Genomic DNA, 57671 nt, shown 5'->3' with positions numbered 1-57671 from the left:
AAGGGTTAAATGTCATGAACACTAAAAGTGAGAATGGCAATAAACTTTTGCAATACTTGTATTTTTCTAATAAACCTGTTTGCACCTTATTTTTCTTTAATCGGAAGTTTTCCTAGGTGGTTATGAAAAGGGTGAAAGGATGAAAAGCGTATTTAATGGATCATTTTCTCAAGTAGAAGAAACTGTTAGTGAGAGTTTTGCAAAGAATTCAATTAATACGATTAAGGGATTTAATTTATTAAAGGCATTCATATTCATGATTTTTTGTATTGGTTTAGCTTCATATGCTTTGTATGGGGCAAGTATCTATATAAGTAATATTATGAATCAAGCTACAATACCATTAGATCAAAATAATGAATTTATCACTATATTTGATAATATCTGGTATATGCACATTCAGTCTATTTTAATACTAACAGTAGTGATTGGTACATTAGTATATAGAAAGAAAGATAATATTAAAAGTTTTTTTGTATACAATACATTTTTGACTATATTTCTACTTTTATTTATGATTTTCTTTTTTAAAGTAATGCAATTGCTAGTATATAGTTCATCATTACGTTTGATCTATACAGGGTTATTTATGATTAGTTATCTATATATCTTTGTGAAAAGTTACCAAAAAGCAAAAAAAATGGTGTATGGTACAAAGAAGAAAAGATCATCATTAATTGAGTGGTTTAGCAGAAATAGAAAAAATATTACTAGTTTTTTAATCGGTGTTGGGGGCTTGTATTACCTATCAAAAGTTATTTTTATGGAGGCAAATGACTTAGAAACAAGAATTATTGGATCATTGATTGATTTTCTGCCTTTAATTGTATGTTTCGCATCTTTTTCATTCTTATATTTTAACAGTGTTGCAATAAGAAGTTATTATTTATATAAGTATTCCGAACAGTTTAGGCAGAAGTTTGGAGTCGATAAGAAAGAGTGGTATGGGGAGAAATATCAGGGGTAAACGGATACGAGTTGTTATGAACATGTGATAAAAGGTTACATAGGTAATTGTATAAATGCAAATTTAAGCACGAAAAAAAAGCTAATGCCCCCAGTTTTATTACATCTACGAGCGCAATAGCATAAAATATGATTCGGTCAGAAAGCACGTAAATAACTGCAGGCTTTTGACGGCTGAATCATGGGGCTCTCCATATCAAGTATTAATTATTCATGCGCATGTGTATAGTGGACCACACATTATACATGCTAAAACAGAGATTTATAAACTTGAAAGTAGAATTTAAATGTGAAATTTTAGTCTTGTGTAAGTAGGTGGAGAGGTAGGATGAAGAGCATATTTACTGGGTCTTTTGCTCAAGTGGAAGAGACAATTAGCGATAATTTTATGAAAGCTTCAATTAAAACTGTAAATGATTTTAAATTTTATAAATTATTCATATTAATTCTATTTTTTTCGGGTGCTTCTTATGTTTTTTATGGAGTAAGTTTTTACTTAACTAACAATATAGATGATTTTGCAATACCGCTGGATAGTAATAATGAATTTATTCCTGTCTTTTCTAGTATATGGTATATACATATACAGTCTTTTCTATTTTTTATAGCTGGGTTGGCAGCTTTTATATATAAAAAAAGAAATCATGTGAAAGGTTTTTTTCTATTAAACATTTTTTTATCGCTTGGTTGGTTACTATTTTTACTTTTCACTTTTAAACTTACACAATTAATGGTAAATAGTTATATATTACGTATATTATATACGGTATTACTTATATGTAGTTTTATTTTTGTTTTTTATCAAAGCTATCAAAATGCGAAGAAAATGGTGTATGGTACGAAAAAGAAAAGGTTAGCATTTGTTGAATGGCTAAGCACAAATAGGAAAAATGTTACAAGTGTATTATTTGGAGTTGGAGCTTTATTTTTATTAACGAAAGTTATCTCTCCAGAAGTAGCCGATTTAGAAACTAGAATAATGGGCTCATTAATTGATTTTGCCCCTTTATTCGTATGTTTAATAATTTCTACGTTTTTATATTTAAATAGTGTAGTTATAAGAGCATATTATTTATACAAGTACTCGGAGAAATTCAGGAAGAAATTTGGAATTATTGAGGCAGATTGGTATGGGGAAAAATATAAGGGTTAAATGTCATGAACACTAAAAATGAATATGGTAATAAACTTTTGCAATACATGTATTTTTCTAATAAACCTATTTACATATTATTTTTCCTTAATTGCAAGTTTTCATAAGGTAATTATGAAAAGGGTGGGATTATGAAGCAAAACATATTTAAGGGATCATTTTCTCAAGTGGAAGGTGCAGTAAGTGAGAGCTTTGCAAAGAATTCGATTAATATGGTTAAACGATTTAAAACTATAAAGGCAATTGCCTTTATTGTGTTTTTTATTGGTTTAGGCTCCTATGCTTACTATGGTCTAAGTGTTTTTATGATTAATAATATGGATAGAGGTACAATTCCATTGGATGTAAATAATGAATTCATTCCTGTTTTTTCAAGTATATGGTACATGCACATACAGGCTATGTTAGTTTTAGTAGCTGCTTTAGCAGCATACATTTATAGAGAAAAAAATAATATTAAAGGTGTTTTTATATATAATGTATTTTTAACTATAGCTATGTTGTTATTTTTTACTTTTTCATTTAAGTTAGCGCAATTAATTGTGAATAATTTTTACTTAAGAATGACTTATACCATCTTATTTGTAATTAGCTATCTATATGTTTTTTTTCGAAGCTATCAAAACGCAAAAGAGATGGTATATGGTACCAAAAAGAAAAGATCAGAATTTGTGGAATGGTTTAGCCAAAATAGAAAAAATGTTACAAGTATACTATTTGGAGTTGGAGTTTTATATTATTTAACGAAAGTTATTTTCTCTGAGGCAAATGATTTAGAAACAAAAATTATGGGCTCATTAATTGATTTTGCACCTTTAGCTGTATGTTTAGCATCCCTATTATTTTTATATTTTAACAGTGTCGCAATAAGAAGTTACTATTTATACAAGTACATGGATAAATTTAGGCAGAAATTTGGAGTTGCTGAGGCAGAATGGTATGGGCAGAAATACAAACCGTAAATTGGTAGTAAGAAAAAGGGCTGCATATTCCAGCCCCCGCGTATTCAAAATGGATTCAAACCTGCCAAGGTCGCTTTGTTTTCGTTTTTGATCCAATAGGTGTTGAGGGCAAAAGCTGTTTTTTGACCAATTGTGGTTTCATTCCGCGTTCAATTTGTTTCTTTACGGTTTGGTCCATTTGAAAGATAATGGGTGGTTTAAATATCCGCTTGGAAGCAGCATGACAAGTTGGGCAGGTCGTTATTTGTTTATTACCTTTTATACTTTGATGCCACACTGAAAATTCACCACATAATTGGCAGTTAAAAGTATAAGTGGCCATGAGTCCACCTCCGTTACAATGGTAAGATATTCTTCGTAAATATTTCTTTTGGTATGCCAACTGTTGCGCAAGTATTAGGTATGTCAACAACTCCTGCTAAATGCCCTTGTACTGGTGCAGCAGATAAAAGCATATAGGCTTGTTCTCCAGTGTATCCTTGCGCCTTTAGAAAATCAATGGCATTTAAACATGCGTTGCGGTAGGCGACATTGGCATCTAAGTAAGTTTGTTTTCCGTTTGGCTCAACGGATACGCCTTGGAAGACAATATATTCGTTATAATGTGGGTTTACTGGACCTGGTTGATAGACAGGGTTTGTTTTTATTTGATATTTCGCCATACCACCTTTGATAACATCCACACGTAATTCAATCCACCCAGACATTTCTATTCCACCACAAAAGGTGATTTCCCCATCACCTTGTGAGAAATGGAGGTCTCCTACAGATAATTTCGCCCCTTCAACAAATACTGGAAAATATACACGAGAACCTTTAGACAGGTCTTTTATATCGCAATTGCCACCATTCTCGCGAGGAGGAACAGTTCTAGCCCCTTCCTTGGCTATTCGGTCGAAGTTAGAACCAGTTACATTACCTAAAACAACGCTTTCTTCTGTTGGTGGATTAGCAAGTGGAGGGACTCGTTCTGGATTAGAAGCAATTAATTCTTTTTCCCGTCTATTCCATTCGTTTAAAAGTTCTTGAGAGGGAGCTACACCCATGAGCCCAGGATGAATTAATCCTGCAAATTTGACATTAGGTATATGTCTTGAAGTAGTGTAAATACCGTGAAAGTCCCAAATAGATTTTGCGGCTTCTGGATAATAATCGGTTAAGAAGCTCCCGCCATTGTCTTTTGCAAATATGCCGTTAAAGCCCCATGGCTGCTCTCCGAAAGTGCCAATATCAAGAATGTCAACGACCAGCAAGTCACCGGGCTCCACACCATTTACATATACTGGTCCACTTAGTACATGTACACGCTCTAAATTAACTTTACGAATATCAGAGGGGTCATCATTATTTTTAATTTGACCATCTGTCCATTCTAAACACTCCATACGAAACGATTCCCCTGGATCTACTGCAAATGCAGCAGGTATATCAGGGTGCCAACGATTATGTCCAGGTATGTCTTGTTTATCCATTGACTTGTTCAAATCAACCTTGAATAACGTTTCCATAAACCCAACTCCTCATCTAATTGTTATGGTGAAACAAGCAGTTTCTGAAAAAATGATGAAAAATTCAAAAATATTAACCAAAGTATAACGGAACATAGTATGAAGTTCAAGAAGTAATTTTGAAAGGAGTTTTTGGAGGTTAAAAGGTGCGTTATCAAGTTCACAGCTAAACAAGCTGCTGACATCAAAAGCTTAAAGATGTAGAACAATTTCGATATGTGATGGTATTTTAGTAATCCTAAAGTCCTTGACAAATTGATCGAATAAACAAAATGTCATAGAAAATTGCTAAATATATACAAAAATGGCTTGACTCTAATGCTATGCTTATATAGAGTGAATAATGCTTTTATAAAACTATTCCACGGGAGTGAAGGCAATGAAAGCAGCAATTTGGTATGCAAAGAAGGATATTCGTGTTGAAGAAGTTGATGAACCAACAGTTCATGCAGGGGATGTGAAAATTAGGGTAGCTTGGGCTGGTATTTGTGGAAGTGATCTCCATGAATATGTTGCTGGGCCCATTACGATTCCAGCAGATACTCCTCATCCATTAACGAAAAGAACGGCACCAGTTATTATGGGACATGAATTTGCTGGAGAGGTAGTAGAAGTTGGAAAAGATGTTACGCAAGTATCGGTAGGTGATCGAGTCACGGTGGAGCCAATGATTACTTGTGGGAAATGTAAAGCTTGCCGCCAAGGTCGTTATAACCTTTGTGAAGTTATTGCAGCTTTTGGTATGTCTGGTGTTGGTGGAGGTTTTTCTGAATATACCGTTGTTTCGGAGAACATGATCCATAAAATTCCTGAACATATGAGCTATGAGTTAGCTGCTTTGGTTGAACCTACAGCAGTTGCCATGCATGCAGTAAAACTTAGTCACTTAAAAGTAGGTGATACAGTGGCTGTTTTTGGAGCAGGTCCAATAGGGTTATTAACGATACAAGCAAGCTTTCTAGCTGGAGCAAAAAAGGTATTTGCGATTGAATTATCAGAAGAGCGAAGAAAAGTTGCTACTAAGCTAGGGGCAGTGGCTATTCATCCAGCAGAGACAAATGTTGCCGAAGACATTATGAAGCAAACCAATGGAGAAGGCGCAGATGTTAGCTTTGAGGCTACAGGCGTTCCGGTAGTATTAGAACAAGCTGTCAACAGCACGAAAATGGGCGGAGAAATTGTTATTGAAAGTTTATGGGAATCCAAACCGAAATTGGATGCTAATAGCTTTGTTTTTAAGGAACTCCATTTAGTCGGATCGATCGGTTATCGCAATATTTTCCCGACAGTGATTGAGTTAATAGCTGATGGTAAGCTTGATGTAAGCGATTTAATAACGAAAAAAATTACATTAGATAACATCGTGGAGGAAGGGTTTGAATCACTCCTTCAAGAAAAAGCGCAAGTGAAAATATTGATCGAACCTTAGGAAAACTTTAAAATCATATTTTAGCGCAGTTTTAAACAACTGCTTAAACATAGCAACTTCGCCTTATGAGTATACAGAAAGAAATCCCCAAAACGGGATAGCTAATAAATATAAACAACACCAGCTATTTATCTGGTGTTGTTTATGCATGTTTTTTTGTATAGCTACGATAATAAAAGAATCCAATGATCCCCCATAATCCCATAAAAAGGAGAGAAGGTGTACTTAGTTTCCCAGGTGATTGTGGGAGAATTAAAAGTAGAATAAAACTAATACTTATCATAATTCCTATGAACGTTAGCCATTGATCCCATTTTGTTGTCGCATACTTATAACTAATCAAGCATACGTAGAAATACGCAATAGCAGCTAAAAATGATGACATATCGACAATGTAAATAATCACTTCTCTGCCAAACCAAGGAGCAAGCAGACTGATTGCAGTGATAAATAGAACACTATTTACTGGTACGGCGTTACGGGTCAGTTTCTTATATTTAGGGTGACATAGCTTATAAACAGATAACGAAGCTAGTAATCGACTGCTACTAATCATGAATCCATTAATTCCTCCAGATACAGCAGTCATTAGGGCAATAATCAATAACAGAAATCCGATGCTTCCAACATGGGTTAAAACTGCTTCGCCTAGGGCCCAATCTAATTGTTTTGCTTGATCAGGAGAAAAAGCAAGGGCAGTTACAATTGTTAATATACTGTACGCAACTACTCCAGAAAAAACGGAAATAATGGCTATCCATGTCGCTTTTTCAGGTTTGAATTTTAACTGAGTTGCTACTTGAGGAATAATATCAAATCCCACAAATAGAAACGGAATGATGGCAACGACTTTGGCTATTTCTGACAGGTTCAACGTATAGTTTTTTATATAATTCGTGGAAATAGTAGCTGAACCAGTATCAAATAGCATGGCAATAAAAACAATGGCAATATTAATGATTAAAAATAATACCATTACGTTTTGAACATTGGAGCTTTTTCGTAAACCTCTGATATTTAGGATGGCAAATAATATAAGCACCATGCTTGCTATGAGTACTTCCGATAAATATACAGGGTACCCAGCAATATCGTAAAGATAGAACCATTCTACGTTCGTTCCAAATAATATTTTAACAATTAAAACAAAAGCTGTGGCATTCAAAGGAACGATGCTTAAATAACAAAGGATTAAAGACCAGCCAACAATAAAGCCATGCATTTTCCCTAGGTTTTTAAACGTATAAGAAAAGCCGCCTCCATCTTCAGCGTGTTGCTGCATCATAATATGATAACCCTTTTGAATGAAAATAATGGCAAATCCGCCTAACAGTAAACCAATCGTTGTATTAATAACGCCAGACTCTGGAAGAAATTTAATGCCGGGAAGCGTAAATGCTCCCCAGCCGATAATGGAACCTAATACTAAGCTTAATATATCAAAGCGATTTAATGTCGTTTTCATAACGTTTTATCGTTACTTAAAGTTATACGCAGTGACGATTTTTTCTCTTCCAGTTACTTGATCATTATAATACTCATATAAACAAATTCCTAGAAAAGATCCTGATATATTATACACATTGGTATAGCCCAAGTGCTGTAATGCCATCACTGCATTATAGCTACGCTGTGCAGAACGACAGTGCACGTATACAGGCTCGTTTTGTGGGATTTCATCTAGTCGATCTCTAAATTCGCTTAAAGGTATGTTCACTGCATTTTTCAAATGACCGCGTTCGTATTCATGTTTTTCTCTAGCGTCCATAATAAAAGCGTTACTTTCTACTAATTCACGTACGTTTGTTACCGGAACTTGCTTGAATTCGCCGTTTAAACGATTGAGCGCAACTAATGCTGCAAAGTTAACGACATCTTTCGCTGTTCCGAACATTGGAGAATAACAAAGCTCCAGCTCTTTTAAATCTTCTAATGTTCCACCCATCGTAATCATCGTCGCAATGACGTCGACGCGTTTATCAACGTTGCCTTTGCCAATGGCTTGAGCACCAAGTATTTTTCCTGTTGGATATTCATAAATTAATTTAAAATGAATCGGATGACTTTCCGGCATTAAGCCAACTTTATCATTTGGAATAATATAAACAAAATCATAAGAAATACCCGCATTTTTAGCTTCTTTTTCATTTAATCCAGTAGCCGCAGCATTTAAATCGAACACATGGATACAAGAAGAACCAATAACTCCCGTGTTGCGATGTGGAATTCGGTTCATATGGTCAGCAGCAGCTCGAGCTTGACGTTGCGCAGGTCCTGCTAGAGCTAGTCTAGTAGGCTTGTGGGTCTGTTTATGATACACCTCAATGGCATCTCCAACTGCATATATATCAGAATCGTTTGTGACGTAATTATGATCCACTTTAATGCCGCCAGTTTGTCCGATTTCAAGACCAGCTTGCTCTGCTAAAGTAGTTTCTGGCTTTACACCAATAGCAAGCACGACAGCGTCTGCTGCTAGTTTTTTACCAGATTGCAGTTCAATTTCATTTGTTTCTATTTTTGCTAAGCCATCACCTACAACTAAGTTCACACCTTGATCGATCATTTCTTTATGCAAGATTTGCGCCATATCGTAATCGAAAGGAGCCATAACTTGATTACTAAATTCAATTAACGATACGTCCAATCCAGCTAAGCGAAGATTTTCTGCAACTTCAATACCAATAAATCCACCACCAATGACAGCTACTTGCTTTACGGTATCTTGTTTGACATATGCATCTAATTTAGCAATATCAACTACGTTTCGTACGGTAAACACATGGTCCATTTCTGTTCCAGGTATAGACGGAACAATAGGGTTTGCTCCAGGAGAGAGGACGAGTTTATCATAACTTTCATCGTAACTTTCCCCAGTTAGCACATTTTTCACTGTAATCGTTTTATTCCTACGATTAATAGAAATCACGTCACTATTTACACGTGCCTCGATATTGTATTGTTTTTTGAATTGGGCTGGGTTCATTAGGACTAGATCATCGCTATTTTCAACAATGCCACTTAAGTGAAATGGCAATGCACAGTTTGAAAAGGACACATGAGGGCCTCGCTCAAACATAATCACTTCAGCGTGTTCGTCTAATCTTCTAGCTCTTGCTGCAGCTGAAGCGCCACCGGCAACACCGCCGATAACAACAATTTTTTTATTCATCTTCATTCTCCTTTTTACACATAGTACAATGCATCACATCATTCAAATACTACTTTCATTTGTGAATCAGATAACATTTAAGTTTAAAGCAATCATACCAAAAAAATCACTTTTTGTACATATACCCGTATCGGTAAATTCTCTGTCGTTAAAAAAATTTAAATTTTTGCTCACAAATACTAATTTTTTAGTACTACATGAAGTATAGATCTTTAGATTTATTGTTTTAAGCTTTTAATATAAAAGCTTGGGCGATAGCCAAGCAAAAACATAGGCTCCTTCAAAGAATGGATGATTAAAATAAACGTTTAGCTAGCATATTACCGATAATACCGCCTAATGCTAAAAAGATAAAGAATATCCAACCTGATAGGGAGAAGTTTGCAATTGGAGTAAATAATGCTCCGACATTACATCCATTGGCAAGTCTTGTGCCAAGTCCCATAGTAATCCCACCTAAAGCAAATAGAGCTGCTTCTCTCTTTTGAATATGAGCACCTTGTAAAAACATTGTTTTCATTTTCCCAGCTGTTAATAAATAGATCACCGTTCCTACTAAGATACCAAAGTTTTGGACAGATATTGGATGCTCGAAGAAAGGCAATACAAACGGGTCAGCTGACATTTTAGTAAAGGAAGCAACGGATTCTGGCGAAACTCCTAAGAACATTACTATTTTTCCAAACCAAATACCAAACGGAGTAGAAGCTCCCCAGCCAGCTTTTGTAACGCCCATTAGTAATACGAATAATACACTAATTACAATTGCTCCTTGTTTCAGAGACCATGGTTTAATAAAAACACGGTTGTAAGTTGCTTGGCTGAATAGTTTATAATCTTTACTATCAAATGTATCCGGTTGCTCTTGTAATTTTTCTGTTTCATGTTCCATATATCGATTTTGTTGCTTTCTTTTTCTTTCATAACGATAGGCAAAATAGACGGTTATTCCACAGAAGAGTGCAGTAAGTAAAATAGCTCCAACATATCCGTTTAGACCATCCCATTTAAAAAGATCCGGTAAGAATACGCCGCCTTGTAGTTGGCTCCCTATAGAGGTAGAAAACCATGAATCAGAAACCCAACTTGCCGTATGCTGAATTGGAAATCCAATAAAAATGCCAATACCAAAAAATAAAAGGGTGATTAGTGCTCTAGGAAAACCTGTCGCTAAATCGGTTAACACACCTGATGCACAGCATGAAGAGAAGGCCATGCCAAATCCGAACAACAATCCACCTGCAATTAAACCAACATTAATTGGGTTAATCCATAAATCGTAGTTTGTAGGGTTAGAATACAATAAAAATGTAGTCGTTGCTAACGTAGTAACAAAAAACATTAATGCCATCGCTCGAAGCAATTTTGTTGAACCAGTGGCATAAGCGCGATTAATGCTTCCAGCAAAACCGGTATAAGCACGTGTTAACGTATACCCAAGCCCCACCCCAATGAGTAGTCTAAAAAATAACATATCTGTCTTTAGAAGTACGCTGCCTAAAATAAAAACGGATATAATAGCAACAATTCCTAATACGTACTCTAATTTTAGCAACTGATTACTTTGGATCGATTGCTGTTTTTTTATTTCTGCTTCCATAAGTAAAACCCCTTTCTTTTAAATGTGAATTATTTCACATTATTATTATATAGATAGGGGGGTAATTTTTCAAGACAATAACCCTTACATTCAATAATTGTTCATATGTTACCAAGCAATTCCTATAGGATTGTGCGTGAAAGAAAAACAGCATGCTATATAAGCATACTGTTCTCGATTGTTCATACATAAAGACAGAAAATGCTCAAATATACGTAGCATCCTTTATGCAGCTCGTTTTCGTTCTGATTTATCAACAACTGTCGCCCCAACGATATCTCCAATGACATTTGAAGCAGTACCAGCCATTCCAATTAACGCATCTACTCCGGCAATTAAAGCGACGATTTCAAGTGGTAAGCCGAACATGCTTAGTACAGCTGATAAGGTTACTAAGCCTGCCGCAGGTACGCCTGCTGTCCCTATGGAGAGTAGAGTGCCGATCATAACAATGACTAGAAAATCTGTTGGTGAGAGGCTTAAATTAGTAATATTTGCTGCAAATACCAATGAAACACCCATTCTTAACGCCCCACCATCGGAATTGAAAACAGCACCAAGTGGAAGTGCAAAATTCGCTGTTGTTTCCGAAATGCCTGCTTTTTTAGCTGAATTTATGGCAATAGGGAGGGAGGCAATACTACTAGATGTAAAGAATGCAGTGGTATAGGCTTCTTTCGTTTGCTTAAAGAAAGAAATGACAGGAACTTTGGCCAATTTTAAAAAGCCTGTATATACGAATACCCATAATAGTAAAATACCTAAATAAAAAACCGCCGTAAATTTTAATAACGAATGGAAAGTGTCCCAACCTTGGCTTCCAAATGCAGTTGCACTAATAGCAAAAATTCCAATTGGGGCGTATAACAAGACTCCTTGCAAAATCTTGTAAAACATTTCATTGAGCGCAGTGAAAAAAGTATTTAATAAGTCACCGTATTCTTTCATTTTTTTGTCATTCGCATAGCGCATGGTAGAAATAGCAATGCCCATAATGACAGCAATAAATAAGATAGCCATGAGATCTCCAGATGTAAATGCAGTGAAAATATTTTTAGGCACAATTTGTAACAGTATATCTGAAAAGCTTGGTGTTTCAGGTTCTTCCACTTGCGTGTCTGGAAGCGTTAAGCTTGTACCTGGGTTGATCCATAAAGCTAATGCGAGGCCTATTAACACAGCGGCTGCAGTCGTAGCCATGTAGTATAACATTAATTTGCCACCCATACGACCGAGTTGATGAATTTTCATTTTATTTACTGCAAGCACCACTGTCAGGAAGATAACAGGAATAGCGACTAAACTTAGTAAGTGAATGAGCAACGTACCTAATGGTTCGAGAATATCTGTCTGATCTTGAAATATTAATCCGATAATGATTCCAGCAATGAAAGCTATAGTCATTTTAATGACAAATGAAGTCTGTTTATATTTTTTCCAGATATGCATAGTTAATAATCGCCTTCTTTATTTTAGATTTTCCTAATAAACATGTGCAAGGCTCACCGCATGATCATAGATCATATCCTTGTGGAATGAAAGAAACCCGCCACTAAAAAGTTTGTACTTTCTATCGTACCAAAAAACAGCAGAGGTGACACCTTACAGAACTTCAAAACTTAAGTTAAACCCTGAAAATATTTTAAAAAATGCCCAATGGACGTATCTAGCTGTGCTGTTTATCTTAGTAAATATAAGAAAAGTTACAATGCACCATTGATTTTTATGTGCTCGCTTAGCACTTCTTGCTTGTAAGAAGCAATAAAAAAACTTGGCTTATCCATCAAGCTTTATGGTAAAAAACGCGCTTGTTTTGCTTGTACGATATTTTAAAGTTATACTCCCCTATAGCGTAAAAAAGGAATAAGTCAATATATATAATACCAATAAACATATCATTTGAAACATATTTTGAAAAAACTGTGACGAATAAACATTTTTCTACGTTTGCCATCGCTTTTCCTATGAATTTAGGTATAATAGGTTGGAAAGTGAGGAGAGATATGTGAAAAAGCTTTTATATTTTATTATTGTTGTTTCATTTATTGATACGTTTATTCAATTGCCCATCATAACTCCATATGCCAAGAGTCTAGGGGCTTCAAATATATTAACAGGTGCAATTGTAGCTGTCTATTCATTAACAAATATGTTCGGAAACATAGTAGGTGGACACTGGATTGACAAGTATGGCCGAAAGCGCATGCTGTTTATTGGTATGATCTCCGTGACGGTTATTTTATTGTTATACCCTCTTGCTGCTACAGGGATGCAGTTATTTATTATTCGATTATTACATGGACTTGCTGGTGGTTTTTTAATTCCTTCTGCTTTTGCGTATGTAGGTGACCAAACGAGGGTTGGTTCTAGAGGAAAAGCCATGGCCTTTACAGGTGCAGCGATTGGAATTGCAGCCATTGTAGGACCAGCTGTTGGTGGTGCTTTAGCTGCTCGCGGGCAGATAGAGTATGTGTTTCTATTCGTAGCAGGGTTGTTTTTCATGACGTCTTTTCTAGTCCTTCGCTATTTAGAAGAATCATTTATTTCCAGAGATAGATCCAAAGTCCATGTCAAGCATTTCATTCCATTATTAAAAAACCCTTTATTATTGCAAGCCTCCCTAGCAGCGTTTGCGTTAATGATTAGTAATGGAACATTAGCGTTTGCATTACCTTTAAAGGTGGAAGCGATTGGATTGGATACGAGTGCAACTGGAGCATTGTTGAGCACGTTCGGAATTATGGCAATAATAGTATTCTTAACTCCTATTAATCGAATTTATGATCGAGCGCAACCATTGACTTTAGTGGGGGCGGGTATATTATTAATAGGAAGTTCGATGCTGTTTTTAAGCTATATTACAGAATTTTGGTTAGGAATTTTAACTATGATTGTGTATGGGATCGGGTTTGCACTTGTTTTTCCTTCCATGAACCGTATGGTAGCAGAAAGTTCTACTCAAACAGACCGCGGAAAAGCATATGGCATATTTTATGCATTTTTTTCATTAGGAGTTGTCGCTGGCTCTTCTATTTCCGGAGCAATTGCCGAGTGGTGGGGGATACCGTTTGTTTTTACTGCAATGGTGATGCTTGTCGTTTGCGCCATTCTTTTTGTTATTGATCGTATTAAAAAAAGTAAAAGACATGAATGTTAGTAGACTAATAGGATAAAATATCCGCGGAAATAATAGTTATTTTCCGCGGATATTTTTCATGCGATAGATGAGTATAAAATCTTTAACGGTCTATCATATAAGAAAATGAGCCTAGCCATACACTTGTAATAAACATTCGATAGAGATAAAAGAAAGGTCATCCTTAGAGGCGACCAAGAATTTCTCTTTTATGCTACTGTACGGCTAGAGTGATTCGTAGTTTGCTAAAACATACGTAAGTTTCTGCTAGTCAAGTATATCTGTTTCAGCAATTTGCTCACTTTCAATCGTAAACAACTCTTTTAAAGACAATTCATGTTTGTTCGCATAGGTACGAACAAGGCATTCTCCAACACAATATCCTAGCATTTTTGGGTATAAATGTGATCCATACAGTAAGTGGTAGTATGTTTTTGATTCTGGCTCTAGTTCTTTTTTGGGTGCAATGTATTTGTTCCAAAATCGATGTAATACATCATCGCTATATTTTCCAATATAACTAGCTGTATGCTCTGCACCAAGCCGTTTGTAAACAGCGTATTCTGCCATTCCTTCTAAAATAATCGTATCTAATAACGTATACTTACTTTCTGGTTTATTATATTTTGTCAACCGGCAAACATGGTTGTACTCATGTGTTAAGAGCGCTCGAATCTCCATTTTAGTATTCCACTCGGATAGAAATAAGAAAATTTTATCGTTAAAGCTCAGCCCGGCTTTTCCATTAAATTCTTTTCGTAACTTATGATTGGCAGTATCAGATGGAAGAATAAAAATAGGAATGTTAGCTCCTTCCCAATCATATTGCAACTGTTGATAATCTTTTGCAACTATTTTCCATGTATTTGCCCCCTGCATCTTCTGTATTTGTTTTTTGGTTACTGCTGAACGACTCATGCCGAACATTGTCAGATGATGGAGAACGTCTTCTGCTTCCGCATTAGGAAAATATTTTTTTAATCGTTTGGCAATTTGGAGTGGTTGGTTATCGTCATGCAGCAGCCATTTATCCGTACGAATAACCCCCGCCATTTTTTTTGCACCTCCTTTGGAAAAAGTCACTTTGATAGCATATGCATGTCGGAAGAAATAGGGACTTGTATCGAATGTAATGAGGGGCGCATATATTAAATGCGTGGAGGTGAAGGTGTGAAATATTTGGAAAGTTTGGCTAAGCTTGGAGTAGGCGGCGCCCATCCAGGAGGGCTAAAGTTAACAAAAGAAATAGTAGCACAGCAATCTATTGATCATACAACTAAATTACTCGATATTGGGTGTGGCACAGGACAGACGGCGGCTTTTATCGCGAATCAATATGCATGTTCTGTTACAGCAATGGATATCCATCCGATCATGGTGGAAAAAGCTAAGCAGAGATTTCTAGATGGCGAAGTTCCCATTTCCGTCGTTCAAGGTAATATAGAGCAGATGTGTTGGAGTGAGCAGTTTGATATTGTTCTTTCGGAATCTGTTTTAGCATTTACAAATATTTCAAAATCGTTAACTTCTATTAGAAATGTTTTAAAATGTAATGGATGTTTCTTAGCTGTTGAAATAATGGTTGATGAAAGTGTGGGAGAGAGTGATAAGCATGCAATCGCATCATTTTATGGGTTCCGTCATTTATTAACAGAAACAGAATGGCGTGAAAAACTCTCTCAGTCTAGTTTTAAGCAAATTAATATTGAACAACCAAGCCTAAATCCATTACCTATAACGATAGATGAAGCACAAGATTTTCATTTTTCAAATTCAGAGATAGATGAGGCATTAGATATACTGCATCAACACCAAGCGTTGACGAAGAGGTATAAGGAGAAGCTTCCATATGCCGTATTTCGTTGCACGAAATAAAGCATCAGTAAATTTGTCGATCAAAGCCATGTTGCACACAAGATGTTGCTTGTTACGCTGTAATGATATCGTTTAAATGGCACTATTAGAAAAGGAGCATGGTGTGGTACTTAAAAGTTTAAAATTTCAATAGGATCTAGCCTTACTGGAATATAACTCTTCAATCAGTAGGCTTTTTTCTTTATTACAGGGTGTTATTTGCATCCATCCATAAAAGCAAGATCGTGCTTCGATTTGTAAGTAATAGGATTATTAGAATAAGAATGACATTCTACATCCAGATAGGAACATCCTGTAAAATGAAAACTGGTTTGATGTTATAATTTGCTTTATACTAAAATGGAAGGTAAATCATTGATACATAAATGGTTTTAAGGTATGTATTTTATTATAGAAAACTAGGTGAGAGCGAGTTACTAAACGCCACGCTAGGATAAGATTTTTTGCACTATAGGAAAATATAAAACCTCTATTATAGTATAAGCAAAGCGACATTATCGTCAAAAAGACGTAGCGATTTTCTAAATCGGATTGCTTAAGTATTACTAGATGGTATTTCAGTTAAAAATACGCTTGTATACGGGGAGGAGTTTTAACGATGAAATTTTTTCATACAGCAGATTGGCATCTTGGTAAGCTTGTGCAAGGCGTATATATGACCAATGATCAAAGCTATATTTTAGAAAAATTTATTCAAGCTGTTGAAGAGGAACAGCCTGATGCTGTTATTATTGCAGGAGATTTATATGATCGAGCAGTACCGCCTACAGAAGCTGTGCATTTATTAGATGAAACGTTAGGTAAAATCGTCTTAGAGCTAAATATACCGGTTCTTGCAATTGCAGGTAACCATGATAGTCCGAGTAGGCTTGATTTTGGAAGTAAAATATTACGTGAAAATGGTTTGCATATTGCAGGGAACCTTTCAAAACCAATTAGGCCAGTAGTCTTACATGATGCGTATGGAGAAGTCCATGTCTACCTCATTCCCTACTGTGATCCAAGCATTGTACGTCATGTTTTTGGTAATGATACCGTTCGGACGCACAATGATGCCATGAAAATAATTATTCAACATATAGAAGCATCCATGGATCCAAATGCCAGACATGTATTTGTAGGACATGCTTTTGTGACCCCTTATGGGGAAGGCGAGGCGAATACTAGTGAATCAGAAAGGCCGTTGTCTATAGGGGGATCTGAATACGTAGAAGCTGATTTGTTTCATAGCTTTCACTATACTGCCTTAGGTCACCTTCATCAAGCGCATTATGTCAAAAGAAAAGAGATTCGTTATGCAGGTTCTCCTTTAAAATATTCGATCTCTGAAGAAAATCATCGCAAAGGTTTTTTTATTGTGAATGTAGATGGGAAAGGTGAAGTAGAAATTGAAAAAAAGCTACTCCTACCGAAAAGAGAAATGCGAACAGTGGAAGGCGCATTAGATGATCTTTTACAGCAACCAATGAATGAAGACTATGTATTTATTAAACTGACAGATGAAACTCCTGTCTTATCACCGATGGAAAAACTCCGCTCTGTGTATCCAAATGCAATGCACGTTGAGAGGAAAACGTTTTTCATAACGCCTGATGCTTCTGAGAAGGAAAAAATGGTAGAACGAACAAAAATGTCAGATATGGAACTGTTTGAAGCTTTTTATAAAGAAGTGAAAGGAGAGGCTCCAGACGAGGAGACCGTAAAATTGTTTCAAGAAACCTTACATGATCTTTTAACAGAACAAGATGAGACAAAAGATGCCACTCATACACTTCAATAAGATAGAAGAAATAAAAAGCTGAACGGTTTGGGAAGGGTGAATACAATTGAGACCGATAAAATTAACCATGACTGCATTTGGTCCATACAAGGATAAGGAAGTTATTCATTTTGATGAACTCGGGAATCATCGTTTGTTTGTAATTGGTGGTAATACAGGAGCGGGAAAGACTACCATTTTTGACGCGATTTGTTTTGCGTTATATGGCGCTGCCAGTGGCCAAGATAGAGAAAATAATACGATGCTTCGAAGTGATTTTGCTGAAGATGATGTTCATACAGCTGTTGAACTTTTGTTTGAATTAAAAGGAGATCAGTATCGCGTTTTACGTCAATTGGGACATGTGAAAAAAGGGAATAAAACGAAAACCGGAGAACGATATGAGTTTTTTGAAGTCACGAATGACGGTGAAATACCTTGTGTAGATAGACAGATTGTTTCTGAAATTGATAAAAAAATAGAACAGCTAATTGGCCTCACGCAAGATCAGTTTAAACAAATTGTTATGCTTCCACAAGGTGAATTTCGTAAATTGTTAACGTCGCAAACGGAAAATAAGGAAGAAATTTTGCGACGATTGTTTAAAACGGAGACCTACCAAGCCATTGCAGAGCGATTCAGGCGAAAAAAATCAGCAGCAGAAGAAGCATTTATGCAAGCAGAGCAGGAACAAAAACAATATATAATGCAAATTCATACTTCCTTACCAATACGAGAGGACGCCGTACTTTTCCAAACGTTAGAGCAAGAAAGCTATAACATGCATCAAGTTTTGCGCGGTCTTGAAGAGGAATGTCGTTATTATCAATGGAAAATAGCAACAGATAAACAGAAATATGAGCAAGCATATCTTGCCCATGATAAAAAACAACAGGAATTTTATGAGGCAAAGGCTATAAATGAACGGTTTGCAGAACTACAGCAAAAGCAAGCTCGTTTAAAAGACCTTGAACAACGAGAAGCGGAATATCAACAAAAAAAGCAAAAACTTACGCAAGCGGAATTTGCACAAGGAATTGTTCTCTTGGAGCAACAGAGAAATGATTGGCTAAAAGAGGAAGAAAGAAAAAAACGACAACTAGAAAATGGAAAGCATCACAAGCAGCGTGTCGATGAACAATTAAGTAATGTAAACAAACAATTAGAGGCTGAAGAAAAACGGGAGCCTGAGCGAGAAGAGGTTCGGAAAAAGCTAGATAGATTAAATAATTATTTACCTATTGTGGAACAAATTGATGAAATGAAACGGCAGTTAATGGCGATAAAAAATCAAACAAAGCAGGCAGCTGATACCCTTTATGCTACAGAACAACTTTTGGGGAAGAAAAAGGACCAAATAGATCAAATGGAAAAGCATATGCATGAGCTTGACCAGTTTGTAGAGAAGCTTCCTGATAAGCAGGAAGAATTAAATACGATGCGTGAGCAATTTAGGTTAGTACATGAATATCGTAAACTAATGGAACAGCAAATTTTGTTGAAAACCGAAGCGAAGCAAAAAGAAAAAATAGCTATTCAAATGAAAGGGCATTATAACAAACTTGAACAAACATGGATGGGTAACCAAGCCGTTTATTTAGCTGCCCATTTGCATGAAGGGAAGGCATGTCCGGTTTGTGGAAGTCTAGACCACCCGAGTAAAGCTACACAACAATGGGAGAAAGTGACGAAAGAGCAATTAGAAAAAGCGAGAAGAGAATTTGAGAGAGTCGACACAGCATATCGAGATGTACGTGGTAAGTTAAAAGCGAATCAAGAAAATGTTCGCGTAAAAGCAACTGAATTAGAAAAGCAGCATATAGCTAGCACAAATGTAAAACAAAAAGAGGAGCAACTTGCAACAGTTGGTAAAAAGCTAAATGCTGAGGTAGAAAGGCTAAGACAAGCACGTCATCAACGTGGAGAAAAGAAGCTTGCGCTTGAAAAACTTCAATCCGAATATAAAGCATTGGAAGCAAAGCAAAAAGAGGAACAGCAATTGGAGCAACAATTAAAGTTAACATTAGCACAAAAGCAGGCAGCTTATCAGGAAAGGATACAGTCTGTACCAGAGAGCATGCGTGTACTTGCAGACTTGAAAGAGCAAATTGCTAAAACAGCCACTCATTTAGAGCAACTAAAAAGTGCATGGGAAGCTATACAAAAAGAGCAACAGAAATGGAAACAGGAACAAACGAAAGTTCAATCAGAGCTCACGCAAGCCATGAAGCAGCTGGATGAAACGGTTAAAAAGAGAGAGAGTTCTGTCGACCAATTTTTACAAGCTTTAGAAAAGGAAGGTTTTTCCTCTGAAGCCACTTATCAAAAAGCAAAATTGCCTGAATCTGAACGGGTAGCATTGAAACAAGATTTAGAACAATACTATCAGTCTATATCTTCTTTACGTGAACAGGTTCAAGAATTAGATGCTATGTTAGTAGGTAAGGAGAAGTTTGATGTAACTGTTATGCAACAGGATTTACATCGTTTAAAAGAGACGTACGAATTAGCTTTCAGTAGATGGAATGAATCCAAGCAGTATGAACAAGAGGCAAAAGGGTTAAAGCAATCGGTACAAAAAGTAATGGAAAAAGTAACAAATTATGAACGTCAGTTGCAAAGAGTAGCTGATTTATATGATATGATTCGAGGTCAAAATCATCGAAAAGTCTCGTTTGAACGTTATTTGCAGATTGAATACTTAGAACAAATTATTGCTGCAGGAAATGAGCGGTTAAAAGAACTGTCAAATGGGCAATATGCCTTTATTCGTAGTGATCGTCAAGAATCATACGGGAGACAAAGTGGTCTCGCTCTTGATGTATATGATGCTTACACAGGCCAAACGAGAGATGTAAAAACTTTATCAGGAGGAGAGAAGTTTAACGCTTCCCTTAGCTTAGCGCTCGGAATGTCTGATGTGATTCAAAGCTTTCAAGGTGCTATTTCCATTGATACGATGTTTATTGATGAAGGTTTTGGTACGCTTGATGAAGAGGCATTGAATAAAGCAATTGATACGTTAGTCGATTTGCAGCAGTCAGGAAGAATGATTGGCATTATTTCTCATGTGCAAGAATTAAAAGCAATTTTTCCAGCTGTGCTTGAAGTAACGAAGTCCAAAGACGGCTCTAGCAGAACAAAATTTTTAATTAAATAGAGCTTTTTCCTTTAAGTTCGCTCGCTTTAAGAAGTTGCAGTATATACTGGATAAGTCAAAGTTATAGCATGGATGATGGCTCATTTTGAGCGAGCCATCATCGCTTTTGAAAATCACGCAAAGAGAGACTCTCTAGATGTTTAGGAAATGAAAGCGAGCATACACTTTACGAGAAACAGTAATGCAGCATTGGGGCTTCGCTTTTTGAATGATTCCGAATAGTTGTTCATTATGTTGCAGGAAAGTACGTTTCTATAACTTAGCAATTTGTGATTTTTTTTACATTATAGGAAAGTATATAGTTCATAAGCAAAATGACAGCTTTTTGCTATAAGAATGGACGAAAAGCCAAGTTTTTCTACTGGTGTTTCTGTTCGCTTTTTAAACTTTCCATTAATATATTAGCTATTATTCTACCAGCTGACTTAGGTGCTGTTTTGCCTGGTAAACCGAGCGCGTGCACAGTTTTTATCCCCCGTTTTTGTGCAGCTACGAAGTCTACGCCACCAGGTTTTGAAGCCAGGTCAATAATTACGGTAGAAATCGACATCTTGCTTAAATGTTCATCATCGATAGTTAAGGAAGGGATTGTATTGATACAGATAGCCATATCAGCTAGTAGCTTATGTAGTCGATTAGGTTTTATAGGAGTTAACCCCATTTCTGTAACCCTAGCTAAATCTGCATGGTTTCTAGCTACTACATATACGTTAGCACCGACTGCATGAAAAAGTCGTGCTACTGTTTTCCCCACTCTGCCAAATCCAAGCACACATACATTTGCGTTATGAATCGTTTCCTCCGTTTCTTCTATCGCAATTTTTAATGCCCCCTCTGCTGTTGGGATAGAATTATAAATCGCAACGTCGTCTCGATCAAATAATCGTATTAAGCTTCGTTGTGCTGCTTTACACATTTCCTGTAAGTAATCATTTGCAGTTCCTGTATAAATGGTGCAATGATCAGGAGTAGAGGAAAGTATTTGTTCTGTAAGATAAAAGTGTCCATTTGCATACATGATTTCAACTTGGCCCCTTTCATCTGTCCCTGCAATAGGTAAAATAATCGCATCGATAATAGAAAGATCCATATGCTCTAATTTGGCATGCTTCACATTAGATTTATCAAATGAAACTGTATCAAATCCAATTAAATATAAGTTGTTTTCTAATTTAGCTAATGTTTCGATAACATGTATATATCTTTTATCCCCACCGACTACGAGAATATGCAGCATCGTATCATCTCCTTTTCGTATTTGGCCGATCGCCGGTTTTTGTGGCGAATGCTATTACTTGAAACTCTAAATTCTATACATAGTATAAGTGAAACAGGTTCACTTATTTATTGTATAATAGGACAACGTTTTATATGAAAGGTTTTTTACGATAAGAGTAATATTGTTGTATTTGGAGATAAGGGTTTACATACTCTTTTTTTCAGAAATTTGGTAGGAGAATCAGCCTTCTAATTGAAGTTTTTTAAAGCAACAGAGCATGATGTAGGAAAAAACCTAGCGTTTGAGTGATTTTGCGTTGGGATGTTTAGAGCATTTGTTTATGGTAAATTAAAGATAGTAAAGCAAATCATATGAAAAGGAGATGTTTTTACTTATGACTACAGTTACATTAGGAAAATCAGATATCGTTGTTTATCCAATTGGGTTAGGTACCAATGCTGTCGGCGGGCATAATTTGTATCCAAATATGCTTGATGAGGAACAAGGAAAGAATGTTGTGCGTACAGCCTTAAATCAAGGGATTAATATGTTGGATACGGCATATATTTATGGACCCGAACGCTCTGAAGAGTTAACTGGTGAAGTGATGAAAGAATATAACCGGGAAGATATCGTGCTGGCAACAAAAGGAGCGCATAAATTTGTTGGTAATGAAGTGGTCATGGATAATTCACCAACTTTTTTGAAGCAGTCCGTCGAAGATAGTCTTCGCCGCTTGCAAACAGATTATATTGATTTATATTATATTCATTTCCCAGATCAAGATACACCAAAAGATGAGGCAGTGGGAGCGTTGAAAGAATTAAAAGATGAAGGGAAAATTCGTTCCATAGGTGTATCTAATTTCACATTGGAACAATTGAAAGAAGCGAATAAAGATGGTTATGTAGATGTGGTACAAGGCGAATACAATTTACTAAAACGTGAGGCAGAAGGTAGTTTTTTCACTTATACTGAAAAAGAAAACATTACATTTATTCCTTATTTTCCACTGGAATCTGGCTTGCTTGCTGGAAAATATACTAAAGATCAAACATTTACAGATTTACGAGCTGAAAATCCGAATTTCCAAGGTGATACATTTCATGAAAACCTTGAGAAAGTGGCGAAATTAAAACCAATTGCCGAGAAATATAACGAAGAAATTGCCCATATTGTTTTAGCATGGTATCTCACCCGTCCTTCTGTAGATGTCCTTATTCCAGGTGCCAAGCGGCCAGAACAAGTAGTTAGTAACAAACGTGCTGCTACGATTGCACTTACCGCAGAAGATGTGCAGTTAATCAGCGATATTTTCACGCGATAGGAAGAATTTGGGGCGTCTTTTTTCTTACCTAACTCATCAGATGTTTGAAATCTTATGAAATCATTAGAAAAGGCTTAGTTGCAGAGAAAACCACCAGTGTCGTAATGAACTGGTGGTTTTGCATTACTGAAAAGTATATGCAAATTCCTATTGAGGTCACTTAGCTCATGTTGTCACTCATTTTTATTTCTCCATTAAGCATAGTGCCCACCAATTTTTTTGCTCCTTTCGATTGTAATGCCTGCATCTGTATAGCTAATGGCACGGAGAATGGAGGTAGGTCCATATTTTGTTCGGATCGCATCCATTGTATAGCCAATATCCTCTTTTTTCGTACGATTTTCAAATAGGCTCAGTTGTGTATCTTGTTTCGTATATAAATTGGTTAAAGTCACATATACTCGACGAATACTACTCCTACCATCGTAAAAACGAAAAAACAACCCCATACAAACATGATACATATCCATTGTGGCGTTAGTTGGTATAGAAATAGAAGTAGAACGAGAAAAGCCGCCCCCTGTTTCTTTTGAATAACTAATTCCAAGTTGAATGGTTTTTCCTGCCATCTGAACGGTTCTTGCTCTGCGGCATACTTCTTCGCAAAGGTCCAGTATACAGACATGAACTTCTTCTTTTGCGTAATCGCGTAGTAATGCAATACCATGGCCAAACCCCTTTTGCTTTGTTTTCACAAAATTGCCGATGACGGGACTCAAATCAATCCCCCATGCATGCCAGTATAATTGCTCTCCCATAACCCCGAAACGTTTTCGTAGTCGTTGTAAGTCAAAACGCGCGAGTTGTCCTAATGTTATAATGCCCATTCGTTCGAGATTTTTCTTCATTCTGCTTCCAATTCCCCAAATCGCCTCCACTGAAGCGGGCCACAGTTTTTGTTGTACATCCTCATATGTACATTCGGCAATGCCTTGTTTCTTTGCATGAATATCCATCACGACTTTAGCAAGAAACTTATTATCTCCAATACCAATGGAGCATGTAATGCCAAAACATTCTAGAATATCATGTTTAATCCGTTGCGCTATAATTAGACGATTTCCAAATCGCCTTTGCAATCCGTTAACAGTAACCCATACTTCATCAACAGAATAGGGATGGATCGCCTCTTTTGGAACATATTGATAAAGTAATTTAGTTATTTCTGTGGACACTTCTAAATAGTCTGCCATATGTGCTGGAACAATATGTAGATCTGGATCCTTTGGTAGTTCAAAATAACGGCTGACATTACTCATTCCATATTTCTTTTTGAGTGCAGGAGAAGCAGCAAGTACAATACTACCTAAACGGTTGGGATCGCCTACAACAGCTAATAAAGTTTCCATTGGATCAAGCCCTAATTTAACCGCTTCTACACTGGCGTAGAAAGAACGCATATCGATGCATAAAACATCGTTACGGGGATAAACGGAATAATCCATCAAACATCATCCTCATTAGAAAAACTTGGGGTTATTGCTACAGCTTTATGGTGAAAGCCTATCAATGTAATGAAAAAGATTCTACACCTTAAAAGAACATTTGTTCTTATTATAAGCAGTTTTGCCCCATGTTACTAGTGGTATTTAATTCCAATCATCAACGTTTTGTTAAAAATGAAGTGCAATCTATATTTTAAAAATTATTTCAGTAAGCAGTGATAAATTTAACATGAAAAAAAGGATTGCCCTTCACCATATGGAAATAGTTATATACAAATTTACAAGCATGCGATAATAAATGAAGATAAGAGGGGAAATGTCTGGTGAAAGAAAGTATAGAAGCATATATAAAGAATGAGTCAAGATTACAAGGGGCACTGATAGGTATAAGTATAAGGGATGCAAATACCGGGAAAATGATTTATGAGCATATGGGAGATACGCGATTTCTTCCAGCCTCCAATATGAAACTACTAACAGCTGCGGCTAGCTTGAACGTGTTAGGGGAGAAGTACTGTTTTAGTACGGAGTTACGTACAGACGGAGTGATAGAAGGAGGAAAACTAAAGGGGAATTTATATGTAGTTGGTAAAGGGGATCCAACGTTACTGCCAGAAACGTATCAACGATTTGCTCAACAATTGCATGCATTAGGAATACATTTTATTGCAGGAAGTATAATTGGTGATGATACGTGGTATGATGCTGTTCGCTTGTCGCAGGATGTAATTTGGAATGATGAGACTTTTCATTATGCATCTTCCATCTCTGCATTAACTGTTTCACCAGATCATCGGTACGATGCAGGAAGTGTTTATGTGAAAATATTGCCTGAAAAATATAGAGATGATGCTAAGATATCTGTATCACCAAAAACAGCCTATATAGATGTGTTCAATACGATAAGGACAGGGAAAAAAGGGGGAGAAGAAGATGTTACCATGATAAGAGAGAGGAACGGAAATACGATTTATTTATCAGGAGAAATTCCAGAAGGTGGGGAGGGGGTGGAAGAATGGCTAGCCGTTTGGGAGCCAACTGATTACGCGCTACATATTTTTCAAGCAGCGTTAAAAAAGCAAGGAGTGTTCATAGAGGGGGGGATGTGTCGTGGGCAAGCCCCGGATAGTTCAACATTATTATATAAGCACCATTCTCCCGCTTTAAAGAAACTAATGCTTCCATTTATGAAAAATAGCAATAATACCATTGCGGAAATACTTGTAAAGGAAATGGGTAGACAAGTTTACGGAGAGGGCAGCTGGGAAAAAGGGTTGCAAGTTTTAGAACGGGAAATGGACGGCATAGGAATGAATTTGGAAACAATGGTTATTCGAGACGGTTCAGGTATATCACATATAAACATGATACCTGCGAACGAAGTAACCAAGCTACTATACAAAATTCAAAAAATAGACTGGTTTAATACATATTTACATGCGTTACCACATACTGTTGCACAAGAACCATGTATGCTCGGTACACTACAAGGGCGTATGGAAAAGCTTGATGTCAAGGCTAAAACAGGGACCATTTATGGTGTAAGTACGCTTTCCGGATATATGCACACTAAAAAGGATAATATCATCTTCTCTCTGTTATTAAATCATTTAGTAGATGAAGACGAAGGTAAAGAGATAGAGGATCGTATTTTACACATTATAGCAAGCGTATGATAAAGTACTAGTTTGCGCTTTAGTTTTATAAACGGAGGCTTTCGTCAAATCCTTATGAAGAAACCCTTCGTCTTTCTATGGAGGAAAAGCTATGGCAACAACTAATTTGAGAAATGTCTAGGGTTTTAGTCAGATTCATAAGGTAAAAGTTTTGAAAACCATCATCTGGGGAAAAGCAATAGCACCAATAATAAAGAAGGGGGTTTTCAAAATGACAGCAAGCCAAGTTGGATTTGCTTTTTTATATGTGGCCGCTTTTTTGCTCTTAGGAAAATGGGTGCGAGTAAGGGTTGCTTGGTTGCAGAATTTATTTTTACCAGCATCCATAATTGGAGGTTTTATAGCTTTAATGCTTGGACCGCAAGTGCTTGGGAAAATACTACATCTTTTTGTAGCAGAAGACTCTTTTTGGGTGAATGGGATTTTTCCGGAGCAAGTGACAGCAGTCTGGAGTGATTTACCGGGGTTATTCATTAACGTCGTTTTTGCTTCACTGTTTCTTGGAACTTCTATTCCAGGATTACGAAAGGTATGGGACTATGGTGGACCACAATTAGCTTTTGGCTGGACAATTGGCTGGGGTCAGTATGTGATAGGAATTCTGTTAGCTATACTTGTATTGAGTCCCGTATTCGGTCTGCCGCCGCTAACTGGTGCCCTTATTGAGGTAGCATTTGAAGGAGGACATGGGACAGCTGCTGGTTTAGCTGGAACATTTGAAGAAATTGGCTTTGCACAAGGATATGATTTGGCAGTAGGTCTTGCTACAATTGGGATATTATCAGGTGTAATTGTCGGCATTATTTTAATTAACTGGGCGGTACGAAAAGAAAAAACACATGTAATAAAAAATGTACAAGGTTTTTCAGATTTACGAAAGCAAGGAATTATGGAATTTGAAAATCGTGATCCGGCTGCTAAAATGACTGTACGACCAGAGTCTATTGAACCATTGTCGTTACATTTTGCGTTGGTTGGCTTAGCCGTATTAGTCGGGTACCTCCTTTTACAAGCTCTCATATGGCTAGAGTCGGTTATTATTACACCGTTTACAGACTCTACGTTTATGACTTATATCCCATTATTTCCACTTGCCATGATTGGCGGGATATTTGTCCAGAAATTTTTTAATAAAATAGATAACGCACAAATTGTAGATAGAAATATGATTAATCGAATTCAAGGGTTTGCGTTAGATTTACTAATTTTAACGGCTATAGGTACAGTATCCATTGATGTAATAGGGGATTATATTGTTCCGTTTCTGTTACTAGCAATTACAGGGATAGTATGGAATGTGTTGGGATTTTTAATTTTAGCACCAAGAATGATTCCCTCTTATTGGTTCGAACGTGGAATTGGTGATTTTGGGCAATCGATGGGAATTACGGCAACAGGTCTATTATTGATGAGAATTGTAGACCCTAGAAGTGAAACACCTGCTTTTGAAGGTTTCGGTTATAAGCAACTTGTATATGAACCATTTCTTGGCGGAGGTCTCGTAACAGCTCTTTCTGTACCGCTGATTTACCAATTTGGAGCAATACCATTCCTTATTTTTGCAATTATTATGTGTGTAATTGGTGCTCTGGTAGGCTTGTTATACTTTGGAAAAAGATGAGCATGTAAAAGATGAACATGTAAGGGAAAAAATTGACATCGCTGATCTTTGGCTATTTTGTCCTTCTCATTGATTTTCAATTTCCATTTTTTAACGATGTAAGTCATTAAATAAACAATCCGAACTTGTTTTGTCCACCATATGGTCCATTTCGTTCGGATTGTTTATGTTACAATTCAATAGGGGAAGTCTTAACCTTCATTTGACAATTTTAGTATATCCAATATTTTAAAGAAGATGCTAAGGAGGATAGCGACAATTGTTGCTAAACCCATACCTGATAAGGCAACGGAGCCAATCTGCACAGTCGTACCACTTACCCCAATTACTAATACAACGCTTGATAGGATTAAATTTTGCGAACGGTTATAATCTACGTTTGCTTCTACTAGCATGCGTAGTCCACTTGCTGCAATAATACCGAACAGTAATAAAGATATCCCTCCCATAACAGCGGTAGGAATAGAAGAAATCAGTGCTGCAAGCTTTCCTACAAACGACAATATAATAGCAAGAACTGCTGCCATACCAATGATCCATGTAGAGTACACTTTCGTGATTGCTAATACGCCGATATTTTCACCGTATGTTGTGTTAGGTGTAGAGCCAAAAAAGCTAGAAATAATGGTCGATATGCCATTACCTGCTAGTGAACGGTCAAGACCAGGGTTTTTGGCAAGATCTTTTTTAACAATATTCCCTGTTACAAATAGATGACCGATATGTTCAGGTACAAGCACAATGGCTGCTGGTAAGATGGTTAAAACAGCTCCCCAATCAAATTTCATTTGATAAAATTCTGGCATGGAAAACCAGCTTGCTTCACGAACTGCTGAAAGATCTACTAATCCAAAAAAATAGGCGATGATATACCCTGAAATAATTCCAATTAAAATAGGGATGATTTTCAAAAAACCCCTTAACGTTACCCAACAAATAATTGTGATTAATAAAGTGAGTAAAGCGACGATAGCTGTGTCTGAGTTAATGGTCCATGATGCATCTGCTCCAACTGGTGCGATCCACCCAGCCATTTCAGCAGCAGTAGGTACAAGTTCTAATCCAATAACCGAAACGATAGCTCCCATAGCAGCAGGTGGGAAAATGATGTCAATCCAGCTTGTGCCAGCAAGTTTAACGATAAAGGCGACGATGCATAGGACAACACCGACAGCTAAAAAACCACCTAATACATAGCTGTAACCCTCTCCACCAGCATAATCTGTAAGAACTGCTGTAACAGGTGAAATAAATGCAAAGCTAGAGCCTAAATAGGCAGGAATTTTCCCTTTTGTAATTAATAAGTAAATTAATGTACCAACACCATTCATCATTAATATCGTTGCTGGATTGACCCCAAATAAAATGGGAACAAGTACCGTTGAGCCAAACATGGCGAATAAATGCTGGATACTAAGTGGTAAACTCGTTAACAAAGGCAAGCGCTCATCTACTTGTATTTCTTTATGTTGTGTCACGTTGTATTCCTCCTATTAATTTAACGGCTACCGTGCTGCATAAGAAAAGCACCCTGCCGTGTTTGTGCATGCAGGGTGCTTTATAAAAGAAAAACAAGCTTATTTCTTTTATCAACAGATTTCTATCTGTTTCACCTTGGCAGCCTCACGGGACTGAATTAAAGGTAACCGTATCAATTTATCCTTTGTATTATCCCAATTTATCTAGCATTTGTCAATATAGTTTTTAGATTTTATGTCATTTGCTTATTTTATTTCAATGAAATACTGCTATTAATAATCTAAAGTCTGTTTCTTAACTCTGTTTTTAAAATTTTTCCACTAGCTGTTTTTGGCAATTCTTCAACAATGGATATGTGGACAATATAGGAATCTTCAGAATGTTGCTTGCAAAAAGAAAGGAGGCTATCTTCAGATATGGTGTTTTCATTTTCGTTTAAAACGACAAAAGCGTGTGCAATTTCCCCTTTTTCTTTATGCGGTATAGGAACAACCGCTACTTCCTGTATGGATGGATGTTGCTGTAAAGTTTGCTCTAAGTAGGCTGTAGATATAGCACCTGTGGAATGAGGAATATCTTTTCTTGCTTCTTGTACATGAATACGCCCATTTTCATCTACTGTCCCTCTATCACCTGTGAGAATCCAACCATCTTCAAGTGTTTGCTGGTGTGCAGCATGCTGTAAGGCACCATTTCCTTTGACGATAATATCTCCAATTTCTTTCCCGTTCGGTGCTACATCTTCCCCTTTATGATTAATTACACGGACTTCCGTTTGTTCCATAAAAATCCCCACCTTGTTCCGTTTTTTCATAATATACGTTATTATGAAATTATAACACAAAATGTTGAAAGCGTTTAAAAAATAAGTTTAAATGGAGATGGAGTAGGAAATGGATGAATAGAGTGAATAAATAACAGCAACGAATCAAGCTTGTCAGTATTTTTTAAAAGGTCAATATGTAAAAAGGAGGGAGAAAAGAATCTTCTTGTGAATGGCTTAAATATGAAATATTTGTTATGATAATTATATTGTAAATGAAGGATAAGCGTGTTGATGTCATTTTATTATATTTTATAAGAGGAGCGCTTTTTCCTACAATATAGAAGTAAGTTTATAGGAAGGTGGAAGTTTTTATGAGTCTAAATAAACCCAAAATAGTGGTGTTGGGGGCGGGTTATGCAGGGCTAACAACAACAAAACGCCTTATGCAAAAATTGTCTCCTGAACAAGCAGAAATAGTATTAGTTAACAAACATAATTATCATTATGAATCTACTTGGTTACATGAGGTTGCTGCAGGAACGATTAATCCAAATCAAGCTCGCGTTATAATTAGTGATGTTATTAATCCAAATAAAGTAAAGCTTGTCGTTGATGCTGTAACAAAAATCGATAAGGATAACCAACGTGTCATTTTAGAAAACAGTGAATTGGATTATGATTATCTTGTTGTTGCTCTTGGATTTGAATCAAATGATTTTGGAATTAAAGGCATGGCGGAACACGCGTTTGCTATTGAAGATATTGATTCCAGTCGTGTAATTAGTGAACACATAGAATATCAATTTGCAAAATATAATTCAGGTGAAACTGTTGATGAACATAGCTTGAATATTTTAGTTGGTGGTGCTGGCTTTACAGGAATAGAATTAGTTGGGGAACTTGCAGAACGTGTTCCACAATTATGTAAAAAATACGATATTGATCGTAATAAAGTAAGAATTATTAATGTAGAAGCAGCTCCATCTATTTTACCAATGTTTGATAAAGAGTTGGTTGAATATGCGAAGAAATCATTAGAAAATCGTGGCGTAGAAATTAAAATTGGCGCGCCAATTTCAGAATGTACAGAAGAAGGGTTCATTGTAGGGGAAGACAATGAACTGATTAAGGCTGGTACAATTATTTGGACAGGCGGCGTAAAAGGAAGTTCTGTGCTAGGAAAATCCGGCTTTGAACTTACGAAAGGAAAAGTAAATGTAGATAGTGACTTACGTATGTCTGGTGAGGAGAATATTTTTGTTATAGGTGACTGTTCTTGGGTTTGGGATCATAACGCAGATCGTCCGTATCCGCCAACTGCACAATTAGCTATGCAAGAAGCGGATGTGGTAGCTGCAAACTTGGTTGCTTTATTAAACAATGAGCCATTAACTGATTTTGTCTTTAAGAGTAAAGGAACAGTTGCATCACTTGGTCATTCAGATGGAATCGCAAATGTGTTTAATGACAATAAACTTAAAGGAAAAGCAGCAGCTGCGATGAAGAAAGTAGTAGATAATCGTTCTCTATACCTTATAGGTGGACCTAAGCTAGTGCTTAAAAAAGGAAAATTTCGTCCATTTTAAGATGTTCACAGCCTAATATGATTTAAAACTTATGGGGAGGCTTACGAATATGAAAAATAAAACGTTATGTGGGATTTTCTTAGTTATTGCTTCGTTAATTGGGTATCGACTGTTAAGTGATTATATGGAAGAAACGAGAGATTTTAGGTAAAAAAACTACCTCACCTATTTTTAGGTGAGGTAGTTTTTTATACTATAGAAAGCATAAAAATTTTAAGGTTTATAGTATAAAAAATACTTGAAATAGGGGAGTTATATAATTTGACTTGCAGAAAATATTTATTTGTATATAACTGGATTAGGGTTAATAATCGGTATATTTTTTGATAGTGTATTACTGGTTTACTAATAGGAGCTGGTGTAGGATGTGCGTTCAATATTGGTTGTCAAATAGAAGAAGTACATAGTTAAACGGAATGCATATTACTCTTTTTTAATAGCAGACATATGGTTTGATAAGAGTGCATGGGCTTAGGTTCATGTTGGACAGGCAAATAATTCTATACTACCTACTGTATAAAACAAGTTTTTCTAATGATGACCCTTTTTTTGAATGACTTGCCCTTATTTTACTTATACTATAAATGGGAGGTCGTTCTTATAATGAGGTTCATTGCTTGTGCGTTCATATTCGTATTGTTTTTATTACCAGTTGAGAAAGTTATAGCTAATGAAGTGCAAACAGAAGAAATTAAGATGAAACGTGTAGAAATGGATCAATATGCGCTAGAAAATGTAGAAAAACTTTTTATAAATGAATTAAAATTGGAAAGTCTAATGAAGTACTTAAATGAAAAGGTTTACCAGCCTCCAATAAATGCAAAATTAGACCGTAATGGGGAGGTTGTATCTGGAAAACCGGGGGTTTCTATAGATAGAAATCAGTTTCACATTGGATTTAGAGAAGCTTTTTATAATAAAGATATCCACGAATTTCAAGTTCCTGTAAAACCGATATACCCTCGTGTAGATAAAGCGCTATTAATCGAAATTAGTCAAAAACAATTAGGTAGTTATGTTACTCATTTTAGACAATCCAATAAGGAGAGAACCACGAATATTGAACTAGCTGCCAAAGCGATAGATAGCCATGTGGTGTTTCCTGGTGAGTTATTTTCATTTAATACAGTAGTAGGGGAGAGAACAGAGGAAAAAGGATATAAGCGTGCACCAGTTATTGTTAAAGGTGAATTAGCTGAAGATATTGGCGGTGGCATTTGTCAAGTATCGTCTACTTTATTTAATGCTGTTGATTTAAAGGGAATTGAAATTGTAGAAAGGTATGCTCATAGTAAAAATGTTCCCTATGTACCGCCAGGAAAGGATGCAACCGTAAGTTGGTGGGGACCTGACTTTAGTTTTAAAAATAAGTATAATCAACCGCTTTTACTGCGAGCGAATGCGTTGGATGGGAAATTAGTAGTTCGTGTTTATTCCTCAGATATTGTTGAACATTTTCAGAAAAATTTTAAATAGCAAACAAGCCGAACAAATAGCATTATTAGTTGTTCGGCTATGTCCTAGTCTAGGCAATTTTATACAATTTTGCAGCTATGGATAAACATACTATGTTATTTAGCCACGTCCGGTTTCAGCGCCCAGCAATTAGGCGACTTCACGAAATCGCCCTACGATAAGTCATCATTGGTTCGTCAACACCGTCTCACCATAATTCCTAAAACTTTAGTCGCCTTCGTTCTAGTCGCTACATTGCTAACCGGGCGCCCCGAGCCTTTGTTCTTTATATACCATTAATCTTGTTTATGCGCCTCAATCTCGAAACTAATTTTTACATCGTCACTAAGTAAAACGCCACCAGTCTCTAAAGTTGTATTCCATGTTAGGTCAAAGTCTTTTCGGCTTATGGTAGTTTCTCCACTAAAACCGGCAACCGTATTTCCACTCATTGGATCTTTACTTTGACCTTCAACAATAACCTCAAGGGTCACTGTTTTCGTCGTTCCTTTAAGTGTTAAATCTCCAATAACCTCATAATGGTTGTCAGATGTTTTTTTAATTTCTTTGGAAATAAATGTAGCTTTTGGATAATTTTCTACATCGAAAAAGTCAGCAGAGCGTAAATGGTCGTCCCGATCCTTATTTCTTGTATCCACACTACTTACGTCAATAGTAAGTTTAATTTCTGCATCTGTAAATTGATCTAAGTCAGCTTTGATCTCCCCATCAAATGAAATAAAATTTCCTTTTGCTTTTGAAATCATCATATGCTTAATTGAAAAGCCAATTTCGCTATGAACGGAGTCTACATTCCAAACCGATTTCGTCATAAAAACTATCCCTCCACAAATTAGTTGAATTACTATTATTATTACTTTATGTAACCTAGTGTAAAATAGAAACTTTATATTGTCAAGTAATTGATTGGATTTCTTGCACAAAAACGTTTGAAAAGGAGTGTCTTATTTTATCTGTACCCTTAGAAGTACGATAAAAAACGAACTAGTCTAGAGAAAATAGTTCTTTTAAGCAAGCTTTCGTTGTTTCTCATCTTCATTAAAATTGCATATTGATCTAGATTTATTCGTTCTTCAGTTATAAAATGTATGATATACCATGAAAAGTCTGGTATAATTTAATTCATAGTGAATTTTCTGAAAAAATAAGGAGGGTTTTTTTGAAACCATTAAAGAATCTGACGTGGGACTTAGAAATTATTTTCCCTGGAGGAAGTAAATCTACGAAGTTTCGAGAACATTTAACAATCGTAGATCAAGAACTTGATAAGCTGGATGCTTACATAGATCAGCTTCAACCTAAGGCTACAAAGGAAAATATCGAGGCACTAGTAGATTTATGTGAGCAAATGGAAAGCACGACAAAATTGATGAGAGAGGCTTTTGCATTTATAAGTTGTTTACACGCACAGGATACAAATGATCAGCATGTACAACCTTTGCTTGGTGAGCGATCTCAATTGAATGCAAAATTTGGTGGAATACAAACAAAGCTAAAACAAAAACTTGGTGCAATAACAGAGGAAGATTGGAGCTTATTTTCACAGCACGAATCGTTACAAGAGATTATATTTGTGCTAGAAGAGTACCGAGAGCAGGCGCAAAACCTTTTACCTTTAGAACAAGAGGCCTTAATTAATGATTTAGCAAAGGATGGCTATCATGCATGGGGGCAAATGTACGATGTCATCGTTGGGAATATGGAAATTACGTTAGAAGAAAAAGGAAGTTTGCAACATTATTCGATTGGACAAGCAACCAATAAATTAACAGATCCGAATCGTCGTTTCCGTCAACACGTATTTACCAAACTATCAGCGGCTTGGGAGGAGCAAGCAGACTTATTTGGTCAAACAATAAATCATTTGGCTGGTTTTCGCTTAGAGACGTATAAGCATAGAGGCTGGGAAAATGTGCTAAAAGAACCGCTAATGATTAATCGGATGAAACAAGAAACATTAGATGCTATGTGGACAGCAATTACAAAATATAAAGGACACTTTGTCCATTATTTAAATAAGAAGGCAGAGCTTCTCGATATTGATACATTAAGTATTTATGACGTAACTGCTCCAATCAGTGAAACAATTCAAACCTATACATACGAAGAAGGAGCCAATTTTATTGTAGATCAGTTCCGAAAATTTAGCCCTAAAATGGCCGATTTTGCAGAAATGGCGTTTGAAAAGCGTTGGATTGAAGCAGAGGATCGACCAGGTAAACGCCCTGGCGGTTTTTGTACAAGCTTTCCGCACAGTGAGCAAACGCGAATTTTTATGACGTATTCTGGAACAGCTAGTAATATTGCTACCCTAGCACATGAATTAGGGCATGCCTATCATCAGCATGTGATGAATGATGTGAATGCCTTAAATCAAAGATATGCAATGAATGTGGCAGAAACTGCTTCTACCTTTGCGGAAATGATAGTTGCCGATGCCTCTTTACAAGCAGCAACTTCAAAAGAAGAGAAAAAAGCTTTACTAGAGGATAAGATTCAACGAAGTGTTGCATTTTTTATGAATATACATGCCCGCTTTTTATTTGAAACGCGTTTTTATGAGGAAAGAAAACAAGGAATAGTTTCTGTAGATAGATTAAATCAGTTAATGGTGGAAGCTCAGAAAGAAGCATATTGTGAGACGCTTTCAGAATATGATCCTAATTTTTGGGCGTCTAAACTTCACTTTCATATTACTGGTGTACCATTTTATAATTTCCCATATACGTTCGGTTATTTATTTAGTAATGGCGTGTATGCAAAAGCTAAAAATGGAGAAGGAAGCTTTGAAGAAGCCTACATTTCTTTATTACGTGATACTGGTAGAATGACGGTGGAAGAGTTAGCTAAGAAGCATTTAAATGTAGATTTAACCGAAACTGCGTTTTGGGAAGAAGCTGTACTTGAGTGCATGAAGGATGTAGATGAATTTATGAAATTAGTATAGATTGCCCTTCTATGGCTCATTTTTAACTTATAAAAATGGAATACATTAGGAGTTTGCAGAGAGTGACGTTTTCTGCCCCTTTTCATTTGTTATTTCAATTGAAAAACTCTGTTTGCAAATAAAGAAAAGTAATGTCAATAGGCGGCTCGTCTTCGTGAAGTTTCGTACTATTGACATTACTTTTTAAATTGTATTTATTTTATCACGGTTATCTAGTTTTGTTTACCAAATGCGAAAGCGTATTTCATAGATATAGGATAGACCTCTCTTCGGTAGTTATTGAACAGAACCAAATAAGTAACGCTTGCATAGGCTGTAACACACTATTCGGAGAGGAAGGTTAATGGTGGAGCTTTCTATATCTCACTATGTGTATGGTCTGTTTACGTTACTCATTATCATTACAATGATGATGCGAAAAGGAGTCGTTCTACCATCTTTGTTGGGAACATTTTTAATTGCATGGTTATACAAAGGGAGCATTGTTGAAGGGTTTACAGCTATTTTTCAAGCAAATTTAGTTGCTGCTAGAGAACTATTTAGCATTTTTTTAATTATTACGTTTATGCTTGCATTATTAAATTCATTACGGGATTTGGGAGCAGATAAACGCATGATAAAGCCAATGCAGAAAATCATGATAAATGGACATATTTCTTTCTTTGTTTTAGTCATCGCAACATACATTATCTCTCTATTCTTTTGGCCAACACCAGCAGTTCCGCTTATTTGTGCTTTACTAGTACCAGCAGCTATTCGCGCTGGCTTACCAGCAATTACTGCAGCGGTGGCTATTGCTATAGCTGGGCAAGGAATGGCTTTGTCCTCAGATTATATTGTGCAAGTTGCTCCAAGCTTATCTGCTGCTTCAGCTGGCGTACATACTGCAGCAGTAGCAGAACAAGCTTTCATGCTTTCCTTAATTACTGGAGCTGTTGCAGTCAGCTTAGCATATCTATTTGCTCGTAATAAGATACGTAACGCTAATGATCCAATAAACTTAGAAGATTTAGCGAATATGCAGACTTCTCAAGATGGTCCTATTGAATCAAATAAGGAAATACAAACGAAATGGAGCAAGGTGTTTGCTGTTTTCGTACCCTTAGCATTAGTTGCAGTGGTTATTTACATGATATATGAAAAGTTTCATTTAGGAAGAAGGAGCGGTTTTGAAGGCGGTGATGGAGCAGCTTTTATCGGTGGTGTAGCTGTTATTCTGCTTTTGTTATCAACGTTAGCGCTTCGAAAAGAGAAAGCGCTGGACTATATTACTACGCATATTACAGATGGATTTGTATTTGCCTTCAAAGCTATGGGCCCAGTGATACCAATAGCTGGATTCTTTTTTTTAGGAAGTTCAAATTTTGCAGATGCCATATTAGGCATAGGAGAAGATGCACCAGCATTTTTGTTTGATTTAGTACAGTCCACACAGTCCTATTTACCTGAAAACCAATGGTTAGTGGCATTTAGTATTTTAATAATTGGTATGATTACTGGCTTAGATGGATCGGGTTTTTCTGGACTTCCACTAACAGGTGCTTTAGCGACTTCGTTGCCATCAAATGGCGTCGATGTGGCAACACTGGCTGCAATTGGACAGATGGGGTCTATATGGACAGGTGGAGGAGCGCTTGTTGCCTGGTCATCACTCGTAGCGATTGCTGGATTTTGTGGTATTTCCGTCATGGAGCTTGTTAGAAAAAACTTTATCCCTGTTATCGTTGGCCTTGTGATAGCAACAACGATGGCAGTTTGGGTATTATGAACGTTTTAGCAAATGGTAATGATAGGGAGCAATGAATAATTTTTGGTTAATGTTCTATAAAAGTAGTGACTTGTAAAGAGTTTGGGGCACAAGCAAATACGATATAGCAAAGCCGAACAACTAAGATTATAATGGTTCGGCTTATTTGCATAATAGAAATTGATAAAACTTTAAGGGTTTACCAATAAGAAAAACGAATAGATGAAATATTTGTCGATAAGCCAAGCTTACTTTTAGGGTAACAACGAAGGTATAGGGGAATGACTTTGTTTATTTTTCAATGCATGGAGTGATGCTCCAACTCTTTCTCCCAGTAAATAAGTAATAATTTAATTCTTTTTTTCTAAATATTTTACATTTAAAATATTTTTAGATAAAATGTACTAAATTAAAGCGTTTGCGCATAAAGGTTAACAAGATCGTTTTCATAAAAAAAGGGGGGAATATATGTCTGGTATATTGGTAGCTGTTATTGGTATCGTTGTTTTTGCATTAGGATATCGGTATTATTCGAAATTTGTAGCTGAGAAAATTTTCCGATTAGACCCAAACTATGTTACACCCGCGCATCAATATAAAGATGGAGTAGACTTTGTTCCGACAAATAAGTTCGTATTATGGGGGCATCACTTTACTTCAGTTGCTGGAGCAGCGCCTATTTTGGGACCTGCTATAGCTGTATATTGGGGATGGTTACCAGCATTTTTATGGGTTATTCTAGGAACGGTATTTGCTGCAGGGGTTCATGATTTTGGGACACTCGTATTATCTATACGAAATAAAGGTCAATCTGTTGGTACATTAGCTCATCGGCTTATCGGTCAACGAGCTAAAATATTGTTTTTATTTATTATTTTAATTCTTGTACTTATGGTGAATGCGGTGTTTGCTTGGGTTATTTCTAACTTATTTATCTCTTATCCAGCAAGTGTTGTACCTGTATTTATCCAAATTCCTTTAGCTATTTGGATTGGTTATGCTGTATACAAACGAAATATCAAAATGCTTTTACCATCTGTTATTGCATTAGCGGTCATGTATCTTGTAGCGGTATTATCAAGTAATATAGGATGGATGCAAATTGATCTTGTGCAATGGATGGGTGGAGAAGGCAGCACGGGAATATTTGGATTAGGCGCAGTCTCCTCAGCGTTCTTTATTTGGATTATCATATTGATGGTGTATGTATATATAGCTTCCACACTTCCTGTTTGGAAATTGTTGCAACCGAGAGACTTTATTAACTCCCATCAGCTTGTTGTCGGGTTAGGAATTTTATATGTAGGACTAATTTTTACAAATCCAGAAATGACCGCGCCTGTCACAAATGCTAACGCAGACACATCGTGGCTTCCGCTTTTATTTATTACAATTGCTTGTGGAGCTATATCAGGATTTCATGGTCTTGTTTCCTCAGGGACATCTTCTAAACAATTAGATAAAGAAACAGATGCCCGTTTTGTTGGTTATGCTGGAGCTGTTGGCGAAGGGATTTTAGCACTAGTGTCCATCATTGCTGTAGCGACATTTTTTACAAGTACTGCGGATTTTACGGCTGTTTATCATAGTTTTGCATCTGCAAATGCAAGTGGCTTAGGTGTTTTCGTAGAAGGAGCAGCTGTATTAGCAGGAGGTTTAGGTATACCGACTGATGTTGCGGTCACGATTGTTTCTATCATTGTTGTTAGTTTTGCAGCAACAACATTAGATACATCTGTTCGGCTTATGCGATATATTATTGCGGAGTTAGGTACGGAATATAAACTCCCAGCATTAACAAAAACGCATGTTGCTACGTCAATTGCAGTTTTATCGAGTGCTGCTTTAGTTTTACTCCCAGAAGGCCCTAAAGGTTTTGGTTCAGGGGGCTATCAATTATGGCCATTGTTTGGAACAGCAAATCAATTGCTAGCGGCGATTAGTTTAATGCTTATTGCCGTATGGCTAAAGCGGTTAGGGAGAAATTATGCCGTGGTAATTATTCCCATGATCTTTGTTATGGTGATGACACTATATGCTATGTTTCAACAAGTACTATTTGAGTGGTCCTGGAATGGAACAGAACCGAACACTTTATTATTTGTATTAGGATCTATCATTTTTGTGTTTGCGATTTGGATTATTATAACTGCTTTTTCTGTATTACGAGGAAGTGCAGATCAAAATCTAGATAACTAGTTCGTAAACCTTGGAAAAGGGATCTAGGGTAGGCCCCTTTTCATTATCTGTGCGTATTAGGAAAGTATAAAGATTTCTAGGTTTTATAATATCAGCAAAACGATGTCGTTCTTCAGCCATAAGACTTAGCGACAAGCTAAGTCTTTCTAAAAAATAAATCGTGCTATTAGAAGGGGAGATATCATGCTCGAGCAAATAAAAAAGCTCATTCAATATTATGAAGAAGTAATCAGTCTACCTCATCGTCAGGAAATTGCTCGTGAGTTGAGGCATGAGGACGATATTTTCTTGCTCCTACTTTACTCAGAGATGATTGGAATTCCAAATCCGGTATATTATTATACACTAGAGTTATACCCTTACATGCTAGAAAAATTTCACGATTGGCATTTACGCATGGGAATGGAAAAATCGCCGTTATCTGGCATTCGTTGTTGTTAATAAAGGAGTGATTATATTGGAGAACCTGCATAAAAGGATTGTTTTCATAGGTGGTAAAGGAGGGGTAGGAAAATCAACTTCTGCTGCGGCTATAGCATGGAAACACGCAAAAGAAGGTCGAAAAACTTTGCTTGTTTCTACTGATCCCGCCCATAATTTGGGAGATATTTTTGAAGAGAATATTGGAGGGCGGATTAAAAAAGTTAGTTCACATTTAGATGTACTTGAAATTGATCCTGAACAAGAGACGACGGCTTATATTAATAGTGTAAAGGAAAATATGAAAGGGATTGTTCAACCATCTATGATGAATGAAGTAAATCGCCAATTGGATACGGCTAAAGCATCACCTGGGGCTGATGAAGCTGCATTATTCAATAAGCTTATTTCTATCATTATCGAGGAACATCAACATTATGATCAATGTATTATTGATACAGCTCCAACGGGACACACAATTCGATTGCTAACTTTGCCGGAATTGATGGGTATTTGGATAGACGGATTATTACAACGTAGAAAGAAAACGAATGAAAACTATACGCAATTACTAAATGATGGGGAGCCAATAGAAGATCCTATTTATCATGTACTTGAGGAAAGGAAAGGAAGGTTTGCAAAAGCAAGAGAATTGCTACTAGATGATGAACGAACAGGCTTTATTTTTGTGGTTAATCCAGAAAGTTTATCTATAACTGAAACGGATAAAGCTATTCGATTGCTGCATCAACATGAAATTTATGTAAAAACCATCATTGTTAATAAACTATTACCAGAACAAGTAGACGGAAATTTTTTTGCAAAACGAAAACAAATGGAGCAGACTTACGTACAAAAAATAGAAGCCACATTTAAGGAACAAAAAAAATGGTATGTTCCATTGTTTCATCATGATATTATGGATAAGAGGCAGTTAGAAACGTTTAGTGCTTTTTTCTAAATGGAAAATTTTTAGCATAAAGGGGCTGAACGGGTTCGTTTGATATCTAATGTTGTACTATACAAAAAGATGCATGATTAATAAAACCGCAGTGTTTTTGGTTTAAACTTAACAGGAAAGGTGGAATTATTATGAAAGCCTTTGTTCATGAAAATGATACATTACAGGTAACGCAAATGAATGATCCGAAGCCAAGAGAAAATGATGTCATTGTTCGCTTGAAAATGGCTGGTCTCAATCGACGTGACTTATATATTCCAAATCGTAGAAAAGGGCAGATAGAGCCATTAATTTTAGGATCAGACGGAGCAGGCGTAATTGAAGAGGTAGGACAAGCTGTTAAAAACGTGGCTGTCGGTGATGAGGTAATTATTAATCCTGCTTTAGGCTGGTTTAAGAATGCGGATGCTCCTCCTCAAGGTTTTGAAATTTTAGGTATGCCAGATCACGGTACATTTGCAGAAAAAATAGCTATTCCTTCTTATCAAGTGGAGAAAAAGCCAGCTCATTTAACATGGGAAGAAGCGAGTGTTCTTGGATTATCTGGGTTAACAGCATATCGTGCATTGTTTACAAAAGGGCAAGTAATTACAGGCGATACCATATTTATACCTGGTGCAGGAAGTGGAGTGGCAACCTATTTAATTCAATTCGCAAAAAATATTGGTGCAAGGGTTATTGTGAGTTCGCGAAGTGAGGAAAAGCTGAGAAAAGCTCAATCTATCGGAGCGGATAAGGGCGTGCTCAATGATGAAGATTGGCAACATAAATTAGCTGATGAACAGATAGATTTGGTGATTGATAGTGTTGGTAGAGCAACATTTCAACGCTCGTTGGACGTTTTGAAAAAGGGTGGGAAGATGGTCGTGTTCGGTGCAACAACAGAGGATACAGTGGAGTTAGATTTACGCACCTTTTTCTATGGACAGTACCAGTTACTAGGTTCGACAATGGGATGTAAGCAAGAGTTAGAAGCAATGCTAGCGCATGTCGAACAGTATCAAATGCAACCTGTAGTGGATTCCACTTACAAATTAGATGATATGCAACAGGCATTTCATTATTTAAAAGATAATGGACAATTTGGAAAGATCGCTATTGATGTATGTTAGAAAAACTTGGCGATAAGCCAAGTTTCTCTAATCATAATTATGCAACGTCCGTTTTTTCGATCCAATCTTTTCCTTCTAGATGTCTGGTTACAAGCATGCTGGATACGGTATCTCCAGTAACGTTTACCATTGTAGCAGGGGGATCAACTACAACACCTATAGCTGAAATGATTGGTAAAGCTTCCATTGGTAATGAGTAAAGCGTAATAATCATCATTTCACCCATAAATCCACCACCTGGAATACCACTCATTACAATACCAGATAATAAACAGATGCCGATTGCGGTTAAAAAGGTGTCAATTCCTGTGAAGTCCAAGTTAAACACACCGAAAACAAAAGCAATTTTTAACATGGCAGACAAACACGATCCGTCCATATGTATGGTTGCGCCAAGAGGCATAATGGTTTCTCGAATATCTTTTGGTACGCCAATTCGTTTTGCTGCTTGTAAATTAGCAGGTAATGAAGCAACACTACTTCCAGTACCAAGAGATGTTGCAGCAGGAGCAAGAATGTTTTTCCAAAAGCGGCTAACACCTGTTTTGCCACCAGCAATAAATGCATATAAGGTAAACCCGATAGCAAAATATAAAACAGATACAGGATAGTAGACAATTACTGCTTTTGCATAGTCACCGATTAAATCAGCGCCAAACTCCCCGACTAACGAAGCAAAATAAGCACCTAGTCCAATTGGTGCATAGTACATGATAAGCTGAATAATTTTCATAAACACTTCGGCGCCACTTGTTAAGAAAGAAGTGAAGGCTTTCCCTCTTTCACCAGTTAGTCCTGTCGCAACACCAACTAATACAGAAAAGAGAATAAGTGCGAGCATATTATTACGTGAAAATAAATCGATAAAGTCGGAAACAGTGAATGTCTGAACTAATTGTTCTGCGAAACTCGTTTCTTCTGTCACTTCATCCGGTTGTACAAGTGGAATATCTACGCCAGAACCTGGTTGGAAAATAACTGTGGCAATTAGCATAAACACAGCAGCAATGACTCCTGTAACAACAAATACAGTTAACATCGAGCCCATAATTTTACCAAGACGTTTCATGCTATCCATGCTTGCTATTGCAGAGGATATAGTAAAGAAAACGAGAGGCATAACAATCATAAATAGTAAATTAATAAATAAATCGCCCAACGGCCTAATGATTGTAGCATCTTCGCCATAGTAAAGCCCAATTATAGAACCGATGATTATTGAAATAATTAAGATAATTGGAAAGCGGTAAGCTTTAAGTTTATCTTTCATGTTCGTTCATTCCTTTTCGTTTAGTAAAATAGGATAGCTACTCTATTTTACACGAAAATTGGAAAGAACAAAAGGGAAGCAGCGCTGTTTTAAAGAGATCTGTGGTTCTTTGCAATTCCATTTTAAAGGGCATCTAACTATCTTAAGTATGGTTGAATCAGTTCAATGGCGTGCTTTAATTTTTGGCTATTTCGTTCATATAAAGCTTTGCTTTGTTTGTTTTCTGTAGCTAAAGCAAATAGTTCTAAATCCGCCTGACATTTTTTCATGTTTGCTAGTAGGAGTGCTTTTTCAGTTGGTTGAGGAACACTGATTTTATCATCGTATAAATCAAGGTACAATTGTCCATTATTATCTGCTTGAGCGAGAAACACATTTTCAATGCTTACATTTTGTTTGTCTAATTCTGTTTCTAACCAATTCATATTTAATGCTAAATTAGCAAGTGGCTCTAATAAAACTTCTCCATCCATAATAATGGTTTGCGGTTCTTTTTCAGGCGCTAATTTTAACCCAAGGTCCTTGGCTGTTAAAGGGCGATTTTCTTTTTTAGGCAATACATTTAACGATCCAGATGGCTCAAGTACGGCAAACTCCACATCAGATGCGAGGAACACACCGTTATCTCTTAACTTTCCTAACAAATCATCCGTTGAGTATCCTTCTTTTTTTAGATTGTCCTCCATAATTTTTCCGTCTTGAATAAAAACAGTACTTCTCCCCTCTGCAAGATCGCGAAAACGCTTACTCTTGAGAGACATATATTCAACAGCAAAAGGGACAATAAACCAAATAAACATGGATAAAAGAGCATATATTATATTACTTGTTGGATCTATCGTATGTATTGCTACAATTCCACCTAGCACAATTCCAGTAATATATTCGAAAACGTTTAATTGTGATAATTGCTTTTTTCCTAGCCATTTTGTCATGAAAAAAAGAATAATCAGCAGTGACAATGAACGAATGATAATGTTAATCCATTCTGGCATAAGCAGCTTCCTTTCCAAGTTTTATTGATACTGTGGTTCTTCTTTCGATAATTGGATGACTTGATGTCGTAAGTCGTTCTTAATTTCAGTAATCATTCGTTCTGCTTCCGTCAATTTTATTTGTTGTTCTTGTTCATTTGTTTTGGCTGTTAGCAGTTGTAAGGAGGCTTCCACACTTTTGATTGCAGAGTAGCAGCCTTTTACTTGTGCACCAATTGTCATAGTGTAACGACCTCCTTATCCTTTTGGTTTAAAAATTAGTGCGCCAATAACCCCGAAAATAATTGCGGCTGAAATTCCTGCACTTGTTACTTCAAACATTCCCGTTACAACTCCAACTAAACCGTGTGTTTCTGCTTCTGCCATAGCACCATGAACGAGTGAATTACCAAAGCTAGTAATTGGTACAGTTGCACCTGCTCCGGCAAAATCAATTAATGGTTCATAGAGGCCGAACCCATCTAGAACGGCGCCGGTAACAACTAAAATGGATAAAGTTTGTCCAGGATTTAATTTGAAAATGTCAAACAGTAATTGGCCAATAACGCAGATAAAACCACCAATTACGAAAGCCCAAAAAAAGATCATTACATATCACGCCCCGTTTTAAATTTCGATAGATACTGCATGGGCAATACACGGAATCGGATCATTTTGTTGTATGCTCATCGGAGAATGAAGTGCACCGGTTGCTACAATTAGTATTCGTTTCAATTCACCAGCTTTCATCCGATTGAGCAAATGTCCATATGTGACTACGGCTGAGCAGGCAGAACCGCTTGCGCCAGCTAACACCGGTTGCCCCTCGCGATATATGATTAAACCACAATCTACATATCTTTCCTCATCCAATGATAGTCCGCGATCGACAAGTAGATCATAGGATATTTCTCTACCGATGTGCCCTAAATCGCCTGTAGCAATTAAATCATAATAGTCAGGAGAAATGTTTCTATCTTGTAGATGTTTTTCGATCGTATCTACGGCAGCTGGCGCCATCGCCGCTCCCATGTTAAACGGGTCTGTTATACCCATATCAATAACCTTGCCAATTGTAGCTGATGTAATAACAGGGCCTGTACCTTGTTGAGCAACTAAGGAACAACCTGCACCAGTAACTGTCCATTGTGCGGTAGGAGGCTTTTGCCCGCCGTATTCTGTAGGATAACGAAATTGTCGTTCTGCAGAGGCGTTATGGCTTGCTGTTCCACTTAAAATATAATTAGCTCCTTTATTATTGATGATCATAGCAGCTAGCGCTAAACTTTCCATGGAAGTGGCACACGCATTAAATAAACCAAAAAAGGGAAGACCCAATGTTTTGGCAGCAAAATTTGTTGGTGTAATTTGATAAATTAAATCACCACTCATAAAAAATTGCACCTGTTCTTTTTCAATGGAAGTTTTTTTAAGGGCAATTTGACAGGCTTCTTCCATTAATGTTTGTTGTGCTTTTTCAAATGAGGCTTGACCTAGCCACATATCATCATGCAATATGTCAAAGTCTTTCGGGATATTTCCATTAGCTTCAAATGGACCGCCTACTGTCCCGGTCGATATAATAACCGGGCGATTGGCGAATACCCATGTTTGATGTCCTTGGAGCATTATAACCCACCCCATTGGACTAAAATTGTTTTGATCAAAGCGACAACAAATGCTGAAAATACGCCGTAAACGATGACAGGACCTGCTAGTTTTAACATATTTGTACCAACTCCGAGGATAAATCCTTCCGTTCGGTGTTCAATGGCAGAAGAAATGACCGCATTGCCGAAGCCAGTAACCGGAACCGCTGAGCCTGCACCGGCAAATTGTCCAATTCGATCATACACACCAAACCCAGTAAGGAGCATCGTTATAAAAATTAATGTAGCTACTGTTGGGTTTCCGGCGGTTTGCTCCGTAAAATGAAAGAAATACATATAAAAAGTAGAAATAAGCTGCCCAATGAAACAAATAAAACCGCCGACAAAAAAAGCTTTTAAGCAATTTTTTAATACAGGCCTTTTCACTTCTCTTTGCTGTTGAAATGTTTGATACTCTTGAACATCAGGTGGTAGATTTTTCTTTTTTTTATCCGCCATATTGTGTTCCCTCTCTCTACGTTTGTTCTTTAGAAAAATCAATAATTCGTTGTACTTCTTTTTGTACTTCTTTTTTACTGTACTGTTTTTTATTCAAGTTTTTTTCTAGTTTTCCTAATTCCATCATTATTTTTTTGTCTGCTGATAATTCTACTTTTAAATCAGGAAAATTCTTTTGTAATTTTTTAGTTAGTTTTTTCTTGATATTTTGTAATTTAAAGCGTTGCATATGTTTTACTTCAACGGTTGCTAATAATTGCTTATCTGTATTGACTGCATGAATAGCATTTATTTCCGAATGTTGTCGTAATAGATCTTTTGCTTGATTGGATGGAGTTTGGTCAATAGATTGGTTTCTAGATATTTTTGTTATATTAACCTCATCTTTTTCATTTTCCTTGGATGTCTCTAATGTATTTGCTGTGTTACAACCAACAATCAGCAAAGATAAAACAACTATAGTTAGAAACTTAAAAACATGCATTATACCACCTGCTTTTTATCTAAGTAAAGTAAACAAAGCTTACATTATCAATGTGTGTAAAAAGGAAACACTAAAGCCAAGCCTTTCTTAAAGGTGCTGGAAGACTCCTGTTTCAAAAAGATAAAAGATGTTCGCTATCAAGACGAAATAGGAGATAACAGCACCTAAATATATTTAATTTGTAAAAGGCTTTATCCATCCTTATTTAGTATAAGCGACAGCTTTTTCCGCTATAAAGAAATGGGGATATGCCAAGCTTTTTAGAGTACAAACCTAAAGTAGGAGATGAAAGAAAACTCCAGAGATTGAAGGACGCACTTTATATGATGGAGCTTTCGTTTATACAAATTAAAAACCTTTGTATTGTGGTTCTTCTTGTTCTAGTTGTTGAATACGTGGTTCAACACTTTTTAATATGGACATGGTTTGTTGCGCTGCATTTTCGTATAGTTGTTTTGCTTGTTTGTTTTCTGTTTGTAGAGCAAATTGTTCAAAACTTGCTTGTGCGCTTTTTAAACCAGCAATAGTTTGCTTCACTTGACTAGAGACAGTCATAAAAGATTCCTCCTTCTTCATACTCATCAATAATTAGAATGCGGTAAACAAGCTTTAATTATACCGGGAAAATATTACCTTATATATCCAATTCATGTAAAACCTATATTAATTGCGCTTTTTTTGTGGATAAGAAAAGATTAATTAGGAGAAAAATCCTTAGTATGAAAATATTTTAAAATAATGAAACTTTTTGTGGGGGAAAAACGTCATATATAGTAAGTGGGAGCGGGAGGATGCTTATGAAAAAAAAATCACTTTTATTTATTGTTGTTGGTGGAGTAGTGTTTTTGATTATCTTCTATCTTGGCGTAGGAAACCGCGGTATTACCATTAAGGAGACAACTACGAGGTCTAAAGAGGTCGGTGATTTTATATTACATATTCATATTGCAAATGTAGACGAAGGGATTAAAGTATTTAGTTCCTTACAATATACAGGTGAAGGGACGGTAGAGGTGGAGCATCTGAACCCATTGGTATCTGTCGTGTTGGGGGATGAGGAGCATCAATATGAAAATGATATAACAATAAAGCAACTTAGCAATGGCAATATCTATCACCATCCGAATAGTAATAAAGTGTTTCGAATGGTAAAAGATTCTCCTTGCAAATTGTATTTTAAAGCAAAATTTAAAGTTAATAATGAAGAAATTACAATCGACCATAAGGAGATATTACAAGCATTATAGCCAGCGTCCCTGACAGGAGCTGGCTAATTATTATTGCGTGGCCTTCTTTATAAAAAGCGGCAATATGTTGTGTCTATTCGGTAATTATATTTAATCTGCTTGGTTGTTTATATTTTTCTCATGTAAAAACGATCCAACATCCATTCTAGTAGGGATAGAAAATTTTCGAATCATTTGCTTTGACCAATTATCATTTCGATTGTTTTGTTTCCGTTTTTCATAATAGGAATGCAATTGTTTGTCGAAGTCTTTGATGAATGGTAACTGGTGTTCGAAAGGCTGGTAATAATTTTCATGGTAGATCACATCAATTGGTAGACGAGGCTTTTGTTCTGGTTCATGATCAGGATAGCCCACAGCCATTCCAAACAAAGGAACGACTCTTTCTGGGAGCTGTAATAATTCGCTTACTTGATAGACATCATTTCGCAAGCTTCCTAAATAACAAATCCCTAGCCCTAAATCTTCTGCAGCAATCGCAGCATTTTGAGATGCTAACGCCGCATCGACCGTCATAACAATAAATTGTTCAGGGGACGCTAAACTTTGTTGCATTTGCTCTCTATCTTCTTGTGACCCTAATTGCTCAGTACGATGTAAATCACCACAAAACACAAATAAATGTCCATTATTTTGAACATAAGTTTGACCGGAGATAGATGCAAGCTTCTCTTTTATACGTTCATCAGTAACACCAATAATGGTATATGCCATTACATAACTAGAAGTTGAAGCCATTTGAGCAGCTTCAACAATGGTTTGAATTTGTTCTTCTGTAAGCTTTTTATCCTTGAATTTACGTATAGACCGATGATTCATAATTGTTTGAATTGCTGAATGTGACAAATCAATTCTCCTTTTCCCTATAATCCTCTTTATCATAAGCGGTTATAATTTTAATTGTCAACGAAGTTAACTTGAAAAGAAAGTCATACCCATAAGCTTTAGTTTTTGGTACACTAACGATATACAAAAAAAGATATCATTTTAAGCATGTTTTTAAAGCATCCCTATCTATACATAGAATAAAAATACTAGGAGGAAGGCTTATGAAGACATTTAAACTAAAATTATTAAATATCATGGAAGAAAAAACCGGAGAGATCATTCCTAATCAGATACCGTTATTAGACGGTTTAATTATTGATCGTGAGGATGAAAACAATCAGTGGACGATCGAAGTGTATACGGATAATTCATTTCAACCTTATTTTGAATTTTTGCAAAAAACAAAGTCGGAAATCTTAGTTCAAGTAAAAATTTCTAAAGAAAGCAATGACTTGGCTACATTCATCACTTCAATTATAGGGATAAATGAAATAGGATCTAATATTAATGTTTTATTTGTGGGAAATATTGTCGACAAAAGAAAAGAAAATATTGAATTCTTATTAACTACATTAATTGAGGAAGGATACCAAGGTAAAGAATTGCTAGAGAAATTTAAGGAATTAACATAAAATAGAATTTTTTCATCCAATACAGTAGATCTTGCGACTTAAATACTATATTACAAGCATTTTCAATATCTCCTTGTTATAATATGGATATATTTAATTTTGTAAGCTTCCAATTTTTAGTTGGGATGAAAGAGCTTAACGCACCTTAAAGCTTTGTTTGGTATATAGAGAGATACTAATTTTGATAGTTAATAAGGAGTAAAAGGTTATGCATTACCAAAAACCAATTGTTCGCTGGGCAAGGAAGTTATCGCCGGTCCAGATTTTGTTATTGTTCTATTTTTTTGCAGTACTATTTTCAACTGTGATTTTATCTTTACCGATTGCGCATCAGGATGGGGTGGAAATACCTTTTATTGATGTATTATTTACAGCTGTAAGTGCTTTAAGTGTAACTGGTCTAAGTTCCATACCAGTAGCAGATACATTGAGTACTACAGGAATTATTTTACTTGCTAGCATTCTTCAGCTTGGGGCTGTAGGAGTAATGGCTATCAGTACATTTATATGGCTGTTGCTAGGAAAAAAGATTGGGCTAAAAGAAAGACGCTTAATCATGACGGATCAAAACCAATCCACGTTCGGAGGAATGGTGCGGTTAATTAAGCAAATCGTGTATGTATTACTAACAATAGAGTTAGTCGGCTTTCTTGTTTTAGGGACGTATTTCCTACAATATTTTGACTCAGCTAAAGAAGCTTACTTACATGGTATGTTTGGAACGATTAGTGCTATATCTAATGGGGGGTTTGATATTACTGGATCATCTTTAATCCCTTTTAAAGATGATTATTTTGTACAGTTTATAAATATGTTGTTAATTATCTTTGGAGCTATTGGCTTCCCAGTACTAATTGAAGTAAAGGAATATTTATTTGCTGACTCGGATAAGCGTAAATTTATTCGTTTCAGCTTGTTTACAAAAGTTACGACCAGTACCTTTTTAGTTTTAATCGTTATTGGGGCAATTGGTATGTTTGTCCTTGATTTTCTCCACTTTTTTGCAGATAAATCTTGGCATGAAATTTTATTTTACTCTTTGTTTCAATCTATAACAACTAGAAGTGGCGGTCTGTCAACCATGGATGTTAGTTTGCTTTCAGAACCTAATCATTTGTTTATGTCGCTTTTAATGTTTATTGGAGCTTCCCCGAGCAGTGCTGGGGGAGGTATTCGAACAACGACCTTTATTTTAGTTGTTATTTTTATAGCAACATATGCTAGGGGGGGAGAAGTATTCGGTTATTTAAGCGAGAGGTGTATGATGAAGACTTATTAAAAGCCGTTACGGTTACTCTAATGGCTTTGATACTTGTTTTTACTTCTATTATCTTCATATCGGTAGTTGAGCCGTTTACACTAACAGAAATTCTGTTTGAAGTGACATCGGCTTTTGGAACTGTGGGGCTTTCATTAGGGATAACCAGTGAATTAACATCATTTAGTAAACTGATCTTAATGTTCTTAATGTTTATTGGACGAGTAGGTATTATTACGTTTTTATTTATGTTTCGTTCAAACAAACAGAGTGGTAATTATCATTATCCGAAAGAAAAATTAATTATCGGGTAAATGAAGTGATGGGAGAATGGACTGATTTAGCACCAACTTCTTTGGAATTGGAAAGAACAGAGACGATGAACATGAGGAATGAAAAAAACAATTTTACATACTTTACGAGAGTTGCAAAATCTCGGAATACCCGTATCATATCCATTGACGATTTTGGGGCCTGGCTATTCTTCTTTATGCCAAATTAAAAATAGGTAAAATGTTTATGGATCAAAGTCATGAAGAAAACCGCATGATTGTAAAATCAATTGTTCAACTATGCCATTTACTAATTTTGAAAGTTATTGCAGAGGGAGTAGAAACAGAAGAATAATTTGCCTTTTTAAAAGCGGAACAGTGTGACCAATTGCAGGTTACTATTTCAGTAAAGCTTTATCATCCGAAGAAGTTGAACAACTGTTACTCGCAAAGAACAATAAAGCAAATTGATATAAAATGAAACAAAAATGAAACAAAAAAGAACAGCTTGTGCCTTAAGGAAGGCACAAGCTGTCTCCTTAACGTATTTAACAGTAAAATGCAGCACCTACAATGATTAATAAAATAAAAAGCACCACAATTAACGCAAAGTTGCTACCAGTTCCGCAACCGTAACCGTAGCCATAACCACCGTAGCCTGGGTTTCCACAGCCTCCGCCATATCCGAATCCCATCATTTCACCTCCTAATAATCTTACACTTATACCATATGCAATTGGGTAAGAAAAGTTTGGACGTTTATCCTAGATAATTGAAAGACGCCCTAAGAAATGTATAGCATGAATGGTTTTTCTAAAAGACTTTTCTTTTGATTATAAGGGAGGCTAAAACTTACTTTACTTAAATATATGCTGCTGGAAAAATAAGTGTTGACACAGCGAAAAACTTAGTGCGTTTTAAACATTATTAGAAAGAACTTGGCTTGTCACCAAGTCTGATGAAAGTCTTATGGAGAATGACTTAGTTTTTCTTATCTATAGTGTAAATAAATCTTCATCAGTGGTAGTATTTTCATCCCAACTAATCGTTTAGGAGCCTCAAGGTATGGCCTAAAGACCTCTTATGAAAAAGAGGTGTTTAAGTGCTTTTGGTCTTTCAGGTAGACTTGTCCAGCTCGTATCTGAATTTTGAACACTACATCAACTTTTATTTTTTGGTTTGTTAACTTTAATGCTAGAAATTTTTAGTTGATCATTCTCGTATTTTGTAGTAAATGTATACTCGTACAACCCTTTTTCGGATTTATCTTTATCTTCTACTCGCTTGTCAATGGTTACACTCAATGTAGATTGCACTTGATTATCTTCGGTGATGTTGCTTTTGGGCTCATCAAAAGTTACGTTAATAAAATCGACATAATCATTCCTAAAATCTTTATATGAAGTCTTAGAAAGCATATCATTTGCTAATAATGCATAAGCATTTACGTAATCTCGCAGTTCAATACTATCAAGGAAGTAGGTAATTAAATACTCTGCGTCCTCTTTTAATTTCTTAGGGTCTTTCTTATTTATAAGGTTAGAAGTGCTGGCAAAGTTCAATGCTTCCGTCTTTGCTTCGTTTGACCATGCCTCAATTTGTTTAATGGCATCTTTTATTGGAATGCTAAAACCAATCGATCCATCTTTTGTCCCTACAGAATTAATACCAATAACATTTCCAGTCTTACGGTCAATTAAGGGGCCACCGCTATTTCCTTCTGCAATTTGAGCAGAGATTTGATAGGCGTTTTCATAATGAAAGCCGTCTACAGAAAAATCCCGTTCTTGTCCGGATATAATTCCTAGAGTAACTGTATTTTGAAAGCCATGCGGACTACCTAAGGCAATGACTTCATCTCCCGTTTCCGGGGATTTATTTTTTTCTACATTCATAAACGCTCCAGCAAGCTGAGGGACGCGAATGACAGCAATATCTGTCTCTTTTCCTACCCCGACAACAGCGGCTGGATAGATTTGCGCATCTGCTGTTTTTACATAAATTACATTTGCATCTTTAATAACATGTGCATTCGTTATAATATCGCCTTGTTTATTATAAAGAAATCCCGAACCTGTCAAACTACTGTCTTCTGTTTGACTTTCAATTTGAATCACATTTTTTTCTGCTTCATGAATGATGGACTTTAAATTAAGCTTCTCATTACTTGTAGTTATTTGGTTAAGCACAGGGTTGCTAATTTCTACACGCTCCTGTTTCCATTGTTGATACATAGTAATAAGTAGAATAAAGCCGATGAGAAGTATAATACTTGATAAAATAACCGGGATATATTTATTTTTTATCATGTGCAGCACCTCAATTGAAAAAGCAATTTATTTCGTATACCAAGCTATCGTCTCCACTTCAGCTGTTAACGCTTGATTCATATTTACATCATAATGGGTAAATTCAAAGTGACCTGTTTCTTCGGGGTATAATTCTTCTGGGTATACGTATACTTCGTTTGTCAATAATGTTTCCCCCTCATTCGTAGTAATGCTATATTGCACTCTAATGGAGTTAATAGGAATAGTTGCAACGCTTTGTACTTGTCCTTTTACGACAAGGTTTCCTTGATCATCCTTGGTTGTTTCCATTTGTTTCAGTTTAATAGCATCAGATTCATTCATTTGCTGTTCCTTATTTGCTGTACTCATTGCTTGTTCTATTCTACTTTGCTGTGCAGTTTCAAAGGCTACTTTTTCTTTATCAATCGTTGTTTGTAAGCTTAACAACTTTTCTGAATCTGGTGCATATTTTAATCCGTCTTTGACGATAAGATTGCCATCACTAAATTGGTTGTTCTTTAATTGCTCACTTGCTTTAGCAAACACATAATTAACAATTTGCTCACGTATAGTAGCAGTTAACTGTTCAGCTTCCTCTGTTTCAATAGACACAGCGTCCCAAAGCAATACTTTTAATTGATCTATTTCTGGTTTTTGTTTTAGTGCATGTTCTAATTTCTCTATATTAATCTTGTTCCTTTGTTTTGTAACCCGTTCAACCATTTGGTTTACAGCTTCACCATTATAATCTTGCAAACCTTTCTCTGATTCATTTAAAATTTCTAAGGCTTGTGTATATTTTTTCTCTTTAAGCAATTGTTCCGTTTTTTGTAATGTTTGTTCCATGGACAAGGCTTGATTCATAAACGCTAAAGAAATTTCGGCTTGTTGGAAATTATCCTTCATATCAAGGGCGTCTTGAAATAAAGACTGTGCTGTTTTAAAATCCTGATCCAGAACCTTTTCTTCGCCTTTTGTGTAATAATCTTTAGCTTTCGCTGTACGCATTTCCAAAGTGATATATAAAGAAATAACAAAAAATAATAAAATAACCGTAGATAGTATTGGCGATTTCCACCGTGTAAAAAAGTTTGGTTTACTACTAAGTCGATGATATCTATCTTCAGGAAGCATTCTTCCACATTTCATACAATACGTCTCATTTTCTTTTGTTAGAGTGCTACAATAAGGACAATGAAGCATGCAATCACCTGCTAATCTAGGATTTGTCATGGATATACGGTGCTGTAAGATTACACTTCACGAATTGGAAAAGCTAAGTCTGACAAGTGTAAATAGGAGTTAACAGCATCTTCATGCCAATACGTATAAGGGGCTACTAGATATGAAAGTTTAAGTCTACGTATAAGCAAAACGACAGCGTTTTTTCGCTATAAAGACTAGCTATAAGTTTAAGGCTCTAGACAAGCCTTGAGGGCGGAAGGAAACATTCCATTGACGAAAAATTTGCTTTGTTTGTCATAACAACCATGTAACTATATTTTATCATATTTTAGCTTTTCAACGTTATTTAAAATTGGTATGATATACTGGAGTTAAATAATGGGGGATTGTTCTTAAGTTTAACTAAAATGTAAACGTTGGCAGTGAACTTTTGAACATTCGTACTTAAATATAGTACATGATTTAGGGGGTGCAACTGTTATATGGGAAATATGGAAATTGCATTTGCGGTTATTTGTTTCGCCATTTTAATACTGAATCTTGGTTATTGTGTATTTGACAGTGAAAAGTAAATTCATGGTGAATTCACAATGGACGTAATAATTGGAAGAAACTGAAACATAGCTTTGAAGTGTATGGGGTATTATTATTTTAGGAAAATCGTGTCTGTGTTTCGTTTCTGAATTAAACAAGATAGAGTTGGAAATTAATTTCCAACTCTATCTTGTTAGCGTCCATTGATCAAATGGAAAAATTACAAACTCTGACCGTCCAATAATTTCATCTTCTTCGATGTAACCTAATCCATTACGACTATCCTTGCTGATGGCACGATTATCACCCATTACGAAATAACTGCCTTCAGGAATTTTTTCCGGCCCATAATTACCAGATTGACGTTGCACCTCTTCACTTAGAAAAGTTTGGTCATACCTTTCCCCGTTTATATAGAGACTACCATCGTTTATTTCAATTGTTTCCCCAGGCAGTCCAATAACACGTTTCACATAATTTTTATAAGGTTTTTCAATAATAACAATGTCTCCGCGTTCTGGCTCATCAAGAATATATATAAGTTTATTAAAAATTACTCTTTCTCCGTTTTGGAGAGTGGGATCCATGCTTTCTCCATCAACAATAGATGTTGCAAAAATAAATGTTTTTATAAAGAAAGCAATTAAAATTGCAATAATAATGGCTTTTGCCCATTCTATCCATTCATTTTTCTTGTTTGATTTTGTCACCGAAGACATCCTTTCCCAAAAAAACATTTCACTAATATATTAGCACAGAGATAGTAACTAAGCGAGTGTAAAAACTTAAATTCGTATTCATTTACCGGTAGAAACTCTCCGTATTAGCAATTTAACTAATTTATCCATGTTTTAATTCATTTGAAATTGGAAAAACAAGTAAGGACTAAAATAATTGTTTGGCGTTTTCGAACAAGAAAAGGCCTTTAGTCCTATTATAAGTTGTAAAAATAACTGCTGTTTCAATATGTATATGCCCTTTCCTTTTTTAGGGATGTAAAACTCGAATCGCAACAGGCGAAGCTTTTAGAATAGCCAAAAGCTTGTCATATTCTGTCAACCTATGCTACATTTAAAGTAAGTCTGTATTATATAAAAGTGATTATTAGGTAATTATCTAATCAATATTACCATACTCGCGACTATTAGCTAGGCTATTTGCACTATGTGACAGATTTTGATCTTGATATAATGTGCTGTAACACTCACTAAAAAGGTAGACTGATGTTAATTGGTTCCATGAATTTTCAATTTGTTAAGGGCTTTAGCACTTAACTATTCCAACAAAGGTCCACTGCAACTTCAGAGTGGGTTTGCTATGAATATACTACAAAAAAGGAGGTAACTCTTTATCTACAATGAATACGACAGATGAATTATTAAAACGTATAGAATATTTACGGTACCGAATGGCAAAAGTTGCTCTAGAGAAAGGCTTTACTAATTTAGAAGCTATTGAATTAAGCCAAGAATTAGACGAGTTACTAAACAAATATGATATAGAAAGACAAATCCAATCAAGGCATATGAAATATTAGTCTAATGGGTGTTGTTGTAAATATGCTTCTAAACGATCGAGTCCTACATTTAGTGTATGCTTATCATAGGCGTAAGAAAGTCGCATATATCCTTCTCCTAATTTCGAGAAGCTGTCACCAGGAACTAAAGCAACTCGTCCTTGTTTAACCAAATCTAGTCCAAACGTGAATGAGCTACTATTTGTGAATGGAAAATAAGGAAACATGTAAAAAGCGCCATTTGGATTTGGGCAATGTAACCCCATTTTTTGTAATCTATCGTATACGTAGTCTCTTCGTTCATGGTAAGCTGCTTTCATTATTTTTGTATCCTCTAATCCTTCAGTTAATGCTTCTAATGCTCCATATTG

50 protein-coding genes and 1 pseudogene (2 of these 51 only partly in view) are annotated in these 57671 nt (G+C 36.1%); 25 read left to right on the top strand and 26 right to left on the bottom strand.

The window, feature by feature from the left end; translation table 11 throughout:
* The 4 genes from D9780_RS10230 to D9780_RS10215 form a co-directional block, all read left to right on the top strand.
* Positions 1–9: the end of a hypothetical protein gene (locus tag D9780_RS10230; RefSeq protein WP_121640020.1), read on the top strand. Its footprint begins 846 nt before the window's first position; the window shows 9 of its 855 coding nt (coding positions 847–855); the start codon falls outside the window, past its left edge; it ends in the stop codon at positions 7–9.
* Between the two features lie 130 nt (positions 10–139).
* Positions 140–967 carry a hypothetical protein gene (locus tag D9780_RS10225; RefSeq protein WP_121640019.1) on the top strand — a complete coding sequence of 276 codons (828 nt, stop codon included), beginning with the start codon at positions 140–142 and terminating at the stop codon, positions 965–967.
* 327 nt (positions 968–1294) lie between these two features.
* On the top strand, positions 1295–2119 hold the full coding sequence (locus D9780_RS10220; RefSeq protein ID WP_121640018.1) for a hypothetical protein: 825 nt from the start codon (positions 1295–1297) through the stop codon (positions 2117–2119).
* A 131-nt stretch (positions 2120–2250) separates the two neighbouring features.
* The gene (locus tag D9780_RS10215) at positions 2251–3081 is read left to right on the top strand and encodes a hypothetical protein (RefSeq protein WP_121640017.1); all 831 of its coding nucleotides are present in this window, start codon (positions 2251–2253) and stop codon (positions 3079–3081) included.
* A 55-nt stretch (positions 3082–3136) separates the two neighbouring features.
* Here the strand turns inward: D9780_RS10215 and D9780_RS10210 are convergent, their stop codons facing one another.
* The gene (locus tag D9780_RS10210) at positions 3137–3403 is read right to left on the bottom strand and encodes an FmdB family zinc ribbon protein (protein ID WP_121640016.1); all 267 of its coding nucleotides are present in this window, start codon (positions 3401–3403) and stop codon (positions 3137–3139) included.
* A 13-nt stretch (positions 3404–3416) separates the two neighbouring features.
* Positions 3417–4589: a formamidase gene (gene fmdA, locus D9780_RS10205; protein WP_073005519.1), complete on the bottom strand. Its 1173-nt coding sequence runs from the start codon at positions 4587–4589 to the stop codon at positions 3417–3419.
* Between the two features lie 379 nt (positions 4590–4968).
* Here fmdA and D9780_RS10200 point away from each other — a divergent pair, with 379 nt between their 5' ends.
* Positions 4969–6018: a 2,3-butanediol dehydrogenase gene (locus D9780_RS10200; RefSeq protein ID WP_121640015.1), complete on the top strand. Its 1050-nt coding sequence runs from the start codon at positions 4969–4971 to the stop codon at positions 6016–6018.
* 142 nt (positions 6019–6160) lie between these two features.
* Here the strand turns inward: D9780_RS10200 and D9780_RS10195 are convergent, their stop codons facing one another.
* The 4 genes from D9780_RS10195 to D9780_RS10180 form a co-directional block, all read right to left on the bottom strand.
* Entirely contained in the window at positions 6161–7483 is a 1323-nt protein-coding gene (locus D9780_RS10195) for an APC family permease (RefSeq protein WP_073005515.1), read from the bottom strand.
* 12 nt (positions 7484–7495) lie between these two features.
* Complete coding sequence (locus tag D9780_RS10190) at positions 7496–9190, bottom strand: FAD-dependent oxidoreductase (RefSeq protein ID WP_073005513.1); 1695 nt, start codon at positions 9188–9190, stop codon at positions 7496–7498.
* A gap of 295 nt (positions 9191–9485) precedes the next feature.
* Entirely contained in the window at positions 9486–10790 is a 1305-nt protein-coding gene (locus D9780_RS10185; RefSeq protein WP_205601124.1) for a YeeE/YedE family protein, read from the bottom strand.
* A 225-nt stretch (positions 10791–11015) separates the two neighbouring features.
* A complete protein-coding gene (locus tag D9780_RS10180; protein ID WP_121640014.1) occupies positions 11016–12239 on the bottom strand; it encodes a dicarboxylate/amino acid:cation symporter in 1224 nt (407 codons plus the stop codon).
* Positions 12240–12795: 556 nt separating this feature from the next.
* Here D9780_RS10180 and D9780_RS10175 point away from each other — a divergent pair.
* Positions 12796–13947 carry an MFS transporter gene (locus D9780_RS10175; RefSeq protein WP_121640013.1) on the top strand — a complete coding sequence of 384 codons (1152 nt, stop codon included), beginning with the start codon at positions 12796–12798 and terminating at the stop codon, positions 13945–13947.
* A gap of 246 nt (positions 13948–14193) precedes the next feature.
* Here the strand turns inward: D9780_RS10175 and D9780_RS10170 are convergent, their stop codons facing one another.
* Positions 14194–14979: a DUF2268 domain-containing putative Zn-dependent protease gene (locus D9780_RS10170; RefSeq protein WP_073005507.1), complete on the bottom strand. Its 786-nt coding sequence runs from the start codon at positions 14977–14979 to the stop codon at positions 14194–14196.
* Between the two features lie 117 nt (positions 14980–15096).
* Here D9780_RS10170 and D9780_RS10165 point away from each other — a divergent pair, with 117 nt between their 5' ends.
* The 3 genes from D9780_RS10165 to D9780_RS10155 all read left to right on the top strand — a co-directional run bounded on the left by D9780_RS10165 (position 15097) and on the right by D9780_RS10155 (position 20720).
* On the top strand, positions 15097–15801 hold the full coding sequence (locus D9780_RS10165) for a class I SAM-dependent methyltransferase (protein WP_162985836.1): 705 nt from the start codon (positions 15097–15099) through the stop codon (positions 15799–15801).
* Positions 15802–16399: 598 nt separating this feature from the next.
* Positions 16400–17581, top strand: coding sequence for an exonuclease SbcCD subunit D (locus D9780_RS10160; protein WP_121640010.1), 1182 nt, complete (start codon positions 16400–16402; stop codon positions 17579–17581).
* A 46-nt stretch (positions 17582–17627) separates the two neighbouring features.
* A complete protein-coding gene (locus D9780_RS10155) occupies positions 17628–20720 on the top strand; it encodes an AAA family ATPase (protein ID WP_121640009.1) in 3093 nt (1030 codons plus the stop codon).
* A gap of 358 nt (positions 20721–21078) precedes the next feature.
* Here D9780_RS10155 and dpsA read toward each other — a convergent pair whose 3' ends face one another.
* Positions 21079–21957 carry a dipicolinate synthase subunit DpsA gene (gene dpsA, locus D9780_RS10150; RefSeq protein ID WP_121640008.1) on the bottom strand — a complete coding sequence of 293 codons (879 nt, stop codon included), beginning with the start codon at positions 21955–21957 and terminating at the stop codon, positions 21079–21081.
* A gap of 376 nt (positions 21958–22333) precedes the next feature.
* On the opposite strand from dpsA, the gene D9780_RS10145 reads away from it, so the two are divergent.
* A complete protein-coding gene (locus D9780_RS10145; protein WP_121640007.1) occupies positions 22334–23266 on the top strand; it encodes an aldo/keto reductase in 933 nt (310 codons plus the stop codon).
* A gap of 194 nt (positions 23267–23460) precedes the next feature.
* Here D9780_RS10145 and D9780_RS10140 read toward each other — a convergent pair whose 3' ends face one another.
* Positions 23461–24711 (bottom strand): DNA polymerase IV, encoded by a 1251-nt coding sequence (locus tag D9780_RS10140; RefSeq protein WP_121640006.1) that lies wholly within the window; start codon positions 24709–24711, stop codon positions 23461–23463.
* Between the two features lie 323 nt (positions 24712–25034).
* Between D9780_RS10140 and dacB the strand changes: the two genes are divergently transcribed.
* Complete coding sequence (gene dacB, locus D9780_RS10135; protein ID WP_121640005.1) at positions 25035–26387, top strand: D-alanyl-D-alanine carboxypeptidase/D-alanyl-D-alanine endopeptidase; 1353 nt, start codon at positions 25035–25037, stop codon at positions 26385–26387.
* Positions 26388–26598: 211 nt separating this feature from the next.
* Positions 26599–28008: a sodium/glutamate symporter gene (locus D9780_RS10130; RefSeq protein WP_121640004.1), complete on the top strand. Its 1410-nt coding sequence runs from the start codon at positions 26599–26601 to the stop codon at positions 28006–28008.
* Positions 28009–28199: 191 nt separating this feature from the next.
* Here D9780_RS10130 and uraA read toward each other — a convergent pair whose 3' ends face one another.
* Together uraA and D9780_RS10120 are read right to left on the bottom strand one after the other, a co-directional pair.
* On the bottom strand, positions 28200–29486 hold the full coding sequence (gene uraA / locus D9780_RS10125) for a uracil permease (protein WP_116276841.1): 1287 nt from the start codon (positions 29484–29486) through the stop codon (positions 28200–28202).
* Between the two features lie 281 nt (positions 29487–29767).
* Positions 29768–30271: an AMP-binding enzyme gene (locus D9780_RS10120; RefSeq protein ID WP_162985835.1), complete on the bottom strand. Its 504-nt coding sequence runs from the start codon at positions 30269–30271 to the stop codon at positions 29768–29770.
* Positions 30272–30624: 353 nt separating this feature from the next.
* Here D9780_RS10120 and D9780_RS10115 point away from each other — a divergent pair, with 353 nt between their 5' ends.
* Together D9780_RS10115 and D9780_RS10110 are read left to right on the top strand one after the other, a co-directional pair.
* Complete coding sequence (locus D9780_RS10115; protein ID WP_121640002.1) at positions 30625–31839, top strand: NAD(P)/FAD-dependent oxidoreductase; 1215 nt, start codon at positions 30625–30627, stop codon at positions 31837–31839.
* 603 nt (positions 31840–32442) lie between these two features.
* Positions 32443–33315, top strand: coding sequence for a VanW family protein (locus D9780_RS10110; RefSeq protein ID WP_121640001.1), 873 nt, complete (start codon positions 32443–32445; stop codon positions 33313–33315).
* Between the two features lie 275 nt (positions 33316–33590).
* Here the strand turns inward: D9780_RS10110 and D9780_RS10105 are convergent, their stop codons facing one another.
* A complete protein-coding gene (locus D9780_RS10105) occupies positions 33591–34127 on the bottom strand; it encodes a YceI family protein (protein WP_073005486.1) in 537 nt (178 codons plus the stop codon).
* A 347-nt stretch (positions 34128–34474) separates the two neighbouring features.
* Here D9780_RS10105 and D9780_RS10100 point away from each other — a divergent pair, with 347 nt between their 5' ends.
* The 6 genes from D9780_RS10100 (at position 34475) to D9780_RS10075 (ending at position 42701) form a co-directional block, all read left to right on the top strand.
* On the top strand, positions 34475–36262 hold the full coding sequence (locus tag D9780_RS10100; RefSeq protein ID WP_121640000.1) for a M3 family oligoendopeptidase: 1788 nt from the start codon (positions 34475–34477) through the stop codon (positions 36260–36262).
* A 346-nt stretch (positions 36263–36608) separates the two neighbouring features.
* A complete protein-coding gene (locus D9780_RS10095) occupies positions 36609–38030 on the top strand; it encodes a hypothetical protein (protein ID WP_121641469.1) in 1422 nt (473 codons plus the stop codon).
* A 447-nt stretch (positions 38031–38477) separates the two neighbouring features.
* Complete coding sequence (locus D9780_RS10090) at positions 38478–40208, top strand: carbon starvation CstA family protein (RefSeq protein ID WP_121639999.1); 1731 nt, start codon at positions 38478–38480, stop codon at positions 40206–40208.
* A gap of 183 nt (positions 40209–40391) precedes the next feature.
* Positions 40392–40649 carry a cory-CC-star protein gene (locus tag D9780_RS10085; protein WP_050352565.1) on the top strand — a complete coding sequence of 86 codons (258 nt, stop codon included), beginning with the start codon at positions 40392–40394 and terminating at the stop codon, positions 40647–40649.
* 16 nt (positions 40650–40665) lie between these two features.
* Positions 40666–41589: an ArsA family ATPase gene (locus D9780_RS10080; RefSeq protein WP_121639998.1), complete on the top strand. Its 924-nt coding sequence runs from the start codon at positions 40666–40668 to the stop codon at positions 41587–41589.
* Between the two features lie 131 nt (positions 41590–41720).
* On the top strand, positions 41721–42701 hold the full coding sequence (locus D9780_RS10075) for a zinc-binding dehydrogenase (protein ID WP_121639997.1): 981 nt from the start codon (positions 41721–41723) through the stop codon (positions 42699–42701).
* 37 nt (positions 42702–42738) lie between these two features.
* On the opposite strand, the gene D9780_RS10070 is transcribed toward D9780_RS10075, so the two are convergent.
* From D9780_RS10070 to D9780_RS10035, 8 genes are all read right to left on the bottom strand, one after another.
* A complete protein-coding gene (locus D9780_RS10070) occupies positions 42739–43971 on the bottom strand; it encodes a dicarboxylate/amino acid:cation symporter (RefSeq protein ID WP_121639996.1) in 1233 nt (410 codons plus the stop codon).
* A gap of 137 nt (positions 43972–44108) precedes the next feature.
* Positions 44109–44966, bottom strand: coding sequence for a DUF421 domain-containing protein (locus D9780_RS10065; protein ID WP_121639995.1), 858 nt, complete (start codon positions 44964–44966; stop codon positions 44109–44111).
* 21 nt (positions 44967–44987) lie between these two features.
* On the bottom strand, positions 44988–45188 hold the full coding sequence (locus D9780_RS10060; RefSeq protein WP_073005468.1) for a hypothetical protein: 201 nt from the start codon (positions 45186–45188) through the stop codon (positions 44988–44990).
* Positions 45189–45203: 15 nt separating this feature from the next.
* Positions 45204–45554 carry a stage V sporulation protein AE gene (gene spoVAE / locus D9780_RS10055; RefSeq protein WP_073005466.1) on the bottom strand — a complete coding sequence of 117 codons (351 nt, stop codon included), beginning with the start codon at positions 45552–45554 and terminating at the stop codon, positions 45204–45206.
* 18 nt (positions 45555–45572) lie between these two features.
* Positions 45573–46574, bottom strand: coding sequence for a stage V sporulation protein AD (gene spoVAD / locus D9780_RS10050; protein WP_116276852.1), 1002 nt, complete (start codon positions 46572–46574; stop codon positions 45573–45575).
* The gene (spoVAC, locus tag D9780_RS10045; protein ID WP_073005463.1) at positions 46574–47053 is read right to left on the bottom strand and encodes a stage V sporulation protein AC; all 480 of its coding nucleotides are present in this window, start codon (positions 47051–47053) and stop codon (positions 46574–46576) included. The genes spoVAD and spoVAC overlap by 1 nt, the downstream gene beginning before the upstream one ends.
* Before the next feature lie 16 nt (positions 47054–47069).
* Positions 47070–47537 carry a hypothetical protein gene (locus D9780_RS10040; protein ID WP_121639994.1) on the bottom strand — a complete coding sequence of 156 codons (468 nt, stop codon included), beginning with the start codon at positions 47535–47537 and terminating at the stop codon, positions 47070–47072.
* A gap of 348 nt (positions 47538–47885) precedes the next feature.
* The gene (locus D9780_RS10035; RefSeq protein ID WP_073005461.1) at positions 47886–48092 is read right to left on the bottom strand and encodes a DUF1657 domain-containing protein; all 207 of its coding nucleotides are present in this window, start codon (positions 48090–48092) and stop codon (positions 47886–47888) included.
* A 242-nt stretch (positions 48093–48334) separates the two neighbouring features.
* Between D9780_RS10035 and D9780_RS10030 the strand changes: the two genes are divergently transcribed.
* Positions 48335–48784 carry a hypothetical protein gene (locus tag D9780_RS10030; RefSeq protein WP_121639993.1) on the top strand — a complete coding sequence of 150 codons (450 nt, stop codon included), beginning with the start codon at positions 48335–48337 and terminating at the stop codon, positions 48782–48784.
* 90 nt (positions 48785–48874) lie between these two features.
* Here the strand turns inward: D9780_RS10030 and nfsA are convergent, their stop codons facing one another.
* The gene (gene nfsA / locus D9780_RS10025) at positions 48875–49630 is read right to left on the bottom strand and encodes an oxygen-insensitive NADPH nitroreductase (protein WP_371413723.1); all 756 of its coding nucleotides are present in this window, start codon (positions 49628–49630) and stop codon (positions 48875–48877) included.
* A gap of 203 nt (positions 49631–49833) precedes the next feature.
* On the opposite strand from nfsA, the gene D9780_RS10020 reads away from it, so the two are divergent.
* The 3 genes and pseudogenes from D9780_RS10020 (at position 49834) to D9780_RS10010 (ending at position 52129) form a co-directional block, all read left to right on the top strand.
* Entirely contained in the window at positions 49834–50244 is a 411-nt protein-coding gene (locus tag D9780_RS10020) for a YwpF family protein (protein ID WP_121639991.1), read from the top strand.
* Between the two features lie 208 nt (positions 50245–50452).
* Positions 50453–51816, top strand: a pseudogene (locus D9780_RS10015) (TrkH family potassium uptake protein).
* A gap of 205 nt (positions 51817–52021) precedes the next feature.
* Complete coding sequence (locus D9780_RS10010; RefSeq protein WP_162985834.1) at positions 52022–52129, top strand: EAL domain-containing protein; 108 nt, start codon at positions 52022–52024, stop codon at positions 52127–52129.
* Between the two features lie 193 nt (positions 52130–52322).
* Here D9780_RS10010 and D9780_RS10005 read toward each other — a convergent pair whose 3' ends face one another.
* The 4 genes from D9780_RS10005 to lepB all read right to left on the bottom strand — a co-directional run bounded on the left by D9780_RS10005 (position 52323) and on the right by lepB (position 56503).
* Entirely contained in the window at positions 52323–52472 is a 150-nt protein-coding gene (locus D9780_RS10005; RefSeq protein ID WP_073005450.1) for a YjcZ family sporulation protein, read from the bottom strand.
* A 462-nt stretch (positions 52473–52934) separates the two neighbouring features.
* The gene (locus D9780_RS10000; RefSeq protein ID WP_121639990.1) at positions 52935–54083 is read right to left on the bottom strand and encodes a S1C family serine protease; all 1149 of its coding nucleotides are present in this window, start codon (positions 54081–54083) and stop codon (positions 52935–52937) included.
* A 27-nt stretch (positions 54084–54110) separates the two neighbouring features.
* Positions 54111–55214 carry a zinc ribbon domain-containing protein gene (locus D9780_RS09995; protein ID WP_240458805.1) on the bottom strand — a complete coding sequence of 368 codons (1104 nt, stop codon included), beginning with the start codon at positions 55212–55214 and terminating at the stop codon, positions 54111–54113.
* A 755-nt stretch (positions 55215–55969) separates the two neighbouring features.
* A complete protein-coding gene (gene lepB / locus D9780_RS09990) occupies positions 55970–56503 on the bottom strand; it encodes a signal peptidase I (protein WP_073005446.1) in 534 nt (177 codons plus the stop codon).
* Between the two features lie 638 nt (positions 56504–57141).
* Between lepB and D9780_RS09985 the strand changes: the two genes are divergently transcribed.
* Positions 57142–57321, top strand: a complete 180-nt coding sequence (locus D9780_RS09985; RefSeq protein ID WP_121639988.1) for an aspartyl-phosphate phosphatase Spo0E family protein — start codon at positions 57142–57144, stop codon at positions 57319–57321.
* On the opposite strand, the gene D9780_RS09980 is transcribed toward D9780_RS09985, so the two are convergent.
* Positions 57318–57671: the 3' end of an aminotransferase A gene (locus D9780_RS09980; protein WP_121639987.1), read on the bottom strand. The gene runs 810 nt beyond the window's last position; only the last 354 of its 1164 coding nucleotides appear in the window; the start codon falls outside the window, past its right edge; the stop codon is at positions 57318–57320. The genes D9780_RS09985 and D9780_RS09980 overlap by 4 nt on opposite strands.

This window comes from Virgibacillus sp. Bac330 (assembly GCF_003667845.1).
In the GTDB taxonomy this organism is placed as follows: domain Bacteria; phylum Bacillota; class Bacilli; order Bacillales; family Amphibacillaceae; genus Virgibacillus; species Virgibacillus chiguensis.
The sequence above is the reverse complement of the archived record's forward strand: the minus strand, read 5'-3'. Positions and strand labels throughout refer to the sequence as shown.

What these genes read in the sequence shown, in the direction of transcription:
- D9780_RS10225 (WP_121640019.1), top strand. Translation starts at nt 140, where the DNA reads ATGAAAAGCGTATTTAATGGATCATTTTCTCAAGTAGAAGAAACTGTT.
- D9780_RS10220 (WP_121640018.1), top strand. Translation starts at nt 1,295, where the DNA reads ATGAAGAGCATATTTACTGGGTCTTTTGCTCAAGTGGAAGAGACAATT.
- D9780_RS10215 (WP_121640017.1), top strand. Translation starts at nt 2,251, where the DNA reads ATGAAGCAAAACATATTTAAGGGATCATTTTCTCAAGTGGAAGGTGCA.
- D9780_RS10210 (WP_121640016.1), bottom strand. Translation starts at nt 3,403, where the DNA reads ATGGCCACTTATACTTTTAACTGCCAATTATGTGGTGAATTTTCAGTG.
- fmdA (WP_073005519.1), bottom strand. Translation starts at nt 4,589, where the DNA reads ATGGAAACGTTATTCAAGGTTGATTTGAACAAGTCAATGGATAAACAA.
- D9780_RS10200 (WP_121640015.1), top strand. Translation starts at nt 4,969, where the DNA reads ATGAAAGCAGCAATTTGGTATGCAAAGAAGGATATTCGTGTTGAAGAA.
- D9780_RS10195 (WP_073005515.1), bottom strand. Translation starts at nt 7,483, where the DNA reads ATGAAAACGACATTAAATCGCTTTGATATATTAAGCTTAGTATTAGGT.
- D9780_RS10190 (WP_073005513.1), bottom strand. Translation starts at nt 9,190, where the DNA reads ATGAATAAAAAAATTGTTGTTATCGGCGGTGTTGCCGGTGGCGCTTCA.
- D9780_RS10185 (WP_205601124.1), bottom strand. Translation starts at nt 10,790, where the DNA reads ATGGAAGCAGAAATAAAAAAACAGCAATCGATCCAAAGTAATCAGTTG.
- D9780_RS10180 (WP_121640014.1), bottom strand. Translation starts at nt 12,239, where the DNA reads ATGCATATCTGGAAAAAATATAAACAGACTTCATTTGTCATTAAAATG.
- D9780_RS10170 (WP_073005507.1), bottom strand. Translation starts at nt 14,979, where the DNA reads ATGGCGGGGGTTATTCGTACGGATAAATGGCTGCTGCATGACGATAAC.
- D9780_RS10160 (WP_121640010.1), top strand. Translation starts at nt 16,400, where the DNA reads ATGAAATTTTTTCATACAGCAGATTGGCATCTTGGTAAGCTTGTGCAA.
- dpsA (WP_121640008.1), bottom strand. Translation starts at nt 21,957, where the DNA reads ATGCTGCATATTCTCGTAGTCGGTGGGGATAAAAGATATATACATGTT.
- D9780_RS10145 (WP_121640007.1), top strand. Translation starts at nt 22,334, where the DNA reads ATGACTACAGTTACATTAGGAAAATCAGATATCGTTGTTTATCCAATT.
- D9780_RS10140 (WP_121640006.1), bottom strand. Translation starts at nt 24,711, where the DNA reads ATGGATTATTCCGTTTATCCCCGTAACGATGTTTTATGCATCGATATG.
- D9780_RS10130 (WP_121640004.1), top strand. Translation starts at nt 26,599, where the DNA reads ATGACAGCAAGCCAAGTTGGATTTGCTTTTTTATATGTGGCCGCTTTT.
- D9780_RS10120 (WP_162985835.1), bottom strand. Translation starts at nt 30,271, where the DNA reads ATGGAACAAACGGAAGTCCGTGTAATTAATCATAAAGGGGAAGATGTA.
- D9780_RS10115 (WP_121640002.1), top strand. Translation starts at nt 30,625, where the DNA reads ATGAGTCTAAATAAACCCAAAATAGTGGTGTTGGGGGCGGGTTATGCA.
- D9780_RS10110 (WP_121640001.1), top strand. Translation starts at nt 32,443, where the DNA reads ATGAGGTTCATTGCTTGTGCGTTCATATTCGTATTGTTTTTATTACCA.
- D9780_RS10105 (WP_073005486.1), bottom strand. Translation starts at nt 34,127, where the DNA reads ATGACGAAATCGGTTTGGAATGTAGACTCCGTTCATAGCGAAATTGGC.
- D9780_RS10090 (WP_121639999.1), top strand. Translation starts at nt 38,478, where the DNA reads ATGTCTGGTATATTGGTAGCTGTTATTGGTATCGTTGTTTTTGCATTA.
- D9780_RS10085 (WP_050352565.1), top strand. Translation starts at nt 40,392, where the DNA reads ATGCTCGAGCAAATAAAAAAGCTCATTCAATATTATGAAGAAGTAATC.
- D9780_RS10075 (WP_121639997.1), top strand. Translation starts at nt 41,721, where the DNA reads ATGAAAGCCTTTGTTCATGAAAATGATACATTACAGGTAACGCAAATG.
- D9780_RS10070 (WP_121639996.1), bottom strand. Translation starts at nt 43,971, where the DNA reads ATGAAAGATAAACTTAAAGCTTACCGCTTTCCAATTATCTTAATTATT.
- D9780_RS10065 (WP_121639995.1), bottom strand. Translation starts at nt 44,966, where the DNA reads ATGCCAGAATGGATTAACATTATCATTCGTTCATTGTCACTGCTGATT.
- D9780_RS10060 (WP_073005468.1), bottom strand. Translation starts at nt 45,188, where the DNA reads ATGACAATTGGTGCACAAGTAAAAGGCTGCTACTCTGCAATCAAAAGT.
- spoVAE (WP_073005466.1), bottom strand. Translation starts at nt 45,554, where the DNA reads ATGATCTTTTTTTGGGCTTTCGTAATTGGTGGTTTTATCTGCGTTATT.
- spoVAD (WP_116276852.1), bottom strand. Translation starts at nt 46,574, where the DNA reads ATGCTCCAAGGACATCAAACATGGGTATTCGCCAATCGCCCGGTTATT.
- spoVAC (WP_073005463.1), bottom strand. Translation starts at nt 47,053, where the DNA reads ATGGCGGATAAAAAAAAGAAAAATCTACCACCTGATGTTCAAGAGTAT.
- D9780_RS10040 (WP_121639994.1), bottom strand. Translation starts at nt 47,537, where the DNA reads ATGCATGTTTTTAAGTTTCTAACTATAGTTGTTTTATCTTTGCTGATT.
- D9780_RS10035 (WP_073005461.1), bottom strand. Translation starts at nt 48,092, where the DNA reads ATGACTGTCTCTAGTCAAGTGAAGCAAACTATTGCTGGTTTAAAAAGC.
- D9780_RS10030 (WP_121639993.1), top strand. Translation starts at nt 48,335, where the DNA reads ATGAAAAAAAAATCACTTTTATTTATTGTTGTTGGTGGAGTAGTGTTT.
- D9780_RS10020 (WP_121639991.1), top strand. Translation starts at nt 49,834, where the DNA reads ATGAAGACATTTAAACTAAAATTATTAAATATCATGGAAGAAAAAACC.
- D9780_RS10010 (WP_162985834.1), top strand. Translation starts at nt 52,022, where the DNA reads ATGGATCAAAGTCATGAAGAAAACCGCATGATTGTAAAATCAATTGTT.
- D9780_RS10005 (WP_073005450.1), bottom strand. Translation starts at nt 52,472, where the DNA reads ATGATGGGATTCGGATATGGCGGAGGCTGTGGAAACCCAGGCTACGGT.
- D9780_RS10000 (WP_121639990.1), bottom strand. Translation starts at nt 54,083, where the DNA reads ATGATAAAAAATAAATATATCCCGGTTATTTTATCAAGTATTATACTT.
- D9780_RS09995 (WP_240458805.1), bottom strand. Translation starts at nt 55,214, where the DNA reads ATGAAATGTGGAAGAATGCTTCCTGAAGATAGATATCATCGACTTAGT.
- lepB (WP_073005446.1), bottom strand. Translation starts at nt 56,503, where the DNA reads ATGTCTTCGGTGACAAAATCAAACAAGAAAAATGAATGGATAGAATGG.
- D9780_RS09985 (WP_121639988.1), top strand. Translation starts at nt 57,142, where the DNA reads ATGAATACGACAGATGAATTATTAAAACGTATAGAATATTTACGGTAC.